This is a genomic window from Gemmiger sp., from assembly GCF_036306485.1.
GTDB lineage: Bacteria > Bacillota > Clostridia > Oscillospirales > Ruminococcaceae > Gemmiger.
In genome coordinates this window covers 115,016-171,677 of record NZ_JAXJZK010000016.1, presented here as the reverse complement: position 1 = coordinate 171,677, position 56,662 = coordinate 115,016, and the positions used below count along the sequence as shown (strand labels likewise).

The window sequence follows — 56,662 nt, the reverse complement described above, 5'->3', positions numbered from 1 at the left end:
CGCGGCTGCACCGGTCGCTGACCGTGATGATTCTGGCTGTGAAGTTCATGGGTTCCTCACTTTCCGAAGGGGCAATGGGGATAGGTACAGGGCTGGCATCCCAGGCAGAGACCGCCCTCCCCCATCGTGACAAAATCCCGTTTTGTGAGCCGGACGCCGGCGGCCAGGCGGGGCAGCACGAGGTCAAAGACCGTTGTGCGGGCATACATGACGCAGCCGGGCAGACCGCAGACCGGGCGGCCGTCGGGGTAATAGCCCAGCAGGAACATGGCGCCGGGCAGCACCGGCGCGCCGTAGGTGACGATGTCGGCCCCGCTGCGGCGGATGGCGCCGGGGGTATTGTCGTCGGGGTCAACGCTCATGCCGCCCGTGCAGAGGATGAGTTCCGCATCGGTGGCGCGGACCTTGTCCAGGGCTTCGAGCAGATGATCCATCCCGTCGTCCACCGTCAGGTGGCAGCACATCTCGATGCCGAACTGCTGCAGTTTGTTCTGCACCACCGGGGTGAAGCTGTCGGGGATGAGGCCTTTATATACCTCGCTGCCCGTCGTGATGACCGCCGCACGGCGCAGCCGGTAGGGGCGCAGTTCCAGCAGCGGACGGCCGCCGGCAGCGGCCTCGGCGCGGCGGAGTGTTTCCTCCTCGATGACAAGCGGAATTACCCGGGTGCCGCAGAGCTTATCGCCGCGGTGCACCGCCGTGCCGCCGTGGATCGTGGCAATCATGACCTCGTCCACCGAGTTGACGGCAATCAGGCGGTCACTGTCCACCAGAAAGACGCCGTCCCGGTCGGCGGTCAGCTCGATCTTGCCTTCCCGCGCCTCGCTGCGCTGCATCCCATCGTTGAGGCAGAGGGCGCACAGACGCTCGGCGGCTTCGTTTTCATGGAGCATCCCGGGCTGCATCTCCCAGACATAGAGATTCTCCTTGCCCATCGAGAGCAGCACCGGAATGTCCTCCGGCGTGACGATATGGCCCTTGCGGAAGCGGGGGCCCTTGCTGACGCCGGGGATGATCTGGGTCATATCATGGCAGAGGACGTGACCCACCGCGTCCTGGGTACGGATCAGTTTCACAGGGTTTCCTCCTTCCGGACCGTGACGGCATCGCCGCCGCGCACCGTGCCGCCGTGCACCACGACCGCAAAGATGCCCTCGGTGGGCATGACGCAGCGGCCGGTCAGGCGGCGGATTTCGCAGTCATTGTGACATTCCTTGCCGATCTGGGTGACGCAGAGCAAGGCGGTCCCGACCTGCAGCATCGTGCCCACCGGCAGGGTCCGCAGACAGATGCCGCGGGTCAGGATGTTCTCGGCAAAATCGCCGGGATGCAGCGTGAGGCCTGCGGCGCGCATGGTGTCCACGCTCTCGTCGGGAAGCAGGCTGACCTGGCGGTGCCAGTTGCCCGCATGGGCGTCCCCCACGACGCCGGTTCCCACCTCCAGGCGGATTTCGGGCACCGGGTGTTTGCGGGTCCCCTTGCGTTCGCTGAGGCAGACTGCCGTAACGGATGCCATCCTCACCCCTCCTTCCGGACAAAATGTCCGCTCTTGCCGCCCTGCTTTTCGAGCAGGCGGATGTCGGTGATGGTCATATCGCGCTGGACGGCCTTGCACATATCGTAGATGGTCAGCGCCGCGGTGGAGACCGCCTGCAGCGCCTCCATCTCGACGCCGGTCTCCCCTTTGCATTTGACCTCGGCTTCGATGGCGATGCCGTCCTCCTCCAGGGCAAACCGCAGGTCCACACCGGACAGCCGCAGCGGATGGCACATCGGGATCAGCTCCCAGGTGCGCTTGGCCGCCATGATGCCCGCGACCTGCGCCACCGCCAGGACATCGCCCTTGGCGATGCCGCCGCTGCGGACAAGCTCCAGCGTGCGGGCGTTCATCCGCACACGGCCCGCGGCCCGCGCAATGCGGCAGGTGACCTCCTTGGCGGTCACATCCACCATCCGGGCACGGCCCTGGGAATTGAAATGGGTCAGTTCTTCCATGGATTATCCTCCGATCTCGTTCATGTCCCGGGCGCTCTCGCTGGGCAGGTCGGTGCCCAGATGATGCTCGGCGGGTTTCTGCCGGATGCCCTGCCGGATGGCCTGTTCCAGCGCCGGGCCGGTCAGGCCGCGCAGCGGCAGTTCGGCGGCCGAGTGCAGGCAGGGTTTGAGCATCCCGTCCGACGTGACCCGGATGCGGCTGCAGCCCGTGCAGAATTTGTGGCTCAGCGGCCGGATCAGGCCCACGGTCGTGCCGTCCGGCGCACGGTAGCACTCGGCCACGCCGTCCTGCCCCGCAAAGCGCAGGTCGGGCAGGGCGGCAAGCACCGCATCGGCCGGAAGGAACCGGGGCGCCGGCCAGTGGGCACAGGGGCCCATCGGCATCAGTTCGATGAAGCGGACGGCGGCAATCTCGGGTCGGGTGCGGGAGAGCGCCGCCAGGGCCGCAATCTCGCCGTCATTGACGCCGCCGATCAACACGGTATTGAGTTTGGTGCCGGTAAATCCCGCGTCCCGGGCGGCATCCAGGCCGGCCAGGGCGTCGTCCAGCGAGGCGCCGCGGGTCAGGCGGCGGTACACCTCGGGGTCGAGGGAATCCAGGCTGATGTTGAGCCGGTCCACACCGGCGGCCCGCAGCTCGGCGGCCAGCCGGGGCAGCAGCAGGCCGTTGGTGGTCAGGGCCAGCTCCTCGACGCCGGGAATCGCACGCAGCATCCGGCAGAGCTGGGGCAGGCCGCGCCGGACCAGCGGTTCCCCGCCGGTCAGACGGATCTTGCGCACGCCGCAGCGGACCGCGGCACGGGCAATGTCGGCCAGTTCCTCGTAGCGCAGCACGGCGCTGTGGCTGAGCATGGGCACCCCCTGGGGTTCCATGCAGTACAGGCAGCGGCAGTTGCAGCGGTCGGTGACGGACATCCGCAGATATTCAATCGTTCTGCCCTGTAAATCTTCCATACATCAATCCTTCAGCGCAAGCACGTCGGACGGGCGGACGTGCAGAGTCAGGTGTCCGGGGCGGCCCAGCGCCTCCCAGGCGGAGCGGTCGGTCTCCCAGCAGAGGGTCCCGCCGCCGGGGCAGTCCAGCACCACGGTCAGGGTGCGGGCCCCGCCCATGACCCGCCGTACCCGGCAGGCGATGGGGTTGTCGGTGCCGGACGGCGTGAGGTCCCCGGCACGGATGCCCACCCAGCGGGCCTCCGCAGGGGCATTGCAGCGCAGCGTGACGCCCCAGGCCGGGCAGTGCAGGCCATCCCCCACCGGTTGGGCGGGGGCCAGGTTGCGGCAGCCCGAGATGCGCGCCGCCGCACAGGTGGCGGGGGTTTCCAGCAGCTGCGGGACCGTCACGCAGGGGTCGGCGCGGCCGTTGTCCAGCACACAGACGGTGTCACACAGGCGGGCAACCTCGTCCCGGTCATGGCTGACAAAGACCACGCCGCCGGGATAGCGGCGCAGCGTGTCGGCCAGTTCCAGCTCGACCTGCCATTTGAGGGTATCGTCCAGCGCGCTGAAAGGCTCGTCGAGCAGCAGCAGTTCGGGGTCGCTGGCAAAGATGCGGGCCAGCGCCGTGCGCTGCTGCTGACCGCCGGACAGCTGGGCCGGGCGGAGATGCTCGGCGCCTTCGAGGCGGAACCGCCGGATGTTGTCGAGGGCGATCTGCCGGCGCTCGGCGCGGCGGCCGTGGGCCCCGGCCAGCACATTGCCGTAGACCGTCATGTTGGGGAACAGCGCATACTGCTGGAACAGATAGCCCACCCGGCGCCGCTGGGGCGGAAGGCAGATGCCGGCTTCGCTGTCAAAGAGCGTCCGGCCATTGAGAAGGATTCTGCCGCGGTCGGGCCGCTCGATGCCCGCAATACATTTGAGGGTCATGCTCTTGCCGCTGCCCGAAGCGCCGAGCAGCGCCGTGATTTCCCGGTCGGTGTCGAACCGCACCCGCAGCCGGAAATTGCCCAGCCGCTTCTCGATATCCACACTCAGTGCCATGCCGTCCGCCTCCCGCTGCGCCGTTCGAGCAGATTGACGGCCAGCAGCACCACCGCCGAGATGGCCAGGTTGACCAGCACCCACCGCAGCGCCATCGCGTCGTCGTTGGTCCGCCAGAGCTGGTAGACCGTGGTGGAGATGGTGGCGGTGCGCCCCGGGGTATAGCCGGCGATCATCGAGGTGGCGCCGTACTCGCCGAGGGCGCGGGCGAAGGCCAGCACCATGCCGGCCAGAATGCCCTGCCGGCAGGCGGGCATCCGCACCCGCCAGAAAATCCAGGTTTCCGACCGGCCCAGCGTGCGGCCCGCGTCGGCCAGCGTCTCATCAAAGGATTCAAAGGCGCCGCGGGCCGTGCGGTACATGAGCGGAAAGATCACCACCGTGGTGGCAAAGATTGCCGACCACCAGGTCATGGTGAGTTTCTGCCCGAACACCGAGAGCACCCAGGCGCCGAGAAGCCGCCGCGGCCCGAGCAGCCGCAGCAGCAGATAGCCCACCACAGTGGGCGGCAGCACCAAGGGCAGCGTGAAGACAACGTCCAGAGCGCCCTTGAGCAGGCGCGGGGCCCGGGCGACGTAGAACGCCGCAGGGATGCCCAGCGCAAACACCGCCGCCGTGGAGATGGCAGCGATGCGGAGCGAGTTGTACAGCGGGTACCAGTCCATGATACACCTCAGGCACGGATTATGCCAGTGCGGTAAAGCCGACGCTCTCAAAAATCCTGCCGACCTCGTCGGAGCACAGGAAGTCCAGGAAGGCGCGGGCCTCGTCGGGATAGGCGGATGTCTTGAGGACGGCCGCCGGATAGATGACCTGGCCGCACATCTCCTCGGTGGCGTAGTCCACCGGTGTCAGGCCGGCCGAATAGGCATCGGTGCAGTAGATCACGCCGCAGTCCACGGCGCCCTCGGTGATCTGGGAGGTGACCTCCTTGACGTTGCTGCCGTAGGTCAGGCAGCCTTCCCGGGCCAGGGCGGCCTCGTCCAGGCCGTACCAGGCCAGGATGTTCTGGGTGTACTGTCCCACCGGCACATCCTCGTTGCCCATCGCCATCAGCACGTCCCCGGCCGCCAGCCGCTCGCTGAGCACGTCAAAGCTCGTGATCCCCGCGGGGTTGCCCTCCGGCACGCAGAGGGTGACCTTGTTTTCCAGAATGTCCAGCCGGGTGGTGTCGTCCACAAAGTCCAGGCCGTCGGTATTCACCGAAGGGTCCGCCCCGATGTCCAGCTGGTCCATCTGTTTCTGGCCCGCCGAGAGGAAGATGTCACAGTCGGCACCCTCCTCGATCTGGGTCTTGAGGGTGCCCGACGAATCAAAATTGTAGAGGATTTCGACCCCGGGGACCGTCTGGCGGTAGAGTTCGGCCGCCTCGGTCAGGGTTTCCTGCAGCGAGGCCGCCGCAAAGACCGTCAGCGTGACGGTGTCGCCGGACGCAGACGACGGCGCAGAGGATGCGCAGCCCGCCAGCAGACCGGCTGCCAGCACGATGCTTGCAAAACGCAGGGCTTTCATGACAGACTCTCCTTTTCTGCAGCCTCGGGGCACGGCTTGGGACTGTGGTCCCCGCGCAGCGCGGCCCGGGCGGCGATCATCTGGGCGGCAATGCTCACGGCGATCTCGGCAGGGGTGCGCGCACCGATGGCCAGGCCGATGGGCAGCTGCAGGCGGCGGATTTCCTCCTCGGAAAATCCGTGTTCCGCCAGCGCCCGGCGGGTGGCGGCCGCCTTGGTCCGGCTGCCGATGCAGCCCAGGTAGGCCGGGCGGCAGGGCATGACCTGCAGCAGCACCGTCAGGTCATCGGCGTGGCCGGGGGTCATGACAACGACATAATCCCGGGGCGTCACGGTCAGATGCTCCGCAATGGCGGCAAAGGACCCGCAGAGCACCCGGTCCGCCCCGGGGAAGGCTGCGGGGTCGGCCAGCGCGGGGCGGGCATCGTAGACCACCACCGGGAACTCCACCCCCGCCAGCACCGGCACCAGGGCTCGGCTGACATGGCCGGCGCCGAACAGGTAGACCGTTCCCTCCCGGCCGAAGGGTTCCCGGTACAGGTCGGGCCGGGCATCCGGTTCCCGGTCGGTCACGGTCAGGGCGGGGCCCTGTCCGGTCAGGGACAGGCAGAACCATCCCGGACTGTGGGCGGCCAGCAGGTCCCGCCAGCGCTGCAGCGCGCCGCGCAGCGCCGGGGTGAGCGGCGTGAAGCAGAGGGTCACCTCCCCGCCGCAGATCATCCCCGCCCCGTCCAGCGCACTGTGCAGGGTGTGGGGTGCGGCATCGGGCGGCAGTTCGCGGGCATGCCGGATGGCCAGCTGTTCCACCCGGCCGCCGCCCACCGTGCCCAGGCTGCGGCCGTCGGGCAGCACGGCCATCTTGGCACCGGCACCGCGGGGCGCCGAACCGGCGGTTGCCACAACGGTACAGAGCACCGCCCGCTCCCCGGCGTCCAGCGCGGTCAGCAGCGCGTCGGCCAGTTCTCTCTCTTTCATGGGATATCCTCCAGGAAAATCCGCGCTCCGCCGCGGTAGGTCTCGGCTCTGCCCACACGGCAGGCCGCCGGCACGCCCGGTGCGGCGCGCAGTGCCGCCATCAGCGCATCGGCGGCGTCGGGGTCCACGGCCATCATCAGGCCGCCCGAAGTCTGCGGGTCATACAGCAGGTCCTGGATGGCCAGCGGCACCCGGCCCGGCTGCACCTGGGCCTCGGCAAAATGGCGGTTACGGTACAGGCCTTCGGGCAGGACGCCCATCCGGGCCATCTCGAGTGCCGCCGGGATCATCTCAAAGCCGGCGGGGTCCAGATGCAGCTCGGTGTTGCTGCCCTGGGCCATCTCGAGCGCATGGCCCAGCACGCCGAACCCCGTCACATCGGTGCAGGCATGGACCGGATACTGCACCATGACATCGCGGGCCGCGCGGTTGAGGGTCATCATGAGCTGCTCGCCGCGGCGCACATCCTCGGGGGCCAGCAGTCCCGCCTTGGCACCCGCCGTCAGCGCGCCGATGCCCAACGGCTTGGTGTAGATCAGCACATCCCCGGGCCGGGTGCCGGCGTTGGTCAGCATCTTACGGGGGTCCACAAAACCGGTGACCGTCAGGCCGTACTTGGGTTCGGGGTCATAGATGCTGTGTCCGCCCGCAATCAGGGCGCCGGCCTCATAGACTTTCTCATAGCCGCCGCGCAGGATTTCATGGACGGTCTCCCGCGGCATATCCCGCGGGACCGCCATCACGTTGAGGGCCAGTTTGGGTTCGCCGCCCATCGCATAGATGTCGGACAGCGCATTGGCCGCCGCAATGGCGCCGTACACATACGGGTCATCCGCCACGGGCGGGAAAAAATCCACCGTCTGGACCAGGGCCAGCTCCTCGCTGATCTGATACACCGCCGCGTCGTCGCTGCGGTCAAACCCCACGAGCAGCCGCGGGTCCCGGTTGACCGGCAGTCCCGCCAGCAGCTTGGCCAGCTCCCCTGCCCCGACCTTGGCACCGCAGCCGGCACATTCGGCCAGTTTTGTCAGTTGCACGTCCGCCATCCGTCAATCCTCCATCCGATGGGTGAAATGCAGCAGCGCTTCCAGCACGCCGCCGCCCACCGCCAGCGCCTTGTCGGACGCCTGACGGCAGTTTTCCTTCTGTCCGCGCGGGTCCACATCCCCGCACTTCATGCCTTTGCGGACCGGCACACCCGCCTGCAGCAGGCCGCGCAGCACACCGCTGATCGTGCAGACCATCGGCTCGCCGGCCACGGTGGCCGCAACATCGCCGGCCTGCACCTCGTCGCCGATCTCCCGGCAGGGGGTGAAGATGCCGTCCGCCGGGGCGCGCAGCACCCGCTCGCCGGCATAGCCGCCGATCAGGCCGGGCACCGCCGTGTTGGGCAGCGGGCTGCCGGTATAATACACCCGGCCCAGGGTATGGCCGCGCATCGTCTCGACCGCCGCATGGCAGTCCACGCCGGCCGTAAAGCCCGGCCCCACCCCGATGACCACCGGGGCGTCCTCCCTCCGGGTGCCGAGGTTCCGTTTGGCCAGAATCGCATCCACCATCGCATCGGGATGGATCTCGGCCAGGCAGGCGGCTTCTGGATCGGCCAGCACCGCCACCACCCCCGACGCCGCCAGTTCCAGCGCCGCGCGGGGCGAGTCGGCCCGCACCGCACGCACCCCCTCGACGGTGGTCTCGCCCAGACGGATCGCCTCGGAGAAAGCCACCGTCCGCCGGATGGAGGTCGGGACGGGCAGATCGGTCATCACAAGGCGGCAGCCGGCGCGCACCAGGCGCAGCGCAATGCCGGTGGCAATGTCCCCGGCGCCGCGGATCAAAACAAGCATCCTCACTTCCCCTTTCGGTCACAGCATCAGCTCGCACAGCACCTGGATGTCCAGCTGCGGTGCCACCGCATCAAAGGCGGGTTTGGCGGATTCCGGCATCGCCCAGGCCAGCCCGCACCCCGCCGAAATCCTCGCCGGCAGCGGAATCAGCCGTCCCGGCACGCCGTTTGCACGGCACACTTCCTCGGCGTGCAGGGCCGCCGTCGTGGTCGGGAACGCCGCCACCCACTGATTTTCACGCACTCTCATTCCGCCGCCATCCTTTGCAGGGCCATCAGGGCGGCATCCAGTTCCTCGCCGGTGGTATACCACCCGAAGCTGAACCGCACGGCGCCGGTCTGCTGCGTCCCGAGAGCCCGGTGCAGCCGGGGCGCACAGTGTGCCCCCGCACGCACGGAAATGCCGTACACCCGGGACAGCTCGTCCGCTGCCTCGTCGCTGGTCCAGCCCCGCAGATTGACCAGCACAATCGGCGCATGGGGCGCCGAGAAATTGCCGTAGACCGTCACGCCGGGGATGGAACAGGCTCCCTCCCGGAAGCGGCGGGTCATTGCGGCCTCCTTCTCGCAGATTGCCTCGACGCCCACCTGACGCAGAAATTCCGCCGCTGCCCCCAGCCCCGCAATGCCGGGCCCGTTGAGGGTTCCGGCTTCGAGGTGTTCGGGGTACGCCTGCGGCTGGGCGGGGTCGTAGGAATGGACCCCGGTGCCGCCGGTGATCAGCGGTTCCAGCTCCACGCCCGGCGCCACACACAGACCGCCGGTACCCTGGGGGCCCATCAGTCCCTTGTGGCCGGTGAAGCAGAGCACCGAGATGCCCAGCGCTTCCATATCCAGCGGATGGCAGCCCGCCGTCTGGGCGGCGTCCACAATCAGCGGAATCCCGTGGGCGGCAGCCAGCCGGCCCAGGGCGGCCAGATCGTTCATGTCCCCCGTCAGGTTGGAGGCATGGGTGCAGACGATGGCCCGGGTATCGGGCCGGAGCAGCCGTTCAAACGCCGCCGGGTCCAGCCGGCCCTGCGGGTCGGCCGGCACAAAATCCAGCGCAACGCCCCGTTCCCGCTGCACCCGGTACAGCGGGCGCAGCACCGAGTTGTGTTCCCAGTCGGTGCTCAGCACCCGGCCGCCGCGCAGCAGCCCGAAGATGGCGGTGTTCAGGGCCTGGGTGGCGTTGGCCGTAAAGACCACCCGCTCGGGGTGGGAAAATCCCAGCAGCGACGCCAGCGATGCCCGCGCCCGGTAGACGGTGCGCGCCGCATCGAGATCGCTGTCCCCCGCGCCGCGGGCACTGCTGCCCTGTTCCAGCGCCCGCACCATCGCCTCGGCGACGCAAGGCGGTTTGCGGGGCGAGGTCGCCGCATAGTTCAGGTAGATCACAGGACCACCGCGCCCGAGGTCAGCAGCTCGGTGATGCGGTACATATTGGTCACGCCGCCGACGGCCAGCTTGTCCTTGAGGCCGTAAAAGTCCAGGCAGGTGCCGCAGGTCAGGATCTCGGTTCCCGACTCGGCCAGCAGGCGCAGGTCCTCGAGCGACTCGCTGCCCTCGCAGGTCAGGTGCGCACCGCCGTTGAAGAACACCACCGTGCGGGGCGGCGTTTCCAGCCGCGCCAGGGCGTACAGGAAGCCCTTCATCAGGATGGCGCCCAGCTTTTCGTCGCCGCGGCCCATCGTGGCGCCGCTGACGGCCACCACGGCCCCGCCGCAGGGAACGCAGGCAATCGGGGTTTCGGCCGCGGGCTGCACGGCAGAACCGTCCGGGGCGGCAATCGTCACGCGCCATCCGCCCTGCTCCTCACGGACCTGGGCGGTGCGGCCCTTGGAAGAAGCCATGCGGCGCAGATTCTCCACCGCGGCCTCATTGTCCACCAGAACTTCCAGCGCCTCGCCGGGCGCACAGTCGGCCAGCGCTTTCAGGGACAGCACCACCGGCTGCGGACAGGGTTTTCCTTTTGCATCCAATACCATAAGGGGTTCCTCCTCGTTGTAGTTTCAAAACAATAACGGATGGATGAAACAGGGAGACCCCGCAGGGTCTCCTGTGTTGCACAATGTTACAAAACGGCGACGCACTCAATCTCGAGGCGGGCATTCTTGGGGATGGCCGCCACCTGGAACGCTGCCCGGGCGGGGTAGGGTTCCGTGAAGAACTCGGCATAGACCTCGTTCATCGCTGCGAAATCCTCGATGTCGCGCAGCAGGACGGTGGTCTTGACCACCTGGTGGAGGTCGGCACCGCCCGCCTTGAGAATCTCGCGCAGATTGGTCAGGCACTGGCGGGTCTGGGTGCGGATATCCTCGCCGGCAAAGGCGCCGGTGGCGGGATCAATGGGCAGCTGGCCGGACACATACAGCGTATTGCCCGCGCGGATGCCCTGAGAATACGGCCCGATGGCAGCGGGCGCACGGTCGGTGTGCAGGGACTGGTTCATGGTGAGCACTCCTTTGCTGGTTGATGGTCTTATTGTACCGCGTTTTGCCGCGGCCTGCAACCATGAATTATGCGCGGCTATGGTAGCGTACCAGGCCGGAGCGGTCCAGAGCGGCCATCACGGCGGGGATCAGCACAAGCTGCAGCACGATGCCCGGCACGGCATTGCCGAAGGCGCCGGCGACGAACATCGGCCAGGTGAAGGCGGAGCCGCCCAGGCCCAGCAGCACGACCTGGACGCAGCCCCAGACCACGCGGCCGGCGATCATGGCCGTCACGAGCGAGCCGTAGAGCGACACCAGGCCCTGGCGGCGGACCCGTGCGTAGACCAGCCCGGCCACCAGGCCGTAGGCGGCCAGCTCAAAGGCCATGGCCAGGCCGGTGGGATAGAACACCGGCATACCGAACAGCACGCCGCGGAGCAGCGGCACCACAAAGCCCACGGCCAGGCCGTACTGCCAGCCGCAGATCAGCCCGCAGAGCAGCACCGGGATGTGCATGGGCAGCAGCATGCTGCCGATCTGGGGAATCTGGCCGGTCAGGAAGGGCAGTACCAGACCGAGGGCGAGGAACATGGCGGCGAGGGTGAGATGTTTCTGATAATGTTTCATAGTGGGATTCCTTTCCGGATTTGACAGGGTGATGGCTTCATGCTAGGATTACAGAAAACGGAAAAAAGAGGGAGCAGAACCGATGAAGATTCTTGTCATTGACGGGCAGGGCGGCGGGCTGGGGCGCCAGCTGGTCGCCGCGATCCGCAAAGAACTGCCCGACGCCGAGCTGACGGCGGTGGGCACCAACAGCGCCGCCACCGAGGCGATGCGCAAGGCGGGGGCCGAGCGGGCCGCGACCGGTGAGAACGCGGTGCTGGTGGCCTGCCGGCGGGCCGATGCGATTGTGGGACCGGTGGGCATTGTGATTGCCGACGCGCTGCTGGGGGAGATCACCCCGGCCATGGCCTGTGCGGTGGGACAGAGCGCGGCGCGGCGCATCCTGATCCCCACCAACCGGTGCGGCAGCCGGGTGGTGGGCGCGCACGGCGGGATGTCCGCCATGCTGCAGGAGGTCATCGACGCGCTGCGGCAGGACCGGGAATAAACGAAGGGGCCGGGCAGGCCCCTTTTGTTTTTTTGGGCAAAACAAAACGGCAGAAAGCTACACTGCCCCCACTGCCGGGGAGCCGCATACCTTCTGCCGGTATACCGATTCCAAACGTCTGCTTCCTGATGCCGGCGCTTCTGCGCCGCCCGGCCGGCTTCCTGCCGGTCGGTTTCCTGTTCATTATAATCCCCGCGGCGGGGTACTGTCAAGGCAGGGCCTGCCAGACGCCGCGGCGCAGGCTGCCGGCCGCCGTCGGCCAGGGCAGCACCGATGCGAGTTCCCGGGCCCCGGCAAGGCGCTGCGGCGTCTCGGCGGCGTTGACAAAGACGAGGTCCGCCAGGCCCTCCGCCCGCAGGACCCGCCCTACCAGGGCGGGCGTGGCCGGCGCATCGGGCGTGACGCCGGCCAGCGCGGCGAACCGCTCGGGGCGGTGGGCCGCCTGCCGGATGGGCTGTCCGAACCCGCCGGCGCCCACCACACAGATGACCGGATTGGCCCCGGCCGGCAAGACCGGTTCCCCGGGCCGGTGGGCCTTGAGGGGCAGCCCCCGCGAGCCGTCCGCCTCGACCAGCAGATAGTCGGTCAGTGCGGCCAGCTGGTCCAGCGGCAGACCGGGGGCGGTGAGCTTACCCTGCGGGGCGGGCGTTCCGACGCAGACCGGGCCGTCCCGCAAAGCCAGGGCAATGGCCTGCGGGTCGTTCCGGGTGAGGAGCGGCCAGGGGGAGAACGGATAGATGTGGGTGGTTGTGCAGAGCAGGACCCGGCCGTCCAGTTCCCCGGCCAGGGTGCGCAGCAGCGACGTTTTGCCGCCGCTGCCGATGACCGCCGTGATGCCGGGGCGGACGCCCAGCAGCTGTGCAAGTTTCATTCCTTTTCCCGCCTTTCCGGTTAAAAGATACCATGAAAAACGGGTTGAAGCAAGCGCCGTTCCGGTGTAAAATAGAGCTGAAAATCCCATGAAAGAAACAGGGTGGAGATGTATTTGTATGGAACTGCAACAGCTGTTTGATTTTCTGAACCGCTCGGTCTCTCCCTTCCATGCCGTGCAGAACGCCGCGGACCTGCTGGACGCCGCGGGCTATCTGCGCCTGGAGGAGGCCGATTACTGGAACCTGGAGCCCGGCTGCGGCTACTACACGACCCGCAACGGCAGCTCGCTGATTGCCTGGCGGATTCCGGCGCACGCCATCGGCGGCTGGCGCATCACGGCGAGCCACTCCGACTCGCCCACCTGGCGCGTCAAGAACACCGACATCAAATCCGCCGGCTGCGTCAAATTCAACGTGGAGGGATACGGCGGCATGATCATGTCCAGCTGGCTGGACCGGCCGCTCTCGGTCGCGGGCCGGGTGCTGGTCCGCGATGAGGCCGAAGGCACCCTGACCAGCCGCCTGGTCAATCTGGACCGGGATCTGCTGGTCATTCCGTCGCTGGCCATCCACATGGACCGCACCGCCAACGACGGCCACAAGTTCAACCCCCAGGTGGACATGCAGCCGCTCTACGGACCGGAGGGGGCCCGCCCCTTCCCCGATCTCGTGGCCGAAGCCGCCGGGGTGGACAAGGAGGCCATTGTGGACTGGGACCTCTCGCTCTATACGCGGCAGGCACCCACCCGCATCGGGCCGGACGGCGAATTCTTCATGAGCCCGCGCATCGACGATCTGGAATGTGCGGCCACGACGCTGTACGCCTTCCTCGAAGCTGCCCCCGAGACCGACAGTGCCTGCGCTCCGGTCTGGGCGATGTTTGACAACGAGGAAGTGGGCAGCGGAACCCGGCAGGGCGCCCAGAGCAGCTTTCTGCGGGATGTGCTGGACCGCATCCTCAGCGCGGTGCCCCACAGTGCCCAGAGCATGGCCCAGGCGCTGGCGAACAGTTTCCTGCTCAGCGCCGACAATGCCCATGCTGCGCACCCCAACTTTGCCGACAAGGCGGATTCCGCCAACCCGGTGCGGATGGGCGGCGGTGTGGTGCTCAAGATCAATGCCAGCCAGAAATACACCACCAGCGGCCTGACCGGCGCGATTTTCCGCGAGATCTGCCGCCGCAGTGAGGTGCCGGTCCAGCTGTTCGCCAACCGTGCCGACATGCCGGGCGGCAGCACGCTGGGCAACCTGCAGAGCCACACGGTGCCGGTGCCGATGGCGGACATCGGACTGGCCCAGCTGGCCATGCACTCCGCCGTCGAGACGGCTGCCGTGTCGGACGCCGACGCGATGGTGCGGGCGGTGGCCGGGTTCTACCGGGTCCATCTGCGTGCGCTGGGTGACGGCCGGTACACCCTGGAATGAGCGGTGTGGTGGGGCGCTACGCCCCGAGCCCCAGCGGACGGATGCATCTGGGCAATCTGTGCTGCTGCCTGCTGGCCTGGCTTTCGGCCAAGTCCAAAGGCGGGCGGGTCGTGCTGCGCATCGAGGATCTGGATGCCGCGCGGTGCCCCCGGCAGTTTGCCGATCTGCTGGAAGCGGATCTGGCCTGGCTGGGCCTGCAGGCCGATGAAGGCGGCAGCCAGGGCGGGCCGTGCGGTCCCTATTATCAGAGTGAGCGCAGCGAGATCTATGCCCGGTTTTATCACATTCTCGAAGCCAGAGGGCTGGTGTACCCCTGTTTTTGCAGCCGGAGCCAGCTGCATACGGCCGACGCGCCCCACCGTTCGGACGGTCAGGTCGTCTATGCCGGCACCTGCCGCAATCTGACCCCCGAAGAGGTCCGGGCCCGGACCAGACTGCGCGCCCCGGCCTGGCGGGTGCGGGTTCCCGATGAAGAAATCCGTTTTGTGGACGGTCATCTGGGCCCGTATGCCGAGAATCTGGCCCGGGACTGCGGGGACTTTTATCTGCGCCGGGCCGACGGTGTCTATGCCTACCAGCTCGCCGTCGTGGTGGACGATGCGCTGATGGGTGTGACCGAGGTGGTGCGCGGGGCGGACCTGCTGTCCAGCACACCGCGCCAGCTCTGGCTGTACCGTGAACTGGGCCTGACCGCCCCGACCTTCTATCACATGCCGCTGCTCCTGGCGCCGGACGGACGGCGTCTGTCCAAGCGGGACGGCGACGAAAGCCTGGAAAATCTGCAGGCGCGCTACACACCCGAACAGATCATCGGACGGCTGGGCTATCTCTGCGGGCTGCAGAAGGCCCCCGACCCCCGCCGGCCCGAGGAGCTGCTGGACGGCTTTTCCTGGGACCGTGTCCCCCGCGGCGATCTTCTGCTGCCGCCCGGGCTGTTCTGATCCCCTGACCCAAACGAATATGGAGGAATCATGGACCACTTTGAAGACCCCTCTGTTCTGAAAAAACGATTGCTTGTCGGCTGCTGCGGCACGGTGATCCTGTTCTGTCTGGACTGGCTGCTGACCGACTTTGCGGCGGACGGGCTGCTTGAACTGGCACTGGCGGCGGTTGTCTGCCTGACCAACGGCCGGGTGTTTGTGCGCGGCGTGTCCGCCCTGGCCAGCCGGCATCCCGGTGCGTCGGCCCATCAGGCGCTGACCGCGCTGGCGGCCGCGCTCTGCATGGGGTACGGCATTGCGGCGGTGATCCAGCGGATGCTGGGCACGCCGGCCGAGGATGCCCCCTATCTGTTTGCCCCGGCGGCCGCCATCCTGACCTTCGGCACGGCCGCCGAACTGGCGGCCGCCCGCTTTGCACGGCAGGCCGCGGCGCCGCTGACCGAGCTGGAAGGCCGGATGCCCGCGTCGGCCAGTGTGCTGCGCGACCGCCAACCCTGCACGGTTGCGGCAGCCGAGCTGCGCCGGGATGATATCTTCCTGCTGCGGCCCGGCGACCCGATCCCCGCGGACGGCGTTGTGCTGGACGGTACCTCCACGCTGACGGTACCGCTGCCCCTGGGCAGCGGCGAGCCCGAGGAGCTGCAGAAGGGGTCCGCGGTGCTGGCCGGAACGGTCAACGGCGACGGCGCGCTGATCTGCCGTGCCGTGCGGGTGGGTGACGACACCGCCCTGGCCGGAATTCTGCACACGGCGCGCCAGACCGCGGCGGGCACGATGCCTGCTGCGGACAAGGTCCGCCGGCTGTGTGACCTGTATGTGCCGGCCTGCGCCGGCGTTGCCGCCGTCGTGTTCATTGTCTGGCTGCTCGTCGGCCGGGGCGTTGGTTTTGCCTTCAGCCGGGCGGTGGCCGTGCTGGCGGTGGGCAGCCCGCTGGCCCTGGCGATTGCCGGGGCGGCGGCCCTGATGGCCGGCGTCGGGCAGGGCGTGAAGCAGGGCATCCTCTTCACCGATGCCTCGGTGCCCCAGACCGCCGCCGCACTGCGCGGGGTCCTGCTGGACAAGCGGGGCACCATCACGACCGGTGCCCCCGAGGTGGCCGAGATTGTCGGCACCCGCAACGTGCCCCCCAAGTTCCTGCTGGGCATGGCCGCGGGGCTGGAAAGCCAGAGCACCGATCCGATGGCCAGCGCGATCATGCGCCGTGCCCAGTCCGAAAAGATCCGGCTGAGCACCGTCCGGGACTGCGAGGCCGTGCCCGGGCAGGGCCTTGTGGGCCGGTTTGCCGGCAAGGTGATGGCCGGCGGCAGCGAGAGCTTCATTGCCTCCTACTGCGAGCTGACCGACGATCTGCGCGACGCGGGACGCCGCCTGATGAATGAGGGCGTCACGCCGCTGTATTTCTCGCTGGACGGTCACCCGGCCGGGCTGATCGGCATTTCGGAGCAGGTGCGGCCTTCCGCCCGTCAGGCGGTGACCGAGCTGCAGGCCCTTGGCCTGGATGTGAAGCTGCTGTCCGGTGACAATGCCGAGACCGCGAACCGCATCGGGCATCTGGTCGGGCTGACCGATGACAACATCCGTGCCGCGATTGCCCCCGAGGCGCTGGCCGACGAGGTGCGCCGCTGCCAGGCCGGGGAGCCCTGTGCCCTGGTCGGGGACGCCCGTTCCGCCGCCGCGGCGCTGGATGCGGCCGAGCTGGGCATCGCCGTGGGCACCGAGGGCTTCCCGCCCGCGGGCAAGGCCGGCATCCTGCTGACCCAGCGAGATCTGACCGGTGTGCCGGCGGCGCTCCGGCTGGCCCGGCAGATGACCGGGGCGGTGGGCCCGATGGAGCGGTTTGTCCTTGTCTATCATCTGATTGCCCTGCTGCTGGCTGCCGGCATCACGGTGCCGCTGGGCCTGGTGGTGCCACCCGCCGTGGCGGCGATTGCGGCGCTGGCCGCTGCCCTGGCGGCGGTGCGGATGGCCTCCGGCCTGACCGAGGCGCCGCAGCAGCAGCCGGCCGCCGAGGAGCCTGAACCGGCCGGGGTGGGAGCATGACGGCCCCCGTCGAACGCCGGCACTGGCATCTGACCGGCACCGTGCAGGGCGTGGGGTTCCGGTACCGCGCCCAGTATGCGGCGCAGCTGCTGGATCTGACCGGCTGGGTGGCGAACAACTGGGACGGGTCGGTGGACCTTGAAGCCCAGGGCCCGGCCCAGAGTCTGGACCGGCTGCTGCCCACGATTCTGCGTTCCAGCCACTGGATTTCGGTGGAAGATTTCAGCTGCAAGACGCTGCCCCCGGTTCCCGAGGAGCGGGGATTCCGCATCCGCGGCTGAGTTTCTGGACCCGCACGGTCATCCGTGCGGGCCTTTTTGTTGCACTCGGGGCAGCAATGCGCTAAGATGAAGAAAAACGCAAGGGGGATTTCTGAATGGATCAGCAGCTGCGGCGGGACGCCGAACAGATTCTTCATGCCAGCCTGCAGGCCGTGCAGCCCGATGCGGCAGTGCGCCGGGCGCTGGACGGGTTTGTGCCCGGTCCGGGCAAGGTTGTGCTGGTGGCCGTGGGCAAGGCCGCCTGGCAGATGGCAAACGCCGCGTTGGGGGTGCTGGGCCGGGTGGACGGCGGTCTGGTCCTGACCAAATACGGGCATCTGCGCGGTGAGCTGCCCGGCCTTGTCTGCCGCGAGGCCGGGCATCCCATCCCCGATGCCAACGGCTTTGCCGCGACCGAGGAGATTCTGCGGATGGTCCGGCCCCTGGGCCGGGAGGACACCGTGCTGTTCCTGCTGTCCGGTGGGGGCAGCGCGCTCTTTGAAAAGCCGCTGCTGCCCGCGGCCGAGCTGCAGGATCTGACGGCCCGGCTGCTGGCGGCCGGCGCCGGCATTGTGGAGATCAACACGATCCGCAAACGGCTGAGCGGCGTTAAGGGCGGGCGGTTTGCGCTGGCCTGTGCGCCGGCGCGGGTCTACGGCATTGTGCTCAGCGATGTGCTGGGCGACCCGCCCGACATGATCGCCAGCGGCCCCGCGGCGCCGGACAGCTCGACCTGCGCCGAGGCCCTGGCTGCGGCACGCCGGTACGGGCTGCCGCTCTCCCCCACGGCCGAGGCCCTGCTGCGGCAGGAGACCCCCAAGACGCTGGACAATGTGACGCTCCGGATTGCGGGCAGCGTGCGGGAACTCTGCGCCGCAGCGGCGCGGCAGTGCCGTCTGCTGGGCTATGCGCCGCTGATTTTGACCGATCAGCTCTGCTGCGAGGCGCGGGAGGCCGGCAGTTTTCTGGCCAGCATCCTGCGCACCCAGGCGGGTGCCGGGGGACGGCGTGCCTTTCTGGCCGGCGGCGAGACCGTTGTGCATCTGACCGGTCACGGGCTGGGCGGGCGCAACCAGGAACTGGCCCTTGCGGCGGCACGGGGTCTGGACGGGCTGGACGGCGCCGCAGTCTTTTCCTTCGGCAGCGACGGCACCGACGGTCCCACCGATGCCGCCGGCGGCTATGCGGACGGGCAGACCTGGGCCGCACTGCGCGCCGCCGGGCATGACCCCGGGGCCGACCTGGCCGACAATGACGCCTACCACGCGCTGGACGCGGTGGGCGGGCTGCTGCGCACCGGTCCCACCGGCACCAATGTGAACGATGTCTCGATCGGGCTGTTGCGGGGCTGAACAAGAAAAACAGCGCGGCGCTTTCCCTGCGGGAAGCGCCGCGCTGCTGTTTTTTGACTCATTCGGGGGCCTTCATGCTCTCGACCATCGAGATCTTGCGGAGTTTGCGGCCCATGATCAGGTTGACGACGGCGCCGAAGATCAGCGTCAGCGCCAGGGCGTAGAAATAGCTGGAGGGGTCCACCGTGCGGCCGAACATGACCGCATCGACCTCCACGGTATGGACAATGTAGCGGTGCAGGACGGTGCCGACCCCGAGACCGATCAGCGCCCCCACGAGGGTGAGGACGGTGCTTTCGCGGTTGACATAGCCCGCCACTTCCCGGTCATAGAAGCCCAGCACCTTGATGGTGGCGATCTCCTTGACGCGCTCCTCAACGTTGATGTTGGACAGGTTGTACAGCACGACGAGGGCCAGGGCGGCCGCGCAGATGACGACGACCACGACGACCGCATTGACGGCGTTGAGCATGTTGAGGACGCTCTGGGTCATGTCCACCGTGAAGGTGACGCTCGTCACCTCGGGCATATTGAGCAGACTGGCCGAGATCGTGTTGCGGCTGCTCTCGGAGGTGTCGGCAATCTGGGAGAGGATGGTGTTCCACTCCGGTTCGGTGCCGAACGCCGCCTCGTACTGGGCCGCGCTCATGTAGAGGTAGTTGGAGACATAGTGCTCACAGACGCCGCTGACCTGCACCTGGGCCGAGTCGCCGGCGTTGTTGTAGATCGTGATGGTATCGCCGGCGCGGCAGTCCAGCATCTCGGCAAATTTTTCGGTGACCACGACGCCCTCCTGCTGTACCGGCGTGGGGCTGCGCCCGATCCGCTCATGCAGGTCCGCAAAGCTGCCGAAGGCCGTCAGATCCTTGGGCACAAAGAGGTAGGCCTCGGTCACCGTGCCGTCCGGCAGGGTCTGGTTGGCCTTCTCGGTCGCAGCGGCGGTGCTGGCCGTGATCTCTCCGCCGCCGAACAGATACTCGTAGGTCTCACCGCTCTCGGTGTCGGCGGGGTGCTGGACGGTGGTCATGAGGTCATACCGGTAGACATCGCCGTACTGCCGGGTGATGATGGCGTTGAGGGAGTCCGAAATGCCGAAGCCCGCCACCAGCAGCGAGGTACAGCCCGCCACCCCGATCACGGTCATCCAGAACCGCTTCTTGTAGCGGAACAGGTTGCGCGCCGTGACCTTGTGGCTGAATTTGAGGCGTTTCCACAGCGGGGTGATGTATTCGAGCAGCACCCGTTTGCCGGCCTTGGGGGCCCGCGGCCGCATGAGCTGGGCGGGCGTTTCCCGCAGGGTGGCACGGCAGGCGGCTAGGGTGGCCCCCAGCGCACAGAGGATCAGCGATCCGCCCGCCAGAATGGCATAGTTCCACCGCCAGGGGAAGCGGAATTCCGGCATCCAGTACATCATCTCGTAGGCGTTCCAGATCACGATGGGGAACACCGTGAAGCCGAACGCCAGGCCCGCCAGCGCGCCCAGACAGGCCGCCGCCATCGAGTACAGCAGATACTTGCTCATGATGGTCGCCTTGCCGTAGCCCAGCGCCTTCATCGTGCCGATCTGCAGGCGTTCCTCGTCCACCATACGGGTCATCGTGGTCAGCACCACGAGCGCCGCCACCAGGAAGAAAAAGACCGGGAAAACGGTGGCCAGGGCCGCCACCTTGTTGACGTTGCCCTGGAAGGAGGAGAAGCTGACGTTGCTCTGCCGGTCCCAGATATACCATTTGGGCGTCTCGATCTCATCGAGCTTCGCCTGGGCGTCCTCGATCTCCCGGCGGCCGTCCTCGAGCTTTTGCTCCACCTCGGCCTTGGCGGTCTCGTAGTCAATCTCGCCGTCCAGCAGTTCCTGTTTCTTCTCGGCCAGGGTCTTGCGGCCGTCCTCAATCTTGTACCGGGCATCGGCCAGCTGCACCTTGGCATCCCCGATCTGCCGTTCGGCGTCGGTCATCTGGAGCTGCTTGTCCACCAGGGTGGCATAGCCGTCGTCCAGGGTGCGGTGGGCCGCATTGAGCTGCGAGCGGCCCTCGGCCAGCTGGGCGGATTTTTCAAAATAGATCTTCCAGCCGGCATCCAGCTCGGCTTTGGCCGCTGCCAGCTCGGCCTGGCCGCTCTCGATCTCGGCCTTGGCCGCATCCAGCGCCGGTTTGCCGGCGTCCAGCTCGGCCTTGCTGTCGTCAAGCTGCTGTTTGGCATCGTCCAGTTCGGGTTTGCTCTCGTCAAGCTGCCGCTTGGCGTCGTCCAGCTGGCTCTGCACGGCGGCCAGATTTTCATCGCTGAACAGGGCCCGGGCGGCGGCTTCGTCCGCTGCCTCCCCCGAGGCGATCATCGAATAGATGCCCACATCAATGCTCTTGCTGGCAAGATTGAGCTGGCGGAGCTGCTCGATCTGTTCGGCCGACGGCATCCGGTTCATGCACTCCACCACCGCCGCTTCGACGAGCGAGGCCGTCAGTTCATCGTCCATATCCACAAACCCGCTGACAGCGTCGCGCAGGGCCTGCTGCCAGGCTGCCTCGGCCTCGTCGCGGGCGGCCAGCGCCTGCTGCACCGCCGGGTCCTCGGCGGGATCTTCATAGACGCCCTCGGCCGCGGACTGTTCGAGCGCCGCCTGATAGGCCGCCTCGGTGTCCTCCCGCTGCCGGTAGCACTCCTGCAGGATGCCGTAACCCTCGTCGGCTGTGATCTTCTCGATGACTTCCAGCACGGTGTCGGAGTACAGCCATTCCTGCACCCCCTCAGCGGCCGCCTGGTCCAGCCCCTTCTGGGCCGCATTGAGCTGCTGCAGCTGTTCAAGGCCGGCCAGGCCGTCCTCGTACTGGGCCAGGCCGTCCTCGTACCGGGCCAGCCCTTCCTCGTAGGCTTCATGGCCTTGCTGCCACTGGGCCAGGCCGTCGGCATACCGGGCCAGCCCTTCCTCGTACCGGGTCCGGCCCTCCTCAAAGGCTTTGAGGCCCTCCTCATACTGCGCCTGCCCGTCCTGCAGGGTCTTGAGTGCCTCGGCCAGCTGGGCTTCGCCGTCCTCCAGCTGGTCCAGATTCTCATAGATCTGCCGCAGCCCCTCGGACAGTTCGCCCTGGGCGTCGGTCAGTTCCTTCATGCCGTCCTGCATCAGGCTTTCCTTGTCGGCAAGTTCGCCGGTTCCGTCGGCGTACTCCCGCTCGGCGTCGGCCAGCTCGGCCTCCCCGTCCGCCATGGCGTCGCGGCCCTCGTTGAGCTGGCGCTCGGCGTCGGCCAGTTCCTCCTCGGCCTCCGCCTTGGCGTCGTTGTAGTCCGCCCAGGCATCGTCAATCTCGGCCTGGGCGTCGGCGCGCACCTCCTCATACCGGGCCGTGCAGCGCACATCCTGGATGGCGTCAATCTCGTCGGTCACCCGGGCAACGGTATCCTTGTACTCCTGGCTCAGGCTGCGCAGCTCCCGCGCCCCGGTGACGGTGCCGTACAGCTCGGTGTAGGAGGTATAGGCGAAGGCCTCGGGCTCGGCATAGAACACCAACCCGACGCTGCCGCTGCCCACACTGGCAGGCTCCCGCTCAAAGGAAAAATAGTAGGCGTCCCGCACCCGGCCCACAATGGTGAACTCGGTGCAGGACATCTTGTCCTGCAGATCCTCGTTGTCGTCGGTCAGGGTGATGACCCGGCCGATCTCCAGCTGTTCGTTGGAGACACTCCCCCCGGCCCCGACGACGCACTCGTCGGGCGATTCGGGCCAGCGGCCCTCCACCAGCAGCAGGCTGTTGATGGTGGTATCCTGTTTCCCGCCCTCCGGCAGGCTGTGGGCGCGGGCGACCAGCACATCGCCGGCGCCGGCCTTGACAAGCAGATCGGCGGAATAGCGCCCTTCCACCGACTGGACGCCGTCGAGGGCACGGATGGCGTCGAGATCCGCCTCGGACAGGCCGAGGGTGGAGACCACCCGGAAATCATAGAGGTTCGACTCGTCCAGATAGGATTCCATCGAATCCTCAATATCCGGCGAGGTGGAAAGCAGCCCCACCAGGAACCCCACGCCGAGGGCCACAATCGCGAAGATGGCCAGAAAGCGGGTCCGGGTTCCCAGCAGGGTCCGCCGTATGTTTTTGGAATAGGTGCGCGGCATTACCATTCGATCCTTTCGACGGGGGTGGGATGGGCGTTGAGGGTCATATCCACGACGCGCCCGCTGTTGATGCGGATGACCCGGTCGGCCATGGCGGCCAGGGCCGAGTTATGGGTGATGACAATGACGGTACGGCCCTTGTCGCGGCAGGTGGACTGCAGCAGCCCCAGCACCTGTTTGCCGGTGACATAGTCCAGCGCGCCGGTGGGTTCGTCGCACAGCAGGATTTTGGGATTCTTGGCGATGGCGCGCGCAATGGAAACCCGCTGCTGTTCCCCGCCCGAGAGCTGGGCCGGGAAGTTGTTCATCCGTTCGGCCAGCCCCACTTCCTCCAGCACCAGCCGGGCGTCGAGGGGTTCGCGGCAGATCTCGCTGGCCAGCTCGACGTTTTCCAGCGCGGTCAGGTTCTGCACCAGGTTATAGAACTGAAAGACAAACCCCACATCGTACCGCCGGTAGGTGGTCAGCTGCCGGGCGGAATAGTCGCTGATGAGGGCGCCGTCCAGCCAGATGTCGCCCTCGTCGCAGGTATCCATGCCGCCGAGCATATTCAGCACGGTGGTCTTGCCGGCGCCGGAGGGACCGAGGATCACGCAGAACTCCCCCCGATCAATCGTGAAGCTCACATGGTCGGCGGCCGCGATGCGATTTTCTCCCATCCGGTAATATTTGCAGACACCGTCAAACTGCACAAAGGCTTTGGAATCCATCGCGAATCCTCCTTACATGGATGAAGTCATTTAGATTATAGCAGAATCTGTGCAGTTTGTGTAAGGAAAACGCAAAAACCGTCGAAAAATTCCACGAAATTTCACAAATTCCGGGCGGGTTTGTCATCGGCGCCGTTTTGTGCTAGGATAGTAGAAACAGTGTCTGCAAAGGAGGACCCTTATGGCCCATATCGTGCCCGTCACCGATCTCAGCGCGCCCGAGCTGGCGGTGTTCACCCGCCTGACCCAGGCACAGCTGCGCAACCGTCTGGAACCCGAAAAGGGAATCTTCATCGCGGAGAGTCCCAAGGTCATTGCCCTGGCGCTGGATGCCGGCTGTGAGCCGGTCTCCTTCCTGATGGAGCGCCGCAAGATTGATGGCCCGGCCCGCGGGATTCTGGAGCGCTGCCCCGATGTGCCGGTCTACACCGCCGACCGCGAGGTACTGGCCGGGCTGACCGGCTACACGCTGACCCGGGGCGTGCTGTGCGCGATGCGCCGCCCCGTTTGTCCCGATGTGCAGACGCTCTGCGCCGGTGCCCGCCGGGTGGCCGTGCTGGAAGACATTGTGGACTCCACCAACATCGGGGCGATCTTCCGCTCGGCGGCCGCCCTGGGGGTGGACGCGGTGCTGCTGACGCCCTCCTGCTGTGACCCGCTGTGCCGCCGCGCCGTGCGGGTGAGCATGGGGACGGTGTTTCAGGTTCCCTGGACGCAGATCGGCGACTGTGCCGACGACTGGCCCGACCGGGGCATGGACCTGCTGCACCAGCTGGGGTTCCGCACCGCCGCGATGGCGCTGGACGACAACTCGCTGCGTCTGGACGATCCGCGCCTGTCGGCCGAGGACCGGCTTGCCATCCTGCTGGGGACCGAGGGGGACGGACTGCGCCCCCACACCGTGGCCCGGTGCGACTACACGGTGCGGATTCCGATGTCCCACGGGGTGGATTCGCTCAACGTGGCGGCCGCCGGGGCGGTGGCCTTCTGGCAGCTCTGCGTCCGGCGTCCGGACTGACGCCGTCCACAACCGTTTCAACGATGGCGGTGCCGGGGATCCGGCCGCCTGCAACTGGGGAGGTTTGCATTATGCTGGAATCACTGCGCGAAGCCGTGCTGGAGGCCAATCTGGAATTGCCCCGCCGCGGTCTGGTCACCTATACCTGGGGGAACGTGTCGGGCATCGACCGGGATGCCGGGCTGGTCGTCATCAAGCCCTCCGGCGTCCGCTATGAGGATCTGACCGCCGCATCCCTGGTGGTCGTCGATCTGAAAACCGGGGAGACCGTCGAGGGCACGCTGCGGCCCTCGAGCGACACCAAGACCCATCTGGAACTGTACCGAGCCTTTCCGACCATCGGGGGCATCGTCCACACCCACAGCCCCTATGCGGTCGCCTGGGCCCAGGCCGGGCGGGACATTCCCTGCTACGGCACCACCCATGCGGATTACTTTTACGGGCCGGTGCCCTGTGCACGGCATCTCTCGCCGGCGGAACTCAACGAGGATTATGAGAAGAACACCGGCGCCGTCATTGTGGATACCTTCCGTCACCGGCACCTCGACCCCGACGCCATGCCGGCCGTGATCTGCCGCAGCCACGGTCCCTTCACCTGGGGCAAGGATGCGGCCGAGGCGGTCTACCATGCAGCGGTGCTGGAGGAGGTGGCCCGGATGGCCGCCCTGACCCGCCTGATCGATCCCAGCGCGATGCCGGCCCCCCAGGCACTGCTGGACAAGCATTACCGCCGCAAGCATGGGAAAAATGCCTACTACGGTCAAAAATAATTGTTGTATGCCGCGCTCGGAACTTTGTTTCGGGCGCGGTACTTTTTTCTCTTGCCTATGGCGGTTGTCCGTGCTATAATAGCGGGAATGCGGGCTGACAGGCCTGCGTTTTTTCATCAAATGCCATCAAGAGGAGGAACCAATCCCATGCTGATTCCCGTTCTGCTTTTCTGTGTCGGTCTGGTCTGCCTGATCAAGGGCGGCGACTGGTTTGTGGACGGCGCCACGGCGCTGGCCCGTCGCTTCCATCTGCCGGAGCTGCTGATCGGCGCCACGGTGGTCTCGATCGGGACCACACTGCCCGAGGTCATGGTCTCCACCGCCTCGGCCGTCGGCGGCCATGGCGAGATCGCCTACGGCAACGCCATCGGCTCGGTCATCTGCAACACCGCCCTCATCGCGGCGCTCACCGTGGCCATCCGCCCCGGCAAGGTCGATCCCAAAACCCTGCGGCTGCCGGTCTTCTTTTTCTTTGCCTCGGCCATCTTCTACGCCGCCAACGCCTATCTGGTCGGGTATTTCAGCCGCATCGTGGGCATTGCGCTGCTGATTCTCTTCGTCGTGTACATGGTGACCACGGTGCGCCAGATGCGCAACGCGCCTGCCCTGCCCTCGGTGGAGGAAGGCAATGAGGCCGCCCTCAACCGCATTGTCCTGCTGCTGGTCGTGGGCGCCGTCATCATCGCGCTGGGCGCCAACCTGCTGGTGGACAACGGCACCCTGATTGCCCAGGCGCTCGGCGTGCCGGAATCCGTCATCGCGCTGACCTTTGTGGCGCTGGGCACCTCGCTGCCCGAGCTGGTCACCGCCATCACCTCGCTGATCAAGGGCCACAGCACGCTGTCGCTGGGCAACGTCATCGGCGCCAACCTGTTCAACCTCGTGCTGGTCAGCGGCGTGTCCATCACGCTGGCTCCCTTCAGCATCCCCCAGACCGCGACGCTGTTCGGCTATAACCGGTCGCTGGTGCTGGATTTGCCGGTCATGTTCGCCGTCATGCTGGTGCTGACCATTCCCACGCTGCTGCGCGGCAAGCTCTCCCGGGTACAGGGCATTGTGCTGCTGCTCTGCTATGCCGTCTTCTGCGTGATCCAGTTCGCCTTCTGAGCTTCCATTCAAAAGAGCCTGTCCTCCGCGGAGGACAGGCTCTTTTTCTGTCATGGACCATGGTCCGGTTTAGCCGGACTTGGCCGGGCGGTTTCCCATCGTGGCATCGTACCAGTCCAGGAAATCGTCGTACATTTCTTCCCCTTTCAGACGGGCCTTGCGGGCGTCCTCCAGTTTTTCATAGCTGCCGAGATAGTAGGTCTTGCCCCGGAACCCGATGCGGGCCACCCAGCGGTGGGTCCGCCGGTCCAGCGTGACGCCGCGCACACCGCTTGTGTTGTTCTTGGCCACCGTATGGGAAGCGATGGCCTCCACAAGGGTGCCCTCCACATAATGGCAGTAGAGCGTCGGGTCGGCGCGGCAGCCGCAGCTGGTGGTGTGGCCGTTTTTCAGGCAGCTCTCCCGCACGTCCAGCACATTGCCGCAGTCACAGCGGCAGCGCCAGTAGGTGCGGTGGTTTTTCTTGCCGGCATAGTTCAGGACAGTCAGGCTGCCGAAGCGCCGGCCGATCCACTCCATGCTGCGGTTCAGACCGCAGCCGCAGTCCTGTTTGCGGCCGCGCAGCAGGTCCCGGCTGGACACCTCGACCACATTGCCGCAGCCGCACCGGCAGCGCCAGATCACGTCCCCGTCCGGGGTACGGGCATCGGTGGGTTCCTCCGCTTCGAGCTGACCGAATTTCCGGCCGCGCAGATCCCGCCGGGGTTTGCTGCCCATGCAGCCGCAGTCCTGCCGTGCACCGCGACGCAGATCCCGGGATTCGGCCAGGATCTCGCGTCCGCAGTCACAGCGGCAGCGCCACTGGGCATAGCCGTTGGGACCGGAGCCCGCTTTTTCGACGACGACCAGCTTTCCGAAGCGCTGGCCCGTCAAGTCCGCGCCGCGCATCGTTGTTCACCGGCGGGGCGGTTCTGTTGCCGCCGTCCGCTCAACCGCTTCGTTTTCATGGCAGCCCTCACTGACTGGTATCGTAGGTGCGCACCATAACCACCTTGCTGCCGTTGCTGGCGTAATGCGTCGGATTGACCGTGACGGACTGTCCGGCCGTCAGGTTATCCAGCTTGGCAGTGTAGGCGATGCCACCCACATAGGCGTTTTCATCCGACATATAGTATTTGTAGAAGATTCGTACACAGGGAATATCCGCGCCGCTGATGTTGGTCACGGTCAGGCTGTTGTCGCCGTTGTCGGTGACCTGCACGCTGCCCTCGGACATGCCGAAGCTGTCCAGCGTGGCGACATCCGCCGTGCAGACGGTATAGTCTCCGCTGGCCGGGGACTGACGCGAGGCCTCCTGGACCACCGCCATCGAGCCGGCCGGCAGCGCCGAGACCTTGAATTCCAGCACGGTGCCGCCCTGGGTCAGCCGGATATCGGCGTATTCCACGCCCGTGGAGCCGGTGTTTTCCACCACCATGGCTGCCACGCCGGTGATGTCGCTGTCCGAACCGTCCTCCAGATAGACGCCGTCATAGCCGGAGACATTGCGCACGACCAGTGACGTATTGGGGATCGTGTAGGGCAGCGTGATGACCGAGGGCGTGGGTTCGGGCTGGACAAGCTCGGTCTGCTGGGATGCCGGGGTATTGTTTTCGGGGGTGTTGTCCTGCACCGTGTCGGTACCGCCCTGGGTCTGGGCCGCAGGGGTGGGCGTGGCACGACTCTGCGACGAGGAGGCAGCCGACGAGGCCGCGGCGGAGGACGCCGGTGCCTCGGTGCTCTGAGGGGCGATGGTGGCCGACGGGTCCGCGGAGGAGGGTTCCTCTGTGGCCGCGGCTTGGGATGCGCTCTCCGGCGTGGCCGAAGCCGGGACCGTCCGGCCTCTCCATACCGTCAGCGCCGATGCGGCCGCGACGATCACCACGACGGCCGCACAGCCGCCCACCGTCAGGATCAGACGCTTGCGCAGCGCCGGGTCCATTTTATGTTGCTTTTCGCTCGCCATTGCTTATCCTTCCTTCTGTTGCAGACCGCGCGCCTGCAGAATTTCCGCCTCCACCCGACGGCATGCGTCCGGGTAGGCCTGTGCCATCCGGCAGCGGTATTCCGGCACGGTGTGGAAGTTTCCGGATTCGGTAAAGACCATTGCGGCGCAGGCGCGGCACTGGTCACGCAGCGGGCAGTCCCGGCATTTGCCGGGCAGACGGATCGCCGCGGCAGCCGCCGAGGCATCGGCCCAGGCCTCATCAAATCCGACTTGGAACACGTCTTTTTCGCCCTGGACAGGCAGCATTCCGCAGGGAAGCAGCCGGCCGTTCCAGGTCACCCAGAAACTGCATTTGCCGGCGCGGCAGCGGATGCCCTCCCCTTCGATGCTGCAGTCCTCGCCGGGTTCAACCGGCAGCGATACCGGCGCCTTGTTGCGCATCCGCTCAAGGAAGGCATCCTCGCCGTTCAGCAGCGACTCGATGCGCGCCGCATAATAGGCGGCTTCCTCAGGGGAAAAGCGGTCGTTTTTGCCCACCATCGTGGCATCCCGCCGCAGCGGCGGGAACATGTAGCTGGTTGCCTGGACGACAAGATGCTCCTCTTTTGCAAAGCGCATGATCTCGGGCAGGTCCTGGGCATTGTAGGGGGTCACACTGCAGTTGAGCTTGACCAGAATCCCGGCTTCCCGCAGCAGCCGGATGGCCCGCGTGGCCTGGGTGAATCCCTTCGGATTGCGGCAGAGCCGCTCGTAGGTGGCATCCGATGCGCCGTACAGCGTCATGTTGATCCGGACGGGCGGATGCCGGCGCAGCTCCTCCACCGCCGCCTCGTCCAGCAGCGTGCCGTTGGAGTTGATGGAGATCAGCAGCCCCATCTGTTCCAGGCCGGCCATGATCTCGAAAAAGTCCGGACGGCTGAAGGGCTCGCCGCCCGTCAGGAGCAGATAGAGCATCCCCCGGTCCACAGCCTGACGGCCCAGGGCAATCCAGTCCGCAGCGGAGTGCAGCGGGGCGATGGCCTCCTGCTCCTCCTTGCTCATCCGCACATAGCACATCCGGCAGTTCATGTTGCAGACCGGTGTGAGTTCAAACGTGCCGCTGAGCGGAAGATGGGCCCGTGCCGCCTTGGCGTGGAGATATTCGGTTATGGGAGGTTCAACGGGGATCAGGTTCATCGCCATTTTACAGGCTCCTTTCAGGAAAAATCACACGCGATGCGGTCTCCACCGCCTCCCGGTCGGGCCTGCATTCCAGCAGATAGACCGGCACACGGGAGAGCAGCGCCGTAAGCAGCTGCAGCGCCTGTACTGTAAAGGTCTCATCCCAACGATGTATGGTAATTTCAGGGAACAGAGCAAAAACGCTTTGTGTTGTTGGAAGCAATCTGATATGATTTTCCCTTGCCTGGCGGAGCACGATAATGGCACGCACCGGAGCTTTTTCATTGCGGTAGATACGGGAAGAACCTGCATATGGGGAACCAAACGCCTGCCATTTTCCTTCTTCGAGACGCAGAATTGCCCTGTCACCGTTGATGATGTCTGCACCAAAATACTGCTTCCATAATTCTGCCTGTGTCGATTTTCCGGTACCGGAGGGAGCTGAAAACAGCACACCTTGTCCCCAGGCACGGACAAACGACGCATGAAGCAGCAATGCCTGATGCTGAAGAAGAATACTTTCCAGCCCAAGAAGATCACAAATGTTTGTGGAATAGTTCAGATAATCTTCGTGTCCTGCCAGATACTTCACCGTTCCGTTGCCATCGGAATCTTTCTGTACCAGTGCATAGGCGCTGCCCTGCTTTGACGTATAGAAGTAGGTTCCGGAGCGGGAATAGAACCTTGCGGTGTCCCAATGCCCTACCGGAGGGATCGGTCCAAGGGTTTGTACCGGACAAAACCGGAATGTAAGATCCTGATCCACGATGTTTTGATTGGTCATATCGGAGACAAAATTTTCGCACTCTTTTTGAACACGCACCGGGAATGGTATCTGACAAAGAATGCGGAGATCTGCCATGTGATACAGGTACTGCATACTATTTCTCACTTTACAAAAAGGGCGGCCAAACGAAACGATTGGCCGCCCTTAATTATGCTGTCAGCGGCATATCTGCCGAATCAGGAAGAGAAAATTGTCTGACCGCCATTAGGATTGTTGTAGCACACCCCATCAACATACGCATCTTCTCCGAGTGGAAAGGTACAGCTCGAGTTCTCCATCCAAAGGATCACGTTGCCCAAATCCCATCCACAGGTTTCTTTGCTCCACTGGTTCGGATGGCCAAGCGAACTGTCATGTGCCGCACCGCAGCCTGCTGCGATATTCTGGCTCAGTGTAAAATACTCCAGCTCAATCCTGGGTTTCTGATAATTGCGTTTCATCTTTGGTTCCTCCTACTTAGTGGCGGCCAAAAAGGTTGCGAAAACTATTGAAAATCGTATTGATCCACTGATTGATGGAATTGTCAGCGGCCGGTTTTTCTGCCGGCTCTTCGGGGTTTTCAATCACCACATCGACAGGGTCATTTTCCGGTTCTTCCGTAACCGTCGGCTCTTCCGTCTCATTTTCCGCAGGGGACTCCTGCTCTGCCAGTTCCTCTTCGGTAACGCCACTCACCGCCTCGTCCGTGGAGGGAGCCAGTGCAAAGGAAGCGACTGCATTCAGGGCCTCATCTGCACTGATCGTCTGAAGAGCATTTTCCGTGTCCGCAGAAGTTCCGGATACCCGTACCTTCGTAATGGAGAGAATATTCTCACTCATATTCTTCACAACAATCGTTCCATTACCATCAGGCGTAACCTTGTAATACAGATCTGTGGTATGCGAAATGGTATCAGACGCTGCTGCACCGCTGTACTCAACCGTGACATCTTTACCGGTAAGAGATTTCATACCGAGGTAAACCGTACTGCCCGCATCAGAGTCGACTTTCAATACGATAGACTGACCCTGTGCAAGATAGATTTCATTTTTCGGAGCAATCTTGCCGATGTCAGCGCTTGTATAGTCGCCAACGGTAGACTTTCCAGTTTCATCCTCATCGATAAAGGCAACATGACCATCCTCAAGCATATCGCGTGCATTGGTGAAGACAGCATTGAGCTGCTCTTCCCTGTAAGCATCGGCAACGGTAGGATCGTTCTCCTTGTCTTGGATCGGATTATAAACACGGATACCGTCGAGATAATAGGTGTATCGATCTTTCGCTGCAGAGGTAACGTTGATCGTTACCGTGTAGGTATCATATTCTCCACTGAAAGAATATGTAGGAACCTGATAATACTCTCCACTGGCGGATTTGGTGTCGATAATGCTGGTTTTTACCGTCTGACCAGCCTTATTTTTTACTTGGACTAAGATTGTTCCCGTGGTCGGGCTTGTACGGCTGTAAACATCAACACCCGTGCCGGTAAAGGTGAAGCTAGCGGTTGCCTTTTGATTATCAGCAACATCAACCATGTGCGAAGTTCCGTCAGAATCTCCTCTGTCATCGCCAAGGTCATTTGTGTTAGACCAAGCGCCCTGGTCACTCTTCGGATTTTCTGTATTTGTACCGCTACCGTCGATACTTTCATCGTTCCATGTACCGGTATACACAATGCCGACTGTACCAGATTCCTCATTCGTGATGAAAGTATCCTCGTAGTAGACATTGTTGGCGGGCATGACATTGATCTTTGCCCAGGTGTTCTGATCACTCGTCTTGCCAAGAGAATAGAAGGTGTCAACACCATCCCAGTTCAGTTTCGTCGGCGTGTAGGTCACCGTATCGTTTCCCGTCTGTTCAATATTGCCGTAAGTACCCTGAAGAGGCGTAGAAGGCGTATCGGAAACCTTATTCATTCCATCCTTATCCAGGCTGGTGACAGAGTTCTGATTCCAATCGCCGGAAGAGAGTTTGACCTCCTTGCCATAGTCCAGAACATAAGACTTGGACGGAATCATAACTTTAGGCTGATTGAAGGGCAGAAAAACCTCCGTGGATTCTTCATTCTCATAAATACCGGACTCGGGGCTATTGGTGTAGACTTCACCGCAGGCAGTATCCTTTGCAAGAATGCCCGTGATCTTGACCAACAGACGGGCCCCAGGATGATTCGGTGCAATATAATTCTGCGAATAGTCGAATCCGCTGACCGAAATGCTGCCGTCTTCGCCCGGAACAACAACAGCATTCTCGAGTGTTGTTGGAGTACCCCAGGTAATCGAGTTGTCACTTTCCTGGGTTCCTGTCTGAGTCATTACCGTAACATTACTATCTGCACTGAAACCTTCCGGCAGACGGAAATCATCACTGAGAATATCCCGCATAACGGAGTTGCTGTTCAACGTAACCGTCGTGCTGCTGACATCCTGTGAAATCTGCGTAAAGATGTTATTCAGGGCCTCCGTATCATGTGCCGACATATAATATCCGGCATTCTTGTTACCGTTCTGACCTGCATTTCTCAGACTTTCCGCCTGCGGGAAATTCGAGGAGGTATAATGCATATACCGGTTGGCGGCAACTGTCTGACAGGCTGTGTTCCTCGATCCATAGTCAAAATTAGAATCGATATCACTGTCAGGATTGGAATCATCGAAGATACCGACCGTATAAATCGTTGCGCCACTATCTTTCAAGCTTTTGGCTTCGGCAATGGCGTCATCTGCGATAGAATAGTCGAAGTCGTCCTGGCCATCCGGAGCCGGATATCCATCGGTGAAGAGAACTACAATCTTTTTGCGTTCGACTGACTCGCCATCCACCGTAACCGAAGTTGAGCTTCGATTTTCAAAGATATGATCCGCCATTTCGAGGCCATACTGCGGATAAGTATTACCATCCGCATCCAGCCGATTAATTGCCGTATACAATCTGTCCGTGTTTGTCGCAGGAACCAACGCATCCTGGTAATTCACACTCGTAGCGTCTTCCAGGTTAACAATCTCTTGAGTAGACAAAAGCTCTGTATTGTTATAATAGTAGTCAGGTTCTCTCCGGCCGCCATGGTTTCGCCGATCATCTGCAAAGCCCACTACGGCAATTCGATGATCAACCCCCTGCTGAGTTGCCTGTGCGTTTACTTCCTTGATAAAGCTTCGTGCAGCTGTCTTCAGCGCCTCCAGAGGCGTCGTGGAAGAAGCGCTTCGGGTATACAGCTGCCCTTCTGGGGCCGATTGGTTTGCAGCGTTATCACCCGATGTATAGAATACCTGTGTTCCCTGCTCATCAGAGTAACTGTAGGTGTACCTATATTTCCAAGAAAAAGGAAGAATAGCAGTATTTACCCGCTCAACCTTCACCTTATAGTATTGGTCATTCTTCTTATAGTAAAGAGCATTCCGTTGGTCATAGGCCTGAGAATTGGTTCCGCTAAACAGAGTATAGTTCACCGTGCTTGCGAACTGATTGTTTTTCATTGATGTGGACTGGTCCAACACCAAAACAATGTCGCAAGGAACATCCGTCTCCTGGGACTGTGTGGTTCCCAATGAGTATGCGCCCAGCTCAATGGTATAGGTTCCATCATTTTCCAGATATGCCTTTTTAGCAAGGGACATCTGGCCCTGTGTTGTAAAATCAGTGTCTGTCAGAGTAAACTCTGTACCCTGGGCGGCCGCCGGCACCGCAAGCAGTGAGCCGGCCAGCAGAGTGGCTGTGCCAAACGAGCCACAAATGATTTTTTGGGTTTCATCTTCAGCCTACCTTCCTTTATCAAAATTCAGAAATTGGGTATACTAAGCTATATTTTCGGTTTAAGGTACGGGCCGTGTACAGGGTACCGACCTGTATGATGGATTGCTACGCCCCGTTTTCCTCCTTTCGCCGCAGCACTTTCTTAAAGTAGGTCACTATACGGAGTGCCATAGACCACTCCATAATTGTGATTTCAAATAACATTATAGGAATTTTGTGCGGAAAAGTCAATGCCAATTGCGGAAAAAAACATCAATTCACGGTTTTAACGAGTTTTGAGGCCTGTTTTTGTGAGTTTTTTGTGGTCATTGTTCTGGTAGGATTTCGAGAAATCGGGGTGTGGCGGAGACCGGATTCAGAAAGGAGTCGAAAAATGGCAAGACATGGTGAAAATATCCGCAAACGTAAGGACGGGCGCTGGGAAGCACGCTATCTTCAGGGATATGACGAAAACGGAAAAGCACGGTACCGGTGTCTGTACGGCAAGAGTTACCGCGAAGTCAAACAGAAGCGGGAACAGGAGCTTCTTCAGAGAGAGCGTCAGTCTGCGTCTGGCTGCGGGCGGTACACCTTTGGCAAGCTGGCCCGGGAATGGCTGGACAGCCGGCGTGGCATGGTCAAGGAATCCACCTTTGCCATCTATTCCAATACGCTGAACCGTCAGATTCTGCCGGAGCTGGATGCGCTTCCGCTTTCTGCCATGACTGCCGAACGACTGGAATCCTTTTTGAACGCAAAGCGCCAGAGCGGACGCCTGGACGGGCAGGGCGGGCTTTCGGCAAAGAGCGTGGCGGATCTGAGAGCCATCCTGAAACTGATTCTGGAATACGGGCTCCAGCGGGATCTTCCGGGGCTGCGGAACGTACAGATTCATGCCCCTGCCTGCCGTCCCAAACCCATTCGGGTGCTGTCGATGCCGGAACAAAAAAGTCTTGAAGCCGTTCTGTTTTCGGAAGGAGACGGCACCTGCCTGGGAATTCTGCTCTCGCTGTACGCAGGACTGCGGATCGGCGAGGTATGTGCACTGCAATGGAAGGATTTCCATTGGCAAGAAGGAACGGTGTCGGTCAGCAAAACGGTACTGCGGATTCAGGATACCGCCGTCGGCGCAGCTGCCAAGACCCGGGTCCTGATCGAAAAGCCCAAGACCCCCTGTTCCAACCGGGTGATTCCGTTGCCCGGGTTCCTGATCCAGGTACTGTCCGCTCACCGGCAGCCGGACAGCGTGTATCTGATCACGGGAACCACCCACTGCATTGAGCCCAGAACCTACCTGAATCGCTACAAACGAATTCTGCGCAAGGCACAGATTCCGGCTTACAACTACCATTGTCTGCGCCACACCTTTGCCACCCGCTGTGTCGAAAATGGCGTGGACATCAAATCCCTGAGTGAGATCATGGGGCATTCCAGCGTGACGATCACCATGCAGCGGTATGTCCACCCTTCGATGGAACTCAAACGGGAGCAGATCAACAAACTGTCCGCCGTCTCGATTTATGGTCAGCCGGAGGGTCAGCAGGCCGCTGCAAATGGCTGAGCGACCACAAAAAGCGCTGATTTTTCTTACAGTGACCTACTTTAAGAAAAAAAGCCCGCGGTCGAAAGACCGCCGGCTTTTTTTATCGCTGATTATTCCTTATATTATAGCATTTTTGATAGTACATCTCAATAGCTTTTTTGTTTTTGGAAAATAAAAAAACGCCCGTGAGGTCAGCTCTCACGGGCGGTTTTCGTTATGGTTACGGATGCGGGGTGCCCAGGCGGGTCTTGAAGTCGTCATAGCCGAACGACGCGACCAGGCGGGTGGAATCGGTGCCGAGGGCGTAGATGGACGGCAGCGGCATTCCATTGAAAGTATTGTTCTTGCAGGTCGTATAGATGGCCATATCGCCGAACACCAGCAGGTCGCCGACCCGGAGCGGCGCGTGGAAGGTATACTCTCCGATCATGTCGCCAGCCAGGCAGGTCGGTCCGCCGAGGCGGTAGGCACAGAGCCGTTCGCCAGGGTCCGCGGCGCCGAGCAGCGGCGGGCGGTAGGGCATCTCGATGACATCGGGGGTATGGCAGGCGGCGCTCATATCGAGGATCGCCGAGCGGACCGGCCCGCTGCCCGTCACATCAAGCACCCGGGTGACAAGGTACCCGGCATTGAGGGCCCAGGCTTCGCCGGGTTCCAGGTAGACCTGCACGTTCCACGCCTTCTGGGCACGGATGATGCAGCGGTCCAGCCGGGCCAGGTCATACCCCGGTCGGGTGATATGGTGACCGCCGCCGAAATTCAGCCATCGGATCTGCGGGCGGGCCAGCAGATCACCGAACCGGCGCTGCACCGCGTCCAGCGTGGTCTGGAGAGCATCGGAATCCTGCTCGCAGAGGGTATGGAAATGCAGGCCGTCCAGCAGGTCCGGAAGGGAGGGGTCGGCCTCCACCGCCGCATCCCACTGGGCACGGGTCGTTCCCAGACGGCTGCCGGGGGCACAGGGGTCATAGATTTCATGGCCCTGCTGGGTGGAGCACTCGGGGTTGATGCGCAGGCCTACGCTCTTGCCCGCCGCCCGGGCCGCCGGGCCGAAGCGGGCCAGCTGGGCGGGAGAATTGAAGACGATATGCCCGGCATAGCGCAGCAGCTCGTCAAATTCGTCCTCCCGGTAGGCGGCGCAGAACACATGGACCTCCTTGCCGGGCATCTCCTCCCGGCCAAGGCGCGCCTCATAGAGGCCGCTGGCCTCGGTGCCGGCCAGGTAGGGGGCCAGCAGCGGATAGAAGTTGAAGTTGGAGAAGGCTTTCTGGGCCAGCAGCAGCCGGGCGCCGGTGCGGCGGGCCACCCCGGCAAGAATCTCGCCGTTGCGGTGCAGCATCCGCTCGTCAATCACATAGCTCGGGGTGGGCAGCTCCGCCAGGCGGGCATAGGAGCCCGCGTCCAGCTGCGCAAAGGGAGGGCGCGGGTCCCGTACAAAAGCCGCCATCAGTCCACCAGAACCGGATGACGGTTCTCGCTGCGCGGCAGGCCGTAGGTGTCCAGCGCGTCGAGGAACGGATCGGGGTCCATCTCGTCCACCGTGTAGACGCCGGGCTTGTTCCACTTGCCGGTCAGCAGCATCAGCGCGCCGCACATGGCCGGGACGCCGGTGGTGTAGCTGACCGCCTGGCTGCCCACTTCCTTGTAGCAACTCTCGTGATCGCATACATTATAAATGTAGTAGGTCTTGTCCTTACCGTCCTTTTTGCCGGTAAAGATGCAGCCGATGTTGGTCTTGCCCTTGGTGCGGGGGCCCAGGCTGGCCGGGTCGGGCAGCAGCGCCTTGAGGAACTTGATGGGGACAATCTCGTGGCCTTCAAACAGGACCGGCGTGGTGGAGAGCATACCCACATCCTCGAGGCAGCGCATATGGTCGAGGTAGCTCTGGCCGAAGGTCATGAAGAACCGGATGCGGCGCACACCGGGGATGGTCTGGGCCAGGCTTTCGATCTCCTCATGGTGGAGCAGGTACATATCCTTATGGCCGACCTGGTCAAAGTCATATTCCCGCTTGATGCTCATGGCCGGGATCTCGACCCAGTGGCCGTTCTCCCAGTAGCTGCCCGGCGCCGAGACCTCGCGCAGGTTGACTTCGGGGTTGAAGTTGGTGGCAAAGGCATAGCCATGGTCACCGCCGTTGCAGTCCAGAATATCAATGGTGTCGATGGTGTCGAACTCATGCTTGCGGGCATAGGCACAGTATGCCTGGCTGACGCCCGGATCAAAGCCGCAGCCCAGCAGCGCAGTCAGGCCGGCTTCCTCAAACCGCTTGCGGTAGGCCCACTGCCAGCTGTAATCGAAATAGGCCGAGAAGCCCTGCTCACGGCAGCGCTTTTCGTAGGCGGCACGCCAGGTGGGGTCGTCGGTGTTCTCCGGCTCATAGTTGGCGGTGTCCAGATAGTTGACGCCGCAGGCCAGGCAGGCGTCCATGATGGTCAGGTCCTGGTAGGGCAGCGCAATGTTCATGACCAGATCAGGCTGGTAGCTGCGGATCAGCGCCTTGACCTGCTCCACGTCGTCGGCGTCCACCTGGGCCGTGGTGATCTTGGTGGCCGTCTTGGGCGCCAGCTCCGCCGCCAGGGCGTCGCATTTGGATTTGGTGCGGCTGGCAATGCACAGCTCGGTGAAAACATCGCTGACCTGGCAGCACTTGTGGATGGCAACGGAGGCGACACCGCCGCAGCCGATGACCAATACTTTGCTCATGTGGGGTTCTCCTTTACAAAATGTATTTTCTTTTTATTTATTTGCGTTTTGTATTGCCATGGCAGAGAGCCAGAATCAATTCCCGGACGACCTTGCAGGCCACCGCCGTGGAAGCGCCGGTGGGGTCTAGCATGGGGGCCAGCTCGTTCACATCGGCCGCCACGACCCGGGCAGCGGACACCTTGCGGATGGCATCCAGCAGCTGCAGGAAATTCACGCCGCCGCTCTCCGGTGTGCCGGTGCCGGGGAAGCAGGCGGGGTCGAGGCAGTCCAGGTCGATCGTGAAGTAGACCGGCACATCGGTGCGGACCAGCCAGCCGCAGAGTTCCTCCAGGCCGGAAAAGTCAAACTTGTGCAGGTCGGTGTGTTCGGCGGCGAAGCGGAATTCCTCGCGGTCCCCCGACCGGATGCAGAACTGGTGGATATGGCCGTCCCCGACCAGCTCGTGGCAGCGGCGCAGCACACAGGCGTGGCTGAGCCTGGCGCCGAGGTAGTCATCCCGCAGATCGGCATGGGCGTCAAAGTGGACGATGTGCAGATCGGGCCACTTTTTCACGGCCGCCCGGACGGCGCCCAGCGTGACCAGATGTTCGCCGCCCAGCAGCAGGGGGAATTTGCCGTCCCGCAGGATCTCGGCGGCGCGGGATTCGATATCCACAAGGGCGGTCTCGCTGCTGCCAAAGCAGAGTTCCAGGTCTCCGCTGTCAAACACCTCGCAGTCCGTGAGGTCGGCGTCCTGGTAGGGGCTGTAGGTTTCGAGTCCGAAGCTCTCGTGCCGGATCGCGGAGGGCCCGAAGCGGGCGCCGGGCCGGAAGGAGGTCGTGGAATCAAACGGCGCGCCGAACAGCACCATCGAGGCGGGGCGGTACTCGGCGTCGCAGCCGAGGAAGGTTTCGATATTCTTGCGCAGCATCATTCCACCTCCCGCAGCATCTCTTCGAGGAAGGCCGGCAGATAGAAGGCGCCCACATGCAGCCGGGTGGTGTAGTAGCGGGTGCGCAGGTTGAGCGCATTCCAGGCGTCGGCATCCAGGTTGTCGATGGGATGATATTTTTTGCTGGCAAAGCCGAAGAGCCAGTACCCCGCGGCAAAGGTCGGGATGTGGGCCTGGTAGACACGGCTGATCGGGAAGGTGGAGGCAATGCGCTTGTGGCTGCGCTGCATGGCCTCGGCATCCTGGGCATAGAAGGGGCTTCCCTGCTGGTTGACCATGATGCCGTCCTCCCGCAGGGCGTTGAAGCAGTTGCCGTAGAATTCGCGGGTGAACAGGCCCTCGGAGGGGCCGAACGGATCGGAAGAATCCACAATGATGAGGTCGTACTCCTCCTCGCAGCGGCGGATGAACTTGAGGGCGTTCTCGAAGTAGATATGAACCCGGCGGTCATCCAGCCGGCAGGCATTGCCGGGCAGATAGCTGCGGCAGGCCTCCAGCACCTGGGGGTCCATCTCGACCAGGTCGATCCGCTCCACCCGGTCGTAGCGGGTCAGCTCCCGCACAACGCCGCCGTCGCCGGCGCCGATGACCAGAATGTCCCGGATGCCCCGATGCACCGCCATCGGCACATGGGTGATCATCTCGTCATAGATGAACTCGTCGCGCTCGGTCAGCATGACGTTGCCGTCCAGCGCCAGCACACGGCCGAACTCGGGGGTCTCGAAGATGTCGATGCGCTGGTAGGCGCTCTGCTTGGAATACAGCTGCCGGTTGACCCGGATGCTGTGCTTGACATCGGGGGTATGAAATTCGCTGAACCAAAATTCCATCGGTTTACCGTCCTTTCTGATGCAAATTCACACCAGCACGTTGAGATGCCGGATCTCGGGGTCCTCGGGGCCGGTCATCGAGCAGCCCTTGCCCTTGGCGTAGGTGATATAGTCGAGGATCTCCTTGGTGATGCGCTCGCCGGGCGCAAGGATAGGAATTCCCGGCGGGTAGCACATGACGAACTCACTGCAGACCCGGCCCTCGGTCTCGCACAGCGGCAGGCTGACCTTGTCGGCATAGAAAGCTTCCTGCGGGCTGGCCACCACCTCGGGGTCGATATATTCCTGATTGAGCAGGCCGGCGCCGTCGGTGTGGTAGCGGCGGCGGATCTCGGCCAGGGCGCTGACCAGACGCTCCACCTCCTGCGGGCGGTCGCCGATCGAGAGGTAGGCCAGGATGTTGCCGATGTCGCCGAATTCGATCTGGATGTCGTATTCGTCCCGCAGGATGTCATAGACTTCGATACCTGCCAGGCCGATGTCCAGCGTATGGACGCTGAGTTTGGTGATGTCAAAGTCAAACACCGAGTTGCCGTTGACCAGTTCCTTGCCGAAGGCGTAGTATCCGCCGACGGCGTTGATCTCCTCGCGGGCATACTCGGCCATGTCGGCGACCTGATGGAAGACCTGACGGCCCCGCAGGGCCAGGTTGCGGCGGGAGATGTCCAAGCTGGACATCAGCAGATAGCTGCCCGAGGTGGTCTGGGTCAGGTTGATGATCTGCCGCACATAGCCCGGATGAACCCGCGGGCCGACCAGCAGCAGGCTGGACTGGGTCAGGCTGCCGCCGCTCTTGTGCATCGAGACCGAGGCCATATCGGCGCCGGCCGCCATGGCGGAGACCGGCAGTCCGCCGCCGAAATAGAAGTGGGTGCCGTGGGCCTCGTCCACAAGGCAGAGCATCCCGGCGTCATGGGCCATCTTGACGATGGCGCGCAGGTCGGAACAGATGCCGTAGTAGGTCGGATTGTTGACCAGCACGGCCACGGCGTTGGGATGTTCGCGGATGGCCTTTTCGACCTGTTCCCGCCGCATTCCCAGCGAGATGCCTAGCCGCTGATCCACCTCGGGATTGACATAGACCGGGACGGCGCCGCAGAGCACCAGCGCGTTGATGACGCTGCGGTGCACGTTGCGCGGCAGGATGATCTCGTCCCCGCGCTTGCAGGCCGTGAGCACCATGCTCTGTACCGAGCTGGTGGTACCGCCCACCATGAGGAACGCATGGGCGGCGCCGAAGGCATCGGCGGCCAGTTCCTCGGCTTCCCGGATGACCGAGACCGGGTGGCACAGGTTGTCCAGCGGTTTCATGCTGTTCACGTCCACCCCGACACACTGCTGGCCCAGAAAGGCCGTGAGCTCGGGATTGCCGCGCCCGCGTTTGTGGCCCGGAACGTCGAACGGCACCACCCGCATCTGGCGGAACCGTTCCAGCGCTTCGTAGATCGGTGCCCTGCGCTGATCGAGCTTGTAATGCTGAATGGGCATTTGCACTTCCTCTTTTCCCTGGATTTTGGCGCGCCCGCGCACAAAAAAGGACGCAGGCTGTGCGGTTGGCACAGCTTGCGTCCCGATCATTCGTCAGACTGCCGCAGGGTTCCGGGCAGCCGCGGGGCATACCGGAACAGGCAGGGAAAGACAAGAAGGTTCGTGTCAGAGTCCTGATGCAATACACATTTCCTACTCTTATTGACCGTTTCACAAGTCTGCGCCAAAGCGCATTTCGGTTATGAAGTAACCAACTTATAAAATTTGAGCTTTTAACTCCATCAATAATGGCGGCGCAACGGCCGTCCTCGGCAGTGGACCCGGCTGTCCGTATGGCCTTGACTCCCTGTCGGAGTGGTCCGAGTATGTGCATTTGAAAAGACTCATGACAGTGCAGCTTTTCAAAGTCGATTTATTTTAGCACAGTGCACCGGCAACTGTCAAGACGCCCGACGACGCCGGGGGCAGACCGGCGCAAATTTTTTGCAGGGTATTTCCTGCGGGAGGAAAACCCGGTATAATAGGACTGGAATTCAAACCGGAGAGCGGGGATTGTCATGAAACAGGGAACGCTGAAATCCATCCTGCAAAAGCTGTACCGGCTGCTGGACCGCCGGCAGAAGCGGAGCTTTGTGCTGATTGTGCTGGCCATGGTGCTTTCGGCGGGGCTGTCCCAGCTGACGCCCAAGGCGATCGGCTGGCTGACCGACGACATCCTGATGCAGGACCCGCTGCACTTTGCCGGCGTGATTCCCTTTCTGCTGCTGATTCTGGCGGCGACGATTCTCAACGAGCTGATCAAGATTTTCCGGCGCATCCTCGTGGAGGACACCGCCACCAAGACCGAGAAGAAGGCGCGGGGGCTGGTCATCCGGTCGCTGCTCAAGGCGCCGCTGTCCTACTTCAAGAACAACATGACCGGCAACATCCACGGGCGGCTGAACCGCTGCCTGGAAGGCACCGTCAAGCTGGAAAAGCTGCTCTTCATGGATTTTGCGCCGGCCATCTTCAACAGCATTGCGGCGATCCTTGTGATTCTGACGACGCTGCCCGTGGTGCTGGCCCTGCCGATGCTGCTGGTCATCCCGATCGGCACCGCGATTGTCATGCGGCAGATCCACACCCAGCGCGGCATCCGGGTGGAGCTGCTCGAGACCAAGGCCGCGATGGACGGCACGATTGTTGAGCTGCTCAACGGCATTGAGGTCATCCGCATCACCGACAGCATTGCCCTGGAGGAATCCCGGTTCGAGACCCGGTCGGAGTTCCTGCGCAGCAAGGAGATGAAGCACCATCTGCAGATGGCCAAGTACGACACCCTCAAGTTCATCAACAAGGCGGTGTTCACGGTGCTGATGATCGGCATCTCCACCTATCTGGCCACCCGGGGCGTCATCACGGTGGGCAGCGTGCTGACCGCCTATCTCTGCTTCACCCAGCTGCTCACCCCGCTCGAGGAGCTGCACCGCATCCTGGACGAGCTTTCGGAGTGCATGGTGCTGGCGGAGGATTTTTTCCGGATGACCGACCTGCCCAGCGATTTTTCCTACACGACGCTGCCCGCCCTGCCCCCTGCCGACCCGCCGCAGGCCCTCATCGAGTTGCGGGACCTCTCGTTCCGGTATGAGGACGGCGACCCGGTGCTGCGGCATCTCAACCTGCAGGTGCGTCAGGGGATGTTCCTGGGCATTGCGGGGCCGAGCGGCTGCGGCAAATCCACCCTGATCAAGGCGATCTGCCGCCTCGAGCACTGCGACGGCGCGCTGTACCTGGACGGGCGGGAGATCAACACGCTGTCCCGCCGGGAGATTGCGGGGCTCATTGCGCTGGTCCCCCAGAGTCCCTTCCTGATTGCCGGGACTATCCGGGAGAACATCTGCTACGGTCTGGAACGGACCGCCACCCCCGAAGAGCTGGAGGAGGCCGCCGCCAAAGCCTACCTGCTGGACTACATCCGGACACTGCCCGACGGATTTGACACCGTCCTGGCCGAGGGCGGCAGCAACCTGTCGGGCGGGCAGCGGCAGCGGATTGCCATTGCCCGCATCTTCCTGCGCCGGCCCAAGATCCTGATTCTTGACGAGGCCACCTCGGCGCTGGACAATACCTCGGAAAAGCACATCCAGCTCGAGATTGAAAAGCTCAAGGCCGAGAACGGCATGACCATCCTCTCGATCGCCCACCGCCTGACCACGCTGCAGAACTGCGACGAGATTCTTGTGATGAACCACGGGCAGATCGAGCAGACCGGCCGGTATGACGAGCTGATCCGCACCGACGGCATCTTCAGCGATATGTATTACGGGCGGCTGCACTGACCCGCAGCCATAACAAAAACGCCCCCGCAGAATCTGCGGGGGCGTTTTGTTGTTGTTCAGGAGACCCGCTGCCCGGTCATGGTCTGGGTGACGATGCTCTCCATCATATCGGCGGTCAGCTGACCGGTCACATAGCCGAAGACGTTGCCCTCGGTGTCGATCATGAAGGTGGTCGGGAAGGCGGAAATACCGTAGGCGCTGAGCACATCGCCGGTGGTGTCCATAACCACCGGGAAGGTGTAGCCGTTGTCCGACAGGAATCCGCTGACCTCGTCAATGCTGCCGTCCACGGCGCGGGGATTTTCGGCGCTGCTGGGGTTGGCGACGCCCAGCACGATCAGGTCCTCGCCGTTGCTGCCGTAGGACTCATAGAGCGACTGGATCTCGGGCATCTCGCTCTGGCAGGGGCCGCACCAGGTGGCCCAGAAGTTCAGGAACACCGTCTTGCCGCAGTACTCCGACAGGGTGTGTTCCTCGCCGTACTGGTCCACCAGTGTGAAGTCGGGGGCCGGGATGGCGTCGGGGTCGGTCTCGGGCTCCTCGGTGGGAGCGGGCGTGGCAGTGACCTGGGGCGCCGCACCGGACAAGGCCGACGGACTGCCGCCCGTCTGGGACAGCACCCCGCTGAGCCGCCCGGTGAAGCCGGTCAGCGTCATCAGACCCATCAGGATCAGCAGGACGGCGCCGATGCGGGTGGTATACCGCACGACGTTGTGGTATTTTTTGAAAAGGTCCAGCACGGTGCCGGTGAACAGTCCCACCAGCAGGAAGGGGATCACAAAGCCGAGGGTATACACCCCGATGAGCAAAAATCCCCGCTCGGGCGCGCTGGAGGCCATGAGCAGCACGCCGGACAGCGCCGGACCCACGCAGGGCGTCCAGGCAAAGCTGAAGGTAAAGCCGAGGAGCAGCGCGGTCAGGGGGTTCATGGCCAGCCGGTTGAGGGGCAGATGGAAGCGGTGTTCGCTGTCCATCGCGCTGCTGCGGCCAAAGATGCCCAGCTGGTACAGGCCGAACACCAGGATCAGCACGCCGCTGCACCGGGTGAATAGGGTGCGGTTGCCGCTGAAGAAGCGGCCCAGCGCCGTGAAGCCCATGCCGAGCAGGAAGAAAGCGAAGCTGATGCCCAGCACAAAGAACAGGGTGTTGACCAGCACGCGGCGGCGCGGATAGCGGATGGTGTCGTCCGGCTGCACCGCCGCCGTTCCGCCGGCCAGATACCCGATATACAGCGGGATAAGGGGCAGCACGCAGGGGGAAAAGACGCTGAGCAGCCCCTGCAGGAAAACGGTCACCGCCGAGATGCCGACGGACAGATCAAATCCCATCTGTCAACTCCTGTTCCGCCGCAAAGAGCGGCTTGCCCGCAAAAAGACGGTCCTCGATATCGGCGATGGTCACACCGGCCAGACGGCGGCGGCAACCGGCATCGAGATCGGCATAGATCTCATCCATCACGCCGGCCATGCCGGCACAGATGGCGCAGTTGCGGTCGGCGGCGCCGCTGTGCCAGCCGGACTCCACAAAGGCGGTGTCCACGGCGGCCGCCACCCGGTCCAGCGTGAGCTCGGCGGGGGGAACCTGGGGGCAGAAACCGCCCTCACTTCCCTCCCGGGCGCCCACCAGGCCGGCCTTTTTCAGGCGGGCCATGACCTTGCGCACCCGCGCCGCGTTGGTACAGATGTTGTCGGCCAGCGCATCGCTGGAGAGCGTGCAGCCCTTGACGCTCAGATACACCAGCGCATGGACCGCCACGCTGAAATCGCTCTTCATGCCGTTCCTCCCGTTGCGTACCGGGAAGCGGCGTCACGCCCGGTTCCCGGCCAGATATTCCTCGATATAATGTGCGGCAACGGCGCCGTCCGCGGCGGCCGTCAGGATCTGACGGACCGGTTTGCGGCGCACGTCGCCCACCGCGTAGACGCCGGGCAGCGATGTCCGGGTGGTCTCGTCGGCGATCAGGTAGCCCGCCTCGTCGGTTTCGAGCTGCCCGCGGAACAGAGCGGTCTCGGGCCGGCGCCCGACGGCGACAAACAGGCCGTCCACCGGCAGGGTGCTTTCCTCCCCCGTGACCTTGTTGCGCAGGACCAGGCCGGTGAGCCGGTCATCGCCCTGCAGCGCCTTGACCTCGGTGTTCCATACAATATTTACACCATTTTCCCGGAGCTTGTCAAGGTAAACGGTGGAGGCCCGCAGCGCGTCCCGCCGATGGATCAGCGTCACACGCCCGGCCAGCCGGGCCAGCGTCAGGGCATCGCCGACGGCGGTGTTGCCGCCGCCCACGATCGCCACTTCCCGCCCGCGGTAGAGCATCCCGTCGCAGGTGGCGCAGTAGCTCACCCCGCGGCCCCGCAGAGCCGCCTCGCCGGGGACGCCCAGTTCCCGGGCTTCGGCGCCGGTGGCCACCACCACCGTGCGCCCCAGGAAGGTGCCGCGGTCGGTCTCCACCCGCTTGGGGGACTCGGTCAGCGCAACCTCGCGGACTTCGGCCAGCACCGTCCGGGCGCCGAAGCGCTGGGCCTGGCGCTGCATCTTCTCGCCCAGTTCAAACCCGTCCACCCCGTCCTCAAAGCCGGGGTAATTCTCCACCGTGCCGGTGGTGGCCATCTGGCCGCCGGCGGAGAGCCGCTCCAGCACCAGGACCGACAGACCTGCCCGCGCCGCATAGAGCGCGGCCGTGTAGCCGCCGGGTCCCCCGCCGAGCACCAGTACATCAACCGCGTTGTTCATGGCTGCCTCCTTGTCTTACAGTACGCCGTTGGCCGACAGATATTCCCGGATGTCTGCCTGGGAACGCGGTCCCACAAAGGGCCGGCCCAGCAGGCGGCCGTCCTTGAACAGCAGCAGCGTGGGGATGGTGTTGACGCCGAACCGTGCGGCGACATCCGGCGCGTCGTCCACATTGACGCCGGCAACCCGGATACGGCCGTCCAGCTCATCGGCCAGCGCTTCGACGGCCGGGGCGATCCGGCGGCAGTAGCCGCACCACGGCGCCCACAGATCCACGAGGGTCACACCGTTGGCGATGGTCTGGTCAAAATTGGCGGAAGTCAGAGGATTCTTATTCATAATGCTTCTCCTTTATATATAAGGTAGGTGTTCGGATTTTTGCACCGTGTCGGTGCTAAACTGTAAATCTTTTTGTTTCAGATTACACTGTAATTGTATAATTTACAGTTCATTTTGTCAACCCCCTTTTGCAAACTTTTTTTCCGCAGCTAGTGTTTGCGCTGCGGGGCAAAAAAATACCCCCGGCGGAACAACCGTCGGGGGTGCGGGCCGTCAGGGCTTTTTCTTGCCCGTCTGGTATTCTTTTTTGTACTTGCCGGGGGTCATGCCGACCTCGCGGCTGAAGAACCGGATGAAGTTCTGCACGTTGGAGTAGTGCAGCGTGTCGGCCACCTGGGCCACCGACATATCGGTGGTGAGCAGCAGTTCCTTGGCCATCTCGAGTTTCTGGGAAGCGACGAGGTCGGTGAAGTTGGTGTTGCGCTCGTTCTTGAGGACTTTCCAGATATAGCTGGCCGAATAGTTGAGCTTTTCGGCGCACTCGTTGAGGGTCAGGTCGCCGTTGGTCTGCTTGATGAGGGCGATCACGTTCTTGACCAGCTCGCTGGTATTGTCCCGCCGGAAATTGCCCAGCAGGTCCATGACCGGGACGGCGACCTCCTCCACGAGGAAGGTGCGCATCTTGTCGTTGCTGTAGATGCGGCTGATCTCGGCAAACAGGTTGTCGCTGTGGTTGGACAATACCTTGCTGACCGACAGGCCGGCGTTTTCGGCCACCATCAGCAGGGTGCTGACCAGACGCTGGAGATAGAACATCCGCTCATAGCCGCGCACGCCCTTTTCCTCCAGCCGTTCGAGAAAGACGCCGATGAGCCGCTCGGTCTCCCGCTTGTTGCAGGCCGTCATGGCGGCGATGATCTCGTTTTCCAGCAGGGTGTCATAGCCGTGCTCGGTGTGGTTGTCCTCGGCCGTCGTGTAGTAGGTCAGGTCCTGGCGCATCTCCTCCGACGCGGCGCCCCGGCTGCGCAGTGCCTCGCTGGCCTCGTGCCAGGCCGAGGCGATCTGCTCGGGGCTTGTGAAAACCCGGCTGACACCCGCCACACACCGGCAGCCCATCCCGGCGCTGACCACCTTGGCCGCACCCTTGTAGACGGTTTCGACGTTGTGGGCCAGTGTTTCCTCGTTCTCGGCGCCGGCCACCATGACCACCGTGGCATCCACGGCCACCGGGCAAAAGAAGAGCCGGCGGCAGATTTCGGCGGGAAGGCGCTGGGCGACGGTCTGGGCGACCGCCTCACGCACCGACCCGGTCATCTGCTTTTCAAAGACAATGCTGAGCACGAGGAGCCGGTAGCAGGCAAAGGGCTGGATGCCGAACTCCTGCATCGTGCTGTGGATGGCCTCGAGGCTGGCCTCGCTGCGCAGGATGTGCAGCAGGAACTGCTGTTCGAGCTGGCGGCGCTGGGCCTGTACCAGCTTTTGCATATCCTTCTGGTTCTGGGCAGCGCGGGTCACGCTGGAGGTCAGATAGTCGAACTCGTCCTGGTTCTGTTCCCGCCGGCCGAACACGTCGTAGGCCTGGTCGAGCAGTTCCCGGATGGGACGATAGAGGAAGGCGCTGTTCCACCGGCAGACCAGCAGCACGACGACGGTGGCCAGCAGGATGAGCACCGAGACCCAGAAGGCCGCGACGCTGGACCCGAGGTTCTGCTGTTCGTCGTAGGCGGCATAACAGGTGATGCCGTTGAAGTTGATGGCCCGGCCCTGCACAAGGTAGTTGCTGATGGTGCCGGGGATGCGCAGATGCCCATCCGAGAGGTCGCCGGCATCGGCCAGCGCGTGGGCCAGCTCGGTGTCGGTGGTGGTGACGGTCTCGCCGTTCGCGTCGAGCAGCACCACGTCATAGCCCAGCGACTTCCACTCCCCTGCCAGCTCGGACAGGTATTCCATATCGAGATGGATCAGCAGCATTCCCACCAGGCCGTTCTTGGCCGAGGTGATCCGTGCCACGAGGCACTGTCCCGACACGTTCAGCCACAGGCTGGAGGTCTGGCGCGGCGCCGCACCGGTGCGGTTAACCCAGTAGAGGGTGGCGGTCTGGCTGGCCTGGTTGTCGATGAAGGTGCGGATTTCCTCCTGATTTTTCATCTGCTCGAGCGGGAAGGTGCCGTAGTTGCTCAGCACCCAGCCGTAGCGGAGATTGATGTATTCGTACCCGACCACATAGGAATCCATATAGGTCCCGCCCCGCAGCAGCTCCTGGGCATCCCGCAGGTCGCTGTACCGGCTGTACGGGATTTCCGAACAGCTTTCCATCCAGGTAAAGCTGGAATTTCGCAGGGCTGCCAGGTAATAGCTGCGCAGTCCGTCAAACACGCTCGTCATCCGCATCGAAGCGTTGCCGGCCACCTCGCCAAGTTTGGCGCGGTCGCGGGCGGACTCGCTGCGGTAGTACAGGATGCCGCACAGCAGACCCACAATGAGCAGCGGGACTGCGACCAGCAGGACCAGACGGGTAAAGATCAGCGTCTCATACCGGCTGCGCTGTTTTTCCTTCGCGGTCTGACGGTTGGTAGGTTTCGGGAATTCCACTAGTCTCCTCCCTTGTCGCGGCGGAGTATCCGATCCGGCCGGACGTCCTGCCGCCGCGGGCAGTCCGGCGAAGGAACCGCGGCAGCCTTCGCGGTCCCATCCCTAGATCATACGAGTTTGCCCGGGGAAAATCAAGTCTTCCCCTCATGAAAGCTGCACCGTGGCACCGCCGGGAATTTCGATCCGGTCGCCGTCCACCTCGATCCAGATGGACCGGGCCGCCGGGTTGTGAACGATGTCCGCCGCGACGGTGAACTGCAGACGGCGGGCGTCTTCCAGGTAGTCCACAATCTCGATATTGGTCGCATACCAGGTATCTTCGCGGCCCGCCACCAGATCACAGAACCGTTCCATCTGCTCCCAGTCGGCCTCGCAGGTAAATTCAAAGCTGTGTCCCCACACATACATCATGTACAGATACTGGGTCTTGAACAGCGCCGCAAACCGTTTTCCGTCCTCCAGCAGCTGATGGGTATGGTGGCAGGTGGATTTCCAGGTCATGAAATCGTTGGGAATCGCAAAGTCGTGGGTGTCGCCGACGACGCGGGCGTACCGGATACCCAGCGAGGGCAGCATCGCCGCGATCTCGGGCGTCCAGCTGCCGTTGGGGTAGGCCAGTCCCCGCACCGGGTATCCCATGACGGATTCCAGCCCCTGGCGGTCCTCCAGAATCTGGCGGGCCACCTGATCCAGCGGGCTGCGGGCGATCGTGGGATGCAGGCAGGTGTGGCAGGCAACCTCGTGACCGCGGTACAGGTCCCGCCACTCGCTGGGCGGAACGCGGTCATCCAGCAGCAGCCCGGCATTGAGGTTGAAGGTGCCCCGCACGCCGTAGCGGTTGAACAGCTCCACAAGGCGGCGGTCCTCCACCCGGCCGTCATCAAAGCTCATCGTCAGGACCTTGTGGCGTCCGCCGGGGAAACAGATGTAGATATTCTTCAGTTTGGGCCATTCCATGATTGTCATTCTCCTTTCGCCGCAGCGCCCGCGGTTTTGGCAAGATACACGCAGGGTTTGCCTTCCCGGTCGGAGGTGAACACCACCCCGCTGCCGTCCGGCGTGAAGCAGGGATGCGGGTGGGCGTCCTGCGGGGTGCCGTGGATGGTCGTCCAGCTGGTGCCATGGTAGCACAGCGGGATCTCCTTCTTGCGGGCAATGTCCACCAGATAGATGAAGTCGTTGCGGACTTCCTGGCCGCGGCCCTCGCCGGTCTGCAGATGGATGGGCGTTTCCTGGCCCTGGCAGTCGCCGACGAACCAGCGCCGCTGCCGGTCACAGATGAAGTGCGCATAGGGCAGGCAGGGCATGAAGAGCTCCTCCTCGAGAGTTTCGGGGCGCATCATCCGGATGGTCTCGGTGCTGCCGTCGTCCGCCTTACGGTAGACGTAGGCCAGACGGTCGCCGGTGGGCATCCAGAACTCGTGGGTGATGATGACATCCTTGGGCTGGGGCCGGGCACAGCGGTACCGGCTGCCGTCGCTCTGGATCAGCCACAGACGGGCGTCGATCATGTCGTAGGGGCCCTCGTGGCAGAACAGGATGGTGTCGGGATCGCCGGGGCGCAGCTGCGCATGGCCGAACCAGCAGCGGTCCTCCACGACGATGTGGTGTTCGCCGGTCTGGGTGTCCAGATAGACGATATGGCACAGCGGCTTGGCGGCGCAGGTCAGCGGGAAGAACTCCCAGCCCTTCTTGCCGGTCAGGTCGGGCAGCGTGTCGCGGCGGGTCTCGGTCATGACGAGATAGCGGTTGTCATCGCTCATGCCCCAGTTGCCGCAGTCCCAGCCGTCCGGCGCGGCATACAGGCAGGTGCGCTGCAGGGTGGCCAGGTCCAGCTTCCAGACCTTGCGGTCCTGCTGGTAGTAGACGGACTTGTCATCCGCCGAGATCATCGCGCCGTAATCGTCGAGGGCGTCGCCCTCGGTCAGCTGGACGGCATCGCCGGTGGCCAGTTCCATCAGGTAGAGGTTACGCCGGCCGTTGATCTCGGCACAGTAGAGCAGCCGGGAACTGTCCGAGGTGACCATGCGGTTATAAAAGTACATATGATGGCTGGTGTGGTCGGGCGGCGTGAGCCGGGTGACCGGGCAGCCGGTGTAGGGATCGGGCGTTGTGACGGGCGTTTGATGAAGCAGATCTCCGATAGCCATTGTTTATTCCTCCTCAAAGGCAGCTTTCAGAACATCCAGGCGGGGATCGGTGCTTTGCAGCACCAGACGGGCAAAGGCGCGGGCAAAACGCAGGGCGCCGGCCTGCTGCAGGTGGGCGTCGTCGTGCTTGTCGCCGTGCCACAGGTAGAGGGATTTGGCGTGTTCGGCGCCGGTGGCCGTGACCGCGGCCGCCGTGGCGGCACCCAGGTCCAGCCAGACCGCGCCGGCCTGCCGGGCAAACCGGGCCATCGCCTCGCGGTATTCGGGGAAGCTCGGGTGGCAGACACCGTTCTCATCGAAGGTGCGCATCGCCACCGGAGAGACAAAAATGCAGGTTGCGCCGTGGCGCCGGGCCGCGTCGAGGTAGGGCTGCAGCGAGGCGCCGAACGCCTCGGGCGCCACATAGCGCTCGGCCTTTTCGCGGTAGGCGTCGTTGTGGCCGAACTGGACCACCAGGTAGTCCCCGGGCCGCAGCGAGGCCTCAATATCCGCCAGGCGTCCCTCCTCCCGGAAGGAACGGCTGCTGCGGCCGGCCATCGCACAGTTGTCGATCGTCAGGTCGGGCAGATGGTAGCGGCACTCCTGGGGGAAGGGGCAGCCGGGACGGGTATCCACCCGGCAGAGGTTGGCGCCGCGCAGGCAGCGCCAGAGCTGCTGGCCCCAGCCGGTCTGGGGAGCTTCGGCCTCGGTGTAGCTCTGAACCGTCGAGTCCGCGGCCAGATAGACCGTCGGCCTGTCCCGGAGCTGGGGCAGGACGTTCGCAAAGTCCATATCGCTTGCATAGTAGAAGGAGGGGTACCCCGGCTGGTTGTAGCAGTTGTTCTGCCAGGCCACGCCGCAGCGGTACTGCGGGTCATGCAGCAGGGTGAAGAGCTTGTGGTGGGTCAGGTCGGTGGAGGTGTAGATGCGGATTGCCGAATCATCCTCCAGGCGGAGCAGCAGTTCCTCGCGGAAATCGCCGAAGATGTCGGCCACCAGGCAGGGGTTGCCCTTGGTGCCGTTGTTGGTGGCGGTGCCGCTGGGCATCAGCATCGTGCCGTGGGTCAGGTCGTTGACCGCGCCGCACTTGGGGCCGTGCAGATAATCCCGGCCGTCGGTGACCTGGGTGGAGAGGTCCCCCGCCCAGTAGATCTTCATGTTGGTGCCGGGCGTTTCGAGGGGCAGACGGTTGCCGCGGCAGTCATAGACCTCCTTGACCCAGACCTGCAGGCCGCGGGTGGCGGGGTCGATCTTGCCGATCATGCAGCGTCCCAGATCCTCCTCGGCGTACTCGCCGAACCGGACCGCACCGGTCTCAGCATCCCGCAGCGCCCAGCCGTAGGGCGCATTCTCGGCCCCCTCAAAGACATTGAAGAGGTCAAGGCCCGGGCTGTCGGGGTCGATGTCGGCCAGGTGCATGGCATCGCCGTGGCCGAACTTGGCCGGGGTTCCGTCGGGCAGCGTTCCTTCGCTGGAATACAGCAGGCTGCCGTCATGGTCGATGACCGCGGCGCCGCAGACAATCTCCATGCAGCCGTCGCCGTCCACATCGCCGGTGGAAATGCTGTGGTTGCCCTGGCCGGCCAGCGCCCCGAACACCGGATCGCTGCCCCGCGCCAGGTGACAGCCCGCATCCCGGAAGGGGTTATCCATCGGCACAAAGCCGGAATCGACGCTCCACCGCTCCGAGAAATGGCCGTCGCGGAAATCGTAGGCCACGAGGGTGGCGCGGGTATAGTAGCCGCGGCAGACAATCAGGCTGGGATGCTCGCCGTCCAGGTAGGCCACGCCGGAGTTGAACCGGTCCACCCGGTTGCAGGGCTCGATGCGGGGCAGCGCGTAGTCGCCCCACAGCAGGCCGTCGTCCACGCGGCCGAACTTGAAGGGGATGGTCTCGAGTTCGCGGCCGTCGCCGCCGAACATCGTCAGGTACTCGGGGCCGGAATAGATGAAGCCCTCGAACTTTTCCAGATGGTTGCGCTCGCTGCGGGAGGGGGCGTATTCCCGGATGAAATAGTCCGCCATCGCCTCGGCGTCCTGGCGGCTCAGCGGGTAGTCGTACCGCTGCGGGATGCCGAAACAGGCTTCCAGCGTGTCGGGCCAGCGGCCGGACCGGACCTCGGGATGATCCCGCCAGCCGGCAAAGACGTCGGCCAGGTGCAGCCGGTAGTCCTCGGCCGAGCAGACGTAGTTGTCGCTGTGGGAATACCCGGCTTCCAGGTCGCTGCGGGGCATCGTGATGTAGCGCTGCCACAGCACCGTGCCGTCCGGCGCATAGCGGGTCATCCGGGTGCCGGGCGCGGTCTTGACCGCCATCTCGGCGCGGCCGTCCCCGTCAAAGTCATAGACCATGAACTGGGTGTAGTGGGCGCCGGCGCGGATGTTGGGGCCCATGTCCAGCCGCCAGAGCAGCGTGCCGTCCAGCTTGCAGCAGTCGATCAGGCAGCGGCCGGTATAGCCCTTGATGGAGACATCCTGCGAGTTGTCGGGGTCCCATTTGACAAAGAATTCCATCTGGCCGTCGCCGTCCACATCGCCGACGCTCATATCGTTGGCATGGTAGACAAAGGGTTTGCCGTCGGGGGTGACGCCGCCTTCCGGTCTGTGGAGCGGCAGGTCATAGTAGCCGTCCGCCCAGACGCTGACGGGATCGCAGGCGGTGCCCTTGTGCCCGGCATACACCGGCGCCACGGCATAGAGGTCCCCGGCCGTGCCGTCGGGGTCCAGGTAGTTGGTGCTGTCCGTCACATCGGCAAGGCGCACGCCGTTCTTGTACACGACAAAATCCGCGCCGGTCAGGCCGGTGGCGGAGTAGCCGTCCACCTCGGAGCGCAGCAGCCGCCAGCTCAGGAACACACCGGCGGAGGTTGCCACCGCGACCAGGCCGCGGTCCAGCGCTTCGAGCTGGGGATGCAGCACCCGGGCCAGCGGGGTGGTCAGCACCGGGCTGAGTTCCAGCGTGGAGCCGGCCTCGTCCAGGGCCCGCAGCCGCAGATAATACGGGATATGCGTCGAGCGGACAAACCGGAACCGGCAGTCCCGGGTCTGGCCGGCCGTGCGGAAGCGGACGGTGTCGGACATCCGGTCGGACCATTCCAGAGCATAGCAGGCAGCCCCGGGGACCGGCTGCCAGCCCACGGTGGTCGAGCGGGCATCCTGGGCCAAAAGTGTGAGGTTCATCGAAAGATCCGCCTTTCTGTGCGTTTTTGTAAAAGAATGCCGCGCTGCGGCCGACAAAAAAGGCACCGCGAGAGTGCATCCGCGGTGCCTTTCCGGCCGATGCCGCAGGGGCGCGGCCTGATTCAGATAGGAATGAAATTACTTGTTGGTATCAGCAGCGTAGAGCTCGTTGACTTCCTCAACCAGCTGGGCACCGCCGCGATCCAGCCACTGCTGGGCAGCGTCATCCAGGCCGGCGTCGTCGATCTGGCCGCAGATGTACTGGGTGCGGGCGTCGTCGATGATCTGCTCGATATCGGTGCCGACTTCGGCGTTGGTGGCAGAGTTGGCGAGGTAGCCGAGCGCGGGGTTAAAGACGGCGTACTTCTCGTTGACTTCCTGGCAGGCCTCGGACTCGATCTGGCTCTCGGCCTTCTCGAGCGGATGAGACACGCTGGACATGTTGGGGATGTAGGCGACAGCCTGGTTCAGGCCGCAGTTCGGGGTCTGAGAAGCGTCGTAATCGGGGTTCAGGACGACATTGCCGTTCTCGTTCAGGTCATAGCTGATGCCCTCGATGCCGTAGTCGGCCAGCTCGAGCATCGGATCGTCGTTCATCTTGTCCAGGAAGGTCAGGCAGTTCTTCAGATCTTCCTCGGTCTTGGCGCCGGACTTGGTGATCAGGTAGAAGCCGTTGTAGCCGCTGGTGGCCAGGGTGCGGGGCTCACTGTTGGCATCCTTGGCGATGGGTCCGACCATCGTCATCGTGGCGGTGGTGGAGGGGTCCACAACGCTCGCTACGTTGTTGCTGGTGAAGTAGTTCCAGATACGCTTGGCACCGTCCATGGTGTCCAGGAAGCAGCCGGCTTCGCCCTTCTTGCAGCCGTCCTCCCAGGTGGAGGTGTCGACGGTTGCCCAGTCGGGACGGACCAGACCGTCCTCATAGATCTTGCGCATCCACTGCAGAGCTTCCTTGTACTCGGCCGTCTGATGGACCGGGACCAGTTTGCCGTCCTGCTCGACCCACTCGTTGCCGCAGCCGAACCAGGTCTGGATCACGTCCAGAGGTCCGGTGTACTTGCACAGCTCGAGGCCGTAGGTGTCGTCCACGCCGTTGCCGTCCGGGTCATCGTAGGTGAAGGCGTAGAGCATGTTGTAGACATCCTCGATGGTCTTGGGAGGCTCGGTGATGCCCACGGCTTCCGCCCAGTCGGTGCGGTAGGCCAGGCCGTAGCGGCCGATGGCACGGGTACGGGGGATACCGATGATCTGTCCGTCAACGGTCAGGCCCTTCAGAACGTTCTCGTTGGCCTGGCTCAGGTTGGGGTAGCTCTCGCTGTCCTGCAGGTAGCTGCTCAGATCCCAGAACGCGCCCTTCTTGGCGGCGTCGACGATGTTGGCATCCAGCGCGCCGGAAGCGGTCAGGATCATCGGCATGTTGTCCTTGTCCATCAGGGTCAGGCCGAACTTGTCCTTGTAGGTATCGTTGGCCTCAAGACGCCATTCGACGGTGGTGTTGGTGTAATCCTCGTAGGCCTGGATGACCTTGTCGGAGTTGTCGTTGGCGAACTCGGTGCCGTAGAAGGTGGGGATCATAAAGGTGATGGTCGGGCGGCCGCTGGATTCCGAGGCGCCCTCGGCGGTAGCCGAAGCGGCGCTGGAAGAGGACGAGCTGCCGGAACCGCCGCAACCGGCCAGGGCAGTGACGGCCATCGCGACGCTCAGGGTCAGGGCGATTTGCTTTTTCATGAGTTGTTTTCCTCCTTTTTTATAACACGCAGACTGCGTGATGAAACCGGATAACGGGGATCAGCCCTTCACGGAGCCGACCATGATGCCCTGGGTGAAGTACTTCTGGACGAAGGGGTAAATGCAGAGCATCGGGACCGTGGCCACGACGGTGGTGGCCATCTTGATGGATTTGGCGGG

51 protein-coding genes (2 of these 51 cut by a window edge) are annotated in these 56,662 nt (G+C 63.8%); 11 read left to right on the top strand and 40 right to left on the bottom strand.

Features of this window, described 5'->3' with window-relative positions:
- The 16 genes from U0L91_RS04125 to U0L91_RS04050 all read right to left on the bottom strand — a co-directional run.
- Positions 1–49, bottom strand: the start of a protein-coding gene (locus U0L91_RS04125; RefSeq protein WP_330044952.1) for a MogA/MoaB family molybdenum cofactor biosynthesis protein. The gene continues 467 nt to the left of window position 1, outside the view; only the first 49 of its 516 coding nucleotides appear in the window; its start codon is at positions 47–49; the stop codon falls past the left edge of the window.
- A gap of 7 nt (positions 50–56) precedes the next feature.
- Positions 57–1,076 carry a molybdopterin-binding protein gene (locus U0L91_RS04120; protein ID WP_330044951.1) on the bottom strand — a complete coding sequence of 340 codons (1,020 nt, stop codon included), beginning with the start codon at positions 1,074–1,076 and terminating at the stop codon, positions 57–59.
- On the bottom strand, positions 1,073–1,516 hold the full coding sequence (locus tag U0L91_RS04115; RefSeq protein ID WP_330044950.1) for an MOSC domain-containing protein: 444 nt from the start codon (positions 1,514–1,516) through the stop codon (positions 1,073–1,075). The genes U0L91_RS04120 and U0L91_RS04115 overlap by 4 nt, the downstream gene beginning before the upstream one ends.
- A 2-nt stretch (positions 1,517–1,518) precedes the next feature.
- A complete protein-coding gene (gene moaC / locus U0L91_RS04110; RefSeq protein WP_330044949.1) occupies positions 1,519–1,995 on the bottom strand; it encodes a cyclic pyranopterin monophosphate synthase MoaC in 477 nt (158 codons plus the stop codon).
- 3 nt (positions 1,996–1,998) lie between these two features.
- Positions 1,999–2,949: a GTP 3',8-cyclase MoaA gene (gene moaA, locus U0L91_RS04105; RefSeq protein ID WP_330044948.1), complete on the bottom strand. Its 951-nt coding sequence runs from the start codon at positions 2,947–2,949 to the stop codon at positions 1,999–2,001.
- 3 nt (positions 2,950–2,952) lie between these two features.
- A complete protein-coding gene (locus tag U0L91_RS04100; RefSeq protein WP_330044947.1) occupies positions 2,953–3,978 on the bottom strand; it encodes a sulfate/molybdate ABC transporter ATP-binding protein in 1,026 nt (341 codons plus the stop codon).
- Entirely contained in the window at positions 3,969–4,643 is a 675-nt protein-coding gene (gene modB / locus U0L91_RS04095) for a molybdate ABC transporter permease subunit (protein ID WP_330044946.1), read from the bottom strand. The genes U0L91_RS04100 and modB overlap by 10 nt, the downstream gene beginning before the upstream one ends.
- A 19-nt stretch (positions 4,644–4,662) precedes the next feature.
- Positions 4,663–5,490, bottom strand: a complete 828-nt coding sequence (modA, locus tag U0L91_RS04090; RefSeq protein WP_330044945.1) for a molybdate ABC transporter substrate-binding protein — start codon at positions 5,488–5,490, stop codon at positions 4,663–4,665.
- Positions 5,487–6,464 carry an XdhC family protein gene (locus U0L91_RS04085; protein WP_330044944.1) on the bottom strand — a complete coding sequence of 326 codons (978 nt, stop codon included), beginning with the start codon at positions 6,462–6,464 and terminating at the stop codon, positions 5,487–5,489. The genes modA and U0L91_RS04085 overlap by 4 nt, the downstream gene beginning before the upstream one ends.
- Positions 6,461–7,510 carry a selenide, water dikinase SelD gene (gene selD / locus U0L91_RS04080; protein WP_330044943.1) on the bottom strand — a complete coding sequence of 350 codons (1,050 nt, stop codon included), beginning with the start codon at positions 7,508–7,510 and terminating at the stop codon, positions 6,461–6,463. The genes U0L91_RS04085 and selD overlap by 4 nt, the downstream gene beginning before the upstream one ends.
- Positions 7,511–7,513: 3 nt before the next feature.
- Positions 7,514–8,308, bottom strand: coding sequence for a selenium-dependent molybdenum cofactor biosynthesis protein YqeB (yqeB, locus tag U0L91_RS04075; RefSeq protein WP_330044942.1), 795 nt, complete (start codon positions 8,306–8,308; stop codon positions 7,514–7,516).
- An 18-nt stretch (positions 8,309–8,326) separates the two neighbouring features.
- Positions 8,327–8,557: a putative Se/S carrier protein gene (locus tag U0L91_RS04070; protein ID WP_330044941.1), complete on the bottom strand. Its 231-nt coding sequence runs from the start codon at positions 8,555–8,557 to the stop codon at positions 8,327–8,329.
- Positions 8,554–9,684: an aminotransferase class V-fold PLP-dependent enzyme gene (locus tag U0L91_RS04065; protein WP_330044940.1), complete on the bottom strand. Its 1,131-nt coding sequence runs from the start codon at positions 9,682–9,684 to the stop codon at positions 8,554–8,556. Before U0L91_RS04065 ends, U0L91_RS04070 begins: the two co-directional genes overlap by 4 nt.
- Positions 9,681–10,274 (bottom strand): sulfurtransferase-like selenium metabolism protein YedF, encoded by a 594-nt coding sequence (yedF, locus tag U0L91_RS04060; RefSeq protein ID WP_330044939.1) that lies wholly within the window; start codon positions 10,272–10,274, stop codon positions 9,681–9,683. The genes U0L91_RS04065 and yedF overlap by 4 nt, the downstream gene beginning before the upstream one ends.
- Before the next feature lie 86 nt (positions 10,275–10,360).
- Positions 10,361–10,738 carry a RidA family protein gene (locus U0L91_RS04055; protein ID WP_330044938.1) on the bottom strand — a complete coding sequence of 126 codons (378 nt, stop codon included), beginning with the start codon at positions 10,736–10,738 and terminating at the stop codon, positions 10,361–10,363.
- A 67-nt stretch (positions 10,739–10,805) separates the two neighbouring features.
- Positions 10,806–11,348, bottom strand: coding sequence for an ECF transporter S component (locus U0L91_RS04050; RefSeq protein ID WP_330044937.1), 543 nt, complete (start codon positions 11,346–11,348; stop codon positions 10,806–10,808).
- A gap of 82 nt (positions 11,349–11,430) precedes the next feature.
- On the opposite strand from U0L91_RS04050, the gene U0L91_RS04045 reads away from it, so the two are divergent.
- Positions 11,431–11,835: a DUF3842 family protein gene (locus U0L91_RS04045; protein WP_330044936.1), complete on the top strand. Its 405-nt coding sequence runs from the start codon at positions 11,431–11,433 to the stop codon at positions 11,833–11,835.
- 208 nt (positions 11,836–12,043) lie between these two features.
- Here the strand turns inward: U0L91_RS04045 and yqeC are convergent, their stop codons facing one another.
- Positions 12,044–12,706: a selenium cofactor biosynthesis protein YqeC gene (yqeC, locus tag U0L91_RS04040; RefSeq protein ID WP_330044935.1), complete on the bottom strand. Its 663-nt coding sequence runs from the start codon at positions 12,704–12,706 to the stop codon at positions 12,044–12,046.
- A 118-nt stretch (positions 12,707–12,824) separates the two neighbouring features.
- Between yqeC and U0L91_RS04035 the strand changes: the two genes are divergently transcribed.
- The 5 genes from U0L91_RS04035 (at position 12,825) to U0L91_RS04015 (ending at position 18,725) form a co-directional block, all read left to right on the top strand.
- The gene (locus U0L91_RS04035) at positions 12,825–14,132 is read left to right on the top strand and encodes a M18 family aminopeptidase (RefSeq protein ID WP_330044934.1); all 1,308 of its coding nucleotides are present in this window, start codon (positions 12,825–12,827) and stop codon (positions 14,130–14,132) included.
- On the top strand, positions 14,129–15,073 hold the full coding sequence (gluQRS, locus tag U0L91_RS04030) for a tRNA glutamyl-Q(34) synthetase GluQRS (protein WP_330044933.1): 945 nt from the start codon (positions 14,129–14,131) through the stop codon (positions 15,071–15,073). Before U0L91_RS04035 ends, gluQRS begins: the two co-directional genes overlap by 4 nt.
- Before the next feature lie 30 nt (positions 15,074–15,103).
- Positions 15,104–17,113, top strand: coding sequence for a heavy metal translocating P-type ATPase (locus tag U0L91_RS04025; protein WP_330044932.1), 2,010 nt, complete (start codon positions 15,104–15,106; stop codon positions 17,111–17,113).
- The gene (locus tag U0L91_RS04020; protein WP_330044931.1) at positions 17,110–17,394 is read left to right on the top strand and encodes an acylphosphatase; all 285 of its coding nucleotides are present in this window, start codon (positions 17,110–17,112) and stop codon (positions 17,392–17,394) included. The genes U0L91_RS04025 and U0L91_RS04020 overlap by 4 nt, the downstream gene beginning before the upstream one ends.
- 95 nt (positions 17,395–17,489) lie before the next feature.
- Entirely contained in the window at positions 17,490–18,725 is a 1,236-nt protein-coding gene (locus U0L91_RS04015; protein WP_330044930.1) for a glycerate kinase type-2 family protein, read from the top strand.
- A gap of 58 nt (positions 18,726–18,783) precedes the next feature.
- Here the strand turns inward: U0L91_RS04015 and U0L91_RS04010 are convergent, their stop codons facing one another.
- Together U0L91_RS04010 and U0L91_RS04005 are read right to left on the bottom strand one after the other, a co-directional pair.
- Positions 18,784–22,827 (bottom strand): FtsX-like permease family protein, encoded by a 4,044-nt coding sequence (locus tag U0L91_RS04010; protein WP_330044929.1) that lies wholly within the window; start codon positions 22,825–22,827, stop codon positions 18,784–18,786.
- Positions 22,827–23,537 (bottom strand): ABC transporter ATP-binding protein, encoded by a 711-nt coding sequence (locus U0L91_RS04005; RefSeq protein WP_330044928.1) that lies wholly within the window; start codon positions 23,535–23,537, stop codon positions 22,827–22,829. The genes U0L91_RS04010 and U0L91_RS04005 overlap by 1 nt, the downstream gene beginning before the upstream one ends.
- A gap of 181 nt (positions 23,538–23,718) precedes the next feature.
- On the opposite strand from U0L91_RS04005, the gene U0L91_RS04000 reads away from it, so the two are divergent.
- From U0L91_RS04000 to U0L91_RS03990, 3 genes are all read left to right on the top strand, one after another.
- Positions 23,719–24,555, top strand: coding sequence for a TrmH family RNA methyltransferase (locus U0L91_RS04000; RefSeq protein WP_330044927.1), 837 nt, complete (start codon positions 23,719–23,721; stop codon positions 24,553–24,555).
- Between the two features lie 71 nt (positions 24,556–24,626).
- A complete protein-coding gene (locus U0L91_RS03995) occupies positions 24,627–25,325 on the top strand; it encodes an L-ribulose-5-phosphate 4-epimerase (protein ID WP_330044926.1) in 699 nt (232 codons plus the stop codon).
- 147 nt (positions 25,326–25,472) lie between these two features.
- On the top strand, positions 25,473–26,432 hold the full coding sequence (locus U0L91_RS03990; protein ID WP_330044925.1) for a calcium/sodium antiporter: 960 nt from the start codon (positions 25,473–25,475) through the stop codon (positions 26,430–26,432).
- Positions 26,433–26,501: 69 nt separating this feature from the next.
- Here U0L91_RS03990 and U0L91_RS03985 read toward each other — a convergent pair whose 3' ends face one another.
- The 6 genes from U0L91_RS03985 to U0L91_RS03960 form a co-directional block, all read right to left on the bottom strand.
- On the bottom strand, positions 26,502–27,320 hold the full coding sequence (locus U0L91_RS03985; protein WP_330044924.1) for an AP2 domain-containing protein: 819 nt from the start codon (positions 27,318–27,320) through the stop codon (positions 26,502–26,504).
- A 67-nt stretch (positions 27,321–27,387) separates the two neighbouring features.
- Positions 27,388–28,377, bottom strand: a complete 990-nt coding sequence (locus U0L91_RS03980) for a hypothetical protein (RefSeq protein ID WP_330044923.1) — start codon at positions 28,375–28,377, stop codon at positions 27,388–27,390.
- Between the two features lie 3 nt (positions 28,378–28,380).
- Positions 28,381–29,541, bottom strand: coding sequence for a radical SAM protein (locus U0L91_RS03975; RefSeq protein WP_330044922.1), 1,161 nt, complete (start codon positions 29,539–29,541; stop codon positions 28,381–28,383).
- A 1-nt stretch (position 29,542) separates the two neighbouring features.
- Positions 29,543–30,400, bottom strand: a complete 858-nt coding sequence (locus tag U0L91_RS03970) for a hypothetical protein (RefSeq protein WP_330044921.1) — start codon at positions 30,398–30,400, stop codon at positions 29,543–29,545.
- An 83-nt stretch (positions 30,401–30,483) separates the two neighbouring features.
- On the bottom strand, positions 30,484–30,747 hold the full coding sequence (locus tag U0L91_RS03965; protein WP_330044920.1) for a hypothetical protein: 264 nt from the start codon (positions 30,745–30,747) through the stop codon (positions 30,484–30,486).
- 16 nt (positions 30,748–30,763) lie between these two features.
- Positions 30,764–33,910, bottom strand: a complete 3,147-nt coding sequence (locus tag U0L91_RS03960; RefSeq protein WP_330044919.1) for a vWA domain-containing protein — start codon at positions 33,908–33,910, stop codon at positions 30,764–30,766.
- Between the two features lie 509 nt (positions 33,911–34,419).
- On the opposite strand from U0L91_RS03960, the gene U0L91_RS03955 reads away from it, so the two are divergent.
- Entirely contained in the window at positions 34,420–35,586 is a 1,167-nt protein-coding gene (locus tag U0L91_RS03955) for a tyrosine-type recombinase/integrase (protein ID WP_330044918.1), read from the top strand.
- A 202-nt stretch (positions 35,587–35,788) separates the two neighbouring features.
- Here U0L91_RS03955 and U0L91_RS03950 read toward each other — a convergent pair whose 3' ends face one another.
- The 5 genes from U0L91_RS03950 to U0L91_RS03930 are packed head-to-tail and all read right to left on the bottom strand — an operon-like array spanning position 35,789 to position 41,526.
- Positions 35,789–37,015: a carboxynorspermidine decarboxylase gene (locus U0L91_RS03950; RefSeq protein WP_330044917.1), complete on the bottom strand. Its 1,227-nt coding sequence runs from the start codon at positions 37,013–37,015 to the stop codon at positions 35,789–35,791.
- Positions 37,015–38,274, bottom strand: a complete 1,260-nt coding sequence (locus tag U0L91_RS03945; RefSeq protein ID WP_330044916.1) for a saccharopine dehydrogenase family protein — start codon at positions 38,272–38,274, stop codon at positions 37,015–37,017. Before U0L91_RS03945 ends, U0L91_RS03950 begins: the two co-directional genes overlap by 1 nt.
- A 37-nt stretch (positions 38,275–38,311) precedes the next feature.
- Complete coding sequence (speB, locus tag U0L91_RS03940) at positions 38,312–39,187, bottom strand: agmatinase (RefSeq protein WP_330044915.1); 876 nt, start codon at positions 39,185–39,187, stop codon at positions 38,312–38,314.
- A complete protein-coding gene (speE, locus tag U0L91_RS03935; RefSeq protein ID WP_330044914.1) occupies positions 39,187–40,038 on the bottom strand; it encodes a polyamine aminopropyltransferase in 852 nt (283 codons plus the stop codon). The genes speB and speE overlap by 1 nt, the downstream gene beginning before the upstream one ends.
- Positions 40,039–40,065: 27 nt before the next feature.
- Positions 40,066–41,526 (bottom strand): aminotransferase class I/II-fold pyridoxal phosphate-dependent enzyme, encoded by a 1,461-nt coding sequence (locus U0L91_RS03930; protein ID WP_330044913.1) that lies wholly within the window; start codon positions 41,524–41,526, stop codon positions 40,066–40,068.
- A 557-nt stretch (positions 41,527–42,083) separates the two neighbouring features.
- Here U0L91_RS03930 and U0L91_RS03925 point away from each other — a divergent pair.
- The gene (locus U0L91_RS03925; protein WP_330044912.1) at positions 42,084–43,844 is read left to right on the top strand and encodes an ABC transporter ATP-binding protein; all 1,761 of its coding nucleotides are present in this window, start codon (positions 42,084–42,086) and stop codon (positions 43,842–43,844) included.
- Between the two features lie 56 nt (positions 43,845–43,900).
- On the opposite strand, the gene U0L91_RS03920 is transcribed toward U0L91_RS03925, so the two are convergent.
- From U0L91_RS03920 to U0L91_RS03875, 10 genes are all read right to left on the bottom strand, one after another.
- Positions 43,901–45,172 carry a cytochrome c biogenesis protein/redoxin gene (locus U0L91_RS03920; protein WP_330044911.1) on the bottom strand — a complete coding sequence of 424 codons (1,272 nt, stop codon included), beginning with the start codon at positions 45,170–45,172 and terminating at the stop codon, positions 43,901–43,903.
- On the bottom strand, positions 45,162–45,617 hold the full coding sequence (locus U0L91_RS03915) for an RrF2 family transcriptional regulator (protein ID WP_113998977.1): 456 nt from the start codon (positions 45,615–45,617) through the stop codon (positions 45,162–45,164). Before U0L91_RS03915 ends, U0L91_RS03920 begins: the two co-directional genes overlap by 11 nt.
- A 33-nt stretch (positions 45,618–45,650) precedes the next feature.
- Positions 45,651–46,574 (bottom strand): thioredoxin-disulfide reductase, encoded by a 924-nt coding sequence (gene trxB, locus U0L91_RS03910; RefSeq protein WP_330044910.1) that lies wholly within the window; start codon positions 46,572–46,574, stop codon positions 45,651–45,653.
- A 15-nt stretch (positions 46,575–46,589) separates the two neighbouring features.
- The gene (locus tag U0L91_RS03905; RefSeq protein WP_113998975.1) at positions 46,590–46,913 is read right to left on the bottom strand and encodes a thioredoxin family protein; all 324 of its coding nucleotides are present in this window, start codon (positions 46,911–46,913) and stop codon (positions 46,590–46,592) included.
- 213 nt (positions 46,914–47,126) lie between these two features.
- On the bottom strand, positions 47,127–49,445 hold the full coding sequence (locus U0L91_RS03900; protein WP_330044909.1) for a helix-turn-helix domain-containing protein: 2,319 nt from the start codon (positions 49,443–49,445) through the stop codon (positions 47,127–47,129).
- Positions 49,446–49,589: 144 nt separating this feature from the next.
- Complete coding sequence (locus U0L91_RS03895; RefSeq protein WP_113998973.1) at positions 49,590–50,402, bottom strand: polysaccharide deacetylase family protein; 813 nt, start codon at positions 50,400–50,402, stop codon at positions 49,590–49,592.
- Between the two features lie 5 nt (positions 50,403–50,407).
- Positions 50,408–51,595: an oligogalacturonate lyase family protein gene (locus U0L91_RS03890; RefSeq protein WP_113998972.1), complete on the bottom strand. Its 1,188-nt coding sequence runs from the start codon at positions 51,593–51,595 to the stop codon at positions 50,408–50,410.
- 3 nt (positions 51,596–51,598) lie between these two features.
- Positions 51,599–54,754, bottom strand: a complete 3,156-nt coding sequence (locus tag U0L91_RS03885; protein WP_330044908.1) for a rhamnogalacturonan lyase family protein — start codon at positions 54,752–54,754, stop codon at positions 51,599–51,601.
- 138 nt (positions 54,755–54,892) lie between these two features.
- Positions 54,893–56,482, bottom strand: a complete 1,590-nt coding sequence (locus U0L91_RS03880) for an extracellular solute-binding protein (RefSeq protein ID WP_113998970.1) — start codon at positions 56,480–56,482, stop codon at positions 54,893–54,895.
- Positions 56,483–56,542: 60 nt separating this feature from the next.
- Positions 56,543–56,662, bottom strand: partial view of a carbohydrate ABC transporter permease gene (locus tag U0L91_RS03875; RefSeq protein WP_270752523.1) — the end only. Its footprint extends 819 nt past the window's final position; only the last 120 of its 939 coding nucleotides appear in the window; its start codon lies off the right edge, out of view; its stop codon occupies positions 56,543–56,545.

What these genes read in the sequence shown, in the direction of transcription:
- U0L91_RS03985 (WP_330044924.1), bottom strand. Translation starts at nt 27,320, where the DNA reads ATGCGCGGCGCGGACTTGACGGGCCAGCGCTTCGGAAAGCTGGTCGTC.
- U0L91_RS03970 (WP_330044921.1), bottom strand. Translation starts at nt 30,400, where the DNA reads ATGCAGTACCTGTATCACATGGCAGATCTCCGCATTCTTTGTCAGATA.
- U0L91_RS04050 (WP_330044937.1), bottom strand. Translation starts at nt 11,348, where the DNA reads ATGAAACATTATCAGAAACATCTCACCCTCGCCGCCATGTTCCTCGCC.
- gluQRS (WP_330044933.1), top strand. Translation starts at nt 14,129, where the DNA reads ATGAGCGGTGTGGTGGGGCGCTACGCCCCGAGCCCCAGCGGACGGATG.
- U0L91_RS03955 (WP_330044918.1), top strand. Translation starts at nt 34,420, where the DNA reads ATGGCAAGACATGGTGAAAATATCCGCAAACGTAAGGACGGGCGCTGG.
- moaA (WP_330044948.1), bottom strand. Translation starts at nt 2,949, where the DNA reads ATGGAAGATTTACAGGGCAGAACGATTGAATATCTGCGGATGTCCGTC.
- U0L91_RS03980 (WP_330044923.1), bottom strand. Translation starts at nt 28,377, where the DNA reads ATGGCGAGCGAAAAGCAACATAAAATGGACCCGGCGCTGCGCAAGCGT.
- U0L91_RS03960 (WP_330044919.1), bottom strand. Translation starts at nt 33,910, where the DNA reads ATGTCCCTTGCTAAAAAGGCATATCTGGAAAATGATGGAACCTATACC.
- U0L91_RS03965 (WP_330044920.1), bottom strand. Translation starts at nt 30,747, where the DNA reads ATGAAACGCAATTATCAGAAACCCAGGATTGAGCTGGAGTATTTTACA.
- yqeB (WP_330044942.1), bottom strand. Translation starts at nt 8,308, where the DNA reads ATGCTTGTTTTGATCCGCGGCGCCGGGGACATTGCCACCGGCATTGCG.
- U0L91_RS04025 (WP_330044932.1), top strand. Translation starts at nt 15,104, where the DNA reads ATGGACCACTTTGAAGACCCCTCTGTTCTGAAAAAACGATTGCTTGTC.
- U0L91_RS03975 (WP_330044922.1), bottom strand. Translation starts at nt 29,541, where the DNA reads ATGGCGATGAACCTGATCCCCGTTGAACCTCCCATAACCGAATATCTC.
- U0L91_RS04020 (WP_330044931.1), top strand. Translation starts at nt 17,110, where the DNA reads ATGACGGCCCCCGTCGAACGCCGGCACTGGCATCTGACCGGCACCGTG.
- U0L91_RS03915 (WP_113998977.1), bottom strand. Translation starts at nt 45,617, where the DNA reads ATGAAGAGCGATTTCAGCGTGGCGGTCCATGCGCTGGTGTATCTGAGC.
- U0L91_RS04055 (WP_330044938.1), bottom strand. Translation starts at nt 10,738, where the DNA reads ATGAACCAGTCCCTGCACACCGACCGTGCGCCCGCTGCCATCGGGCCG.
- U0L91_RS04000 (WP_330044927.1), top strand. Translation starts at nt 23,719, where the DNA reads ATGGCCCATATCGTGCCCGTCACCGATCTCAGCGCGCCCGAGCTGGCG.
- U0L91_RS03990 (WP_330044925.1), top strand. Translation starts at nt 25,473, where the DNA reads ATGCTGATTCCCGTTCTGCTTTTCTGTGTCGGTCTGGTCTGCCTGATC.
- modB (WP_330044946.1), bottom strand. Translation starts at nt 4,643, where the DNA reads ATGGACTGGTACCCGCTGTACAACTCGCTCCGCATCGCTGCCATCTCC.
- U0L91_RS04070 (WP_330044941.1), bottom strand. Translation starts at nt 8,557, where the DNA reads ATGAGAGTGCGTGAAAATCAGTGGGTGGCGGCGTTCCCGACCACGACG.
- U0L91_RS04085 (WP_330044944.1), bottom strand. Translation starts at nt 6,464, where the DNA reads ATGAAAGAGAGAGAACTGGCCGACGCGCTGCTGACCGCGCTGGACGCC.
- U0L91_RS03920 (WP_330044911.1), bottom strand. Translation starts at nt 45,172, where the DNA reads ATGGGATTTGATCTGTCCGTCGGCATCTCGGCGGTGACCGTTTTCCTG.
- U0L91_RS03905 (WP_113998975.1), bottom strand. Translation starts at nt 46,913, where the DNA reads ATGAATAAGAATCCTCTGACTTCCGCCAATTTTGACCAGACCATCGCC.
- speE (WP_330044914.1), bottom strand. Translation starts at nt 40,038, where the DNA reads ATGGAATTTTGGTTCAGCGAATTTCATACCCCCGATGTCAAGCACAGC.
- U0L91_RS04035 (WP_330044934.1), top strand. Translation starts at nt 12,825, where the DNA reads ATGGAACTGCAACAGCTGTTTGATTTTCTGAACCGCTCGGTCTCTCCC.
- U0L91_RS04115 (WP_330044950.1), bottom strand. Translation starts at nt 1,516, where the DNA reads ATGGCATCCGTTACGGCAGTCTGCCTCAGCGAACGCAAGGGGACCCGC.
- selD (WP_330044943.1), bottom strand. Translation starts at nt 7,510, where the DNA reads ATGGCGGACGTGCAACTGACAAAACTGGCCGAATGTGCCGGCTGCGGT.
- U0L91_RS04005 (WP_330044928.1), bottom strand. Translation starts at nt 23,537, where the DNA reads ATGGATTCCAAAGCCTTTGTGCAGTTTGACGGTGTCTGCAAATATTAC.
- U0L91_RS03930 (WP_330044913.1), bottom strand. Translation starts at nt 41,526, where the DNA reads ATGCCCATTCAGCATTACAAGCTCGATCAGCGCAGGGCACCGATCTAC.
- U0L91_RS04100 (WP_330044947.1), bottom strand. Translation starts at nt 3,978, where the DNA reads ATGGCACTGAGTGTGGATATCGAGAAGCGGCTGGGCAATTTCCGGCTG.
- U0L91_RS03950 (WP_330044917.1), bottom strand. Translation starts at nt 37,015, where the DNA reads ATGGCGGCTTTTGTACGGGACCCGCGCCCTCCCTTTGCGCAGCTGGAC.
- U0L91_RS03945 (WP_330044916.1), bottom strand. Translation starts at nt 38,274, where the DNA reads ATGAGCAAAGTATTGGTCATCGGCTGCGGCGGTGTCGCCTCCGTTGCC.
- modA (WP_330044945.1), bottom strand. Translation starts at nt 5,490, where the DNA reads ATGAAAGCCCTGCGTTTTGCAAGCATCGTGCTGGCAGCCGGTCTGCTG.
- U0L91_RS04010 (WP_330044929.1), bottom strand. Translation starts at nt 22,827, where the DNA reads ATGCCGCGCACCTATTCCAAAAACATACGGCGGACCCTGCTGGGAACC.
- U0L91_RS03890 (WP_113998972.1), bottom strand. Translation starts at nt 51,595, where the DNA reads ATGGCTATCGGAGATCTGCTTCATCAAACGCCCGTCACAACGCCCGAT.
- yqeC (WP_330044935.1), bottom strand. Translation starts at nt 12,706, where the DNA reads ATGAAACTTGCACAGCTGCTGGGCGTCCGCCCCGGCATCACGGCGGTC.
- moaC (WP_330044949.1), bottom strand. Translation starts at nt 1,995, where the DNA reads ATGGAAGAACTGACCCATTTCAATTCCCAGGGCCGTGCCCGGATGGTG.
- U0L91_RS03995 (WP_330044926.1), top strand. Translation starts at nt 24,627, where the DNA reads ATGCTGGAATCACTGCGCGAAGCCGTGCTGGAGGCCAATCTGGAATTG.
- U0L91_RS04045 (WP_330044936.1), top strand. Translation starts at nt 11,431, where the DNA reads ATGAAGATTCTTGTCATTGACGGGCAGGGCGGCGGGCTGGGGCGCCAG.
- yedF (WP_330044939.1), bottom strand. Translation starts at nt 10,274, where the DNA reads ATGGTATTGGATGCAAAAGGAAAACCCTGTCCGCAGCCGGTGGTGCTG.
- U0L91_RS03885 (WP_330044908.1), bottom strand. Translation starts at nt 54,754, where the DNA reads ATGAACCTCACACTTTTGGCCCAGGATGCCCGCTCGACCACCGTGGGC.
- trxB (WP_330044910.1), bottom strand. Translation starts at nt 46,574, where the DNA reads ATGAACAACGCGGTTGATGTACTGGTGCTCGGCGGGGGACCCGGCGGC.
- U0L91_RS03925 (WP_330044912.1), top strand. Translation starts at nt 42,084, where the DNA reads ATGAAACAGGGAACGCTGAAATCCATCCTGCAAAAGCTGTACCGGCTG.
- speB (WP_330044915.1), bottom strand. Translation starts at nt 39,187, where the DNA reads ATGCTGCGCAAGAATATCGAAACCTTCCTCGGCTGCGACGCCGAGTAC.
- U0L91_RS03880 (WP_113998970.1), bottom strand. Translation starts at nt 56,482, where the DNA reads ATGAAAAAGCAAATCGCCCTGACCCTGAGCGTCGCGATGGCCGTCACT.
- U0L91_RS03895 (WP_113998973.1), bottom strand. Translation starts at nt 50,402, where the DNA reads ATGGAATGGCCCAAACTGAAGAATATCTACATCTGTTTCCCCGGCGGA.
- U0L91_RS04015 (WP_330044930.1), top strand. Translation starts at nt 17,490, where the DNA reads ATGGATCAGCAGCTGCGGCGGGACGCCGAACAGATTCTTCATGCCAGC.